This window comes from Ruegeria sp. G7 (assembly GCF_056535465.1).
In genome coordinates this window covers 690306-747976 of the sequence record NZ_JBQFIL010000002.1, presented here as the reverse complement: position 1 = coordinate 747976, position 57671 = coordinate 690306, and the positions used below count along the sequence as shown (strand labels likewise).

Below are 57671 nucleotides of genomic sequence, written 5' to 3'. Positions count from 1 at the left end.
ATCTCGCGCCCGTCCTCAAGGACCAGCACCCCGCCGTGGTCCAACGATCTTGTTTGCGCCAGATCGACCAGAAAGGTCTCGCCCTCATCGGTAGCCAGCATTTTTCGGCGAAGGAAACGTCCGTCATAGTCCAAAGACACCTGTGCATGGGCCTGAGCGTGATGGTGATCGTGATAGATACGAGCAGTTTTGATAGCGGTGGTCATCTCGGCCTTCTTCTTGTCTCAGAACATGAAATAGCGCTGCGCCATCGGCAGCACTTCGGCGGGTTGGCAGGTCAGCAATTCGCCATCGGCGCGGACCTCGTAGGTTTCAGGATCAACATCGATCTCGGGCGTTGCGTCGTTCAACAGCAAATCACGCTTACCGATGTTGCGCGTGTTCTGCACGGCGACGGTTTGCTTTGCCAACCCAAGCGTTTCTCCAACCCCTGCCGCCTGCGCCGCTGCCGACACAAAAGTGATCGCAGACCGTTCAACCGCGCGACCGTAGGCTCCGAACATCGGTCGACTGTAGACAGGTTGCGGTGTGGGGATAGACGCATTCGGGTCGCCCATCTGCGCACAGGCAATGGTTCCGCCTAGCAATACCATCTCGGGCTTCACTCCGAAAAAGGCAGGGTTCCATAGGACCAGATCAGCGCGTTTGCCTTCCTCGATGCTACCGATTTCGTGGCTCAGGCCATGTGCAATCGCAGGGTTGATCGTGTATTTCGCGATGTACCTCCGAACCCGCAGGTTGTCATTATCGCCCGTTTCCTCGGGCAGGCGACCGCGCTGTTTCTTCATCTTGTCAGCGGTTTGCCAGGTGCGGATCAGCACCTCTCCGACCCGGCCCATGGCCTGGCTGTCAGAGGCGATGATACTGAACGCGCCCATGTCGTGCAGGATATCCTCGGCTGCAATGGTTTCGCGCCGGATGCGGCTTTCGGCAAAGGCCACATCCTCGGGGATGGATTTGTCCAAATGATGACAGACCATCAGCATGTCCAGATGTTCCTCGACCGTGTTGACGGTAAAGGGCCTCGTCGGATTGGTGGATGAGGGCAGAACATGGCTTTCACCACAGATCTTGATGATGTCCGGGGCGTGGCCCCCGCCCGCGCCCTCGGTGTGGAAGGCGTGGATGGTGCGGCCTTTCATGGCAGCAACGGTGTTTTCGACAAAGCCGGATTCGTTCAGCGTGTCGGTGTGGATCATCACCTGCACATCCATCGCATCAGCAACCGAGAGACAACAATCGATGGCGGCAGGTGTGGTACCCCAATCCTCGTGCAGTTTCAGGGCACAGGCCCCGGCGTTGACCTGCTCCTCCAGCGCGGCGGGCAGCGAGGCATTCCCCTTGCCCGCAAAGGCCAAGTTCATGGGAAACGCATCGGCTGCCTGCAGCATGCGCCCGATATGCCAAGGACCAGGCGTGCAGGTGGTGGCCAGCGTGCCATGGGCAGGTCCGGTACCGCCGCCCAACATGGTGGTCAGGCCGGAATGCAGTGCGTCTTCGATCTGTTGTGGGCAGATGAAGTGGATGTGGCTGTCAAAGCCCCCTGCGGTCAGAATACGCCCCTCACCCGCGATGGCCTCGGTGCCGGGGCCGATGATGATATCCACGCCGGGTTGGGTATCGGGGTTCCCGGCCTTGCCGATTTTGGCAATGCGCCCGTCTTTCAGGCCCACATCCGCCTTGTAGATACCCGAATGATCCACGATCAGCGCATTGGTGATGACCGTATCCACGGCTCCCTCGGCGCGCGTAGCCTGAGACTGACCCATCCCGTCGCGGATCACCTTACCGCCGCCGAATTTGACCTCTTCACCGTAAAGCAGCGCATTGTCGCCGGTTCCCCCGGTCGCGGCAGCGCCCGCGCGTTCGGCGGTTAGATCGCGCTCGACCTCGATCACCAGATCGGTATCGGCCAGCCGCAGTTTGTCACCGGTGGTGGGGCCGAACATGGCGGCATAGTCAGAACGTTTGATTGTTGCCGGCATCAGAGCGACCCCATGACCTTTTGATTGAACCCATAGACCTTGCGCGCGCCTCCGATCGGGATCAGCGAGACCTCGCGTGCCTGACCGGGCTCGAACCGAACGGCGGTGCCCGGCGCGATGTCCAGACGCAGCCCGTGGGCCGCAGCGCGGTCAAAGTCGAGCGCCGGGTTGGTTTCGGCGAAATGATAGTGTGAACCGACCTGAACCGGGCGATCGCCAGTATTGGCGACCATCAGGGTGATCGCCTTTGCGCTTGCATTCAGGGTGATCTCACCCTCGCCGGGAACAGCTCACCCGGGATCATTTGTTCAACTTCACCATCAATGCGATGACGGCCAGCGCGAAAACCGCAAGACCGACGCCCAAAGTCGCGTAGTCTGAACCGTGGGCGTGGACGTGAGTGCTGTTATGGGCGGCGGCTGGGCCAGCAAGTATCAGGGCGGGAAAGAGCATGCGGGTCATATCAGACCTCCTTTTCAGCGAATGGGATTATGTACCGTCACCAGTTTGGTGCCGTCGGGAAAGGTTGCCTCGACCTGAACCTCATGGATCATCTCGGGCACGCCTTCCATGCATTGATCGCGGGTTATGACCGCCGCCCCCGCCTGCATCATATCGGCGACGGATCGGCCATCGCGCGCGCCTTCGACCACCGCATCGGTGATCAGGGCAATCGCCTCGGGATGGTTCAGCCGAACCCCGCGCGCCAACCGTTTGCGGGCGACCTCGGCGGCCATGGCGATCAGTAGTTTGTCTTTTTCGCGTGGGGTCAGATTCATGTCAGAGCATCCAGCATCGGGGAAGAGAGCCATCGTTCAGGCAGCGCAGAACCGGCATCAGTGTTCGGCGCAGGGCAAAACCGGTTTCGGCCAGAAGCCGGACGACCATGAGATCCGGTTGGATCAGTGTGGCGCCGGCTGTCTCAGGCAGTATTTGCCGCACACGGTCCAATTGCGCTTCGGCTTTGGAAGAAACCAAGACGACCAGCGCCATCGCACCCGCGCCGCCCGCAATGGCTGCTCTGCTCAGATGAGAGTCAAGATCGCCACTGAACCGCATCACATCCAGAAACAGCGGCTTACCATCACGCCGAAGTTCAATCCGGTCGCGCAGGCGGACCTGCGTCAGGGTTTCCCCATCGCTTTGCGTCCGAAGATCAGCGGTTCGACCAGCAAGGCGGCGGCATCCGGCGCAAGGTCGACAAGCAGGTGCCGATCCAGAGCGCTGCCATCGAACAAGATCAATTCTTGCGGCAACCAGTTCAAACGCGCTCCGGCATCGACGACCAGGTGGTTCACAATCTGGCCCGACTGCCGCGGCATGGCTTTGTACGCACGCTCGCACGCCTGAGTGGTCACCGTGAGCGTCGTCCCTTTGCCCGCGCGTCCATGAAACCGAAACTTGTCACCGCCGGTAATACCACCTGCGGTATTAAGCAATACCGCATCCAGGGCCGCCCCAACTGCACGTGGGAACAGGCATTTGAACGAACCCGCCTGACGCAACCCATCCAGAACCGAGCGTTTTCCCAACCGCTTCGCACTCAGCTGCACCGACCCCTGCGCACGCGGCGGTGGCGCCGATTGGGTCGGTAATATCGGGGCAAGCTGTGTTATGGCGCACCTGCAGATCGAAGGACTTCGCCATTTGTTTTTCCGTTCAAGCCGCAGAACACTATCTATCCGGCGCAGGTTCGACGGCTTTACAGCGTATGTGCGTAAGTTTTGGGCGCTCAGGCGCGCTAGTGTCTATAAATTAATCATTCGAGGTTGATCCACCCTGGCCGTCCGGGAGCCATACCCCCCACTTCTTCTGATCAGCATTGGCGCTTGATCACCCAAACTCGGCGAGGAAAGCCGACACCTTTGACAGCCCCGCCCGAAGGATCGCCGGATTGTTGGCGTAACCGATCCGCACACAGCCTTCGAGCCCCAAGGCGGACCCGGGCGTGAACATCACACCGGTTTTCTGAAGCAGCTCAACACAGAACGTCCGCGAAGGGATATCAAGATCATAATGCAACAGCGCGGTCGTCCCCGCCTGGGGTTTGGTCCAGCTGATCCTCGGCTCACGCTCGACCCAAGCCGATAGGATTGCCAGGTTACCGCGTGTGATGGCTCGGCTACGGGCCAATATCTTGTCGTAGTGCTCGAGTGCGAGCGCTGCAAAGTGATCATCAATCATCCCGACCGAGATGGTGTCGTAGTCCCTGTGCACCGAAACGGCCTCGATCAACTCAGGATCAGCTGCGATCCACCCCAACCGCAGACCCGCCAGAGAAAATGCCTTGGACATACCCGACGTCGATATCCCTTTTTCATAAAGGTCCGACACCGCATCCGTCAGGCCAGAGCCCGCCTGTTCGGTGCCGCGATACACCTCGTCACACAGTAACCAAGCGCCAGCCTCGCGTGCGATTTTGACAACCTCAATCAAAAAGGCGCGGTCCATCATCGCCCCTGTCGGATTGTTAGGATTGTTGATCGCGATCAGCCTGGTCCCAGGTGTCGCAGCGGCGCGGAGTTCGTCCAGATCAGGCAGATAGCCGTTCTCGGCCCGCAGGTGAATTTGGGTCACCTCTGCACCGATACTCGCCGGGATCGAATAATGCTGCTGGTAGGTCGGCACAACGGCCACAACCCGGTCCCCACGTTCAACCAGTGTTTTGTGCACCAGCATGTTGGCACCGATCGTGCCATGGGTGACAATGATGTTCTCGCGCGTTTGCTGTTTGTAAAGGCCACAGATCGCATCACGCAGCCGGTCCGAACCCCGGATCGCTCCGTAGGTCATCTGCAGCCCCAGCAATTCGGACAAATCGTCAGAGTTGCGACCCGAAAGCTTCAGCAATTCGGCGATGGTCAGGCTTTCGACGCAGGTCTCGGCCAGGTTATAGGCGCATCTGGTTTCCCATTCGTCCATCCAGATTTCGACGCCAAAAGGTTCGATCTTCATAGTCTTTTCTTATCCTCTGATGCACGCCCGCAAGGGTTGCCAGTATGTTGTCACCCCGATCCATATCATGCGTAGGAACATCCGCATATGCGGGCTTGAGCACGGGCTGGCAGCGGTTTGTGATTTTCACAAGTCACATTCAATACGCCCGGACAAAGACGTATGGTCTCGGTTGAACAACACTCTGTGCTGGTGCAGCCTGAGAACCACAAAAACGGTATCGGCACGCTGCGGGGGCGGCGTTGGGACCGCCTGCTATTCACAAGCGCCCGAAACAGGCATTGGTGCTTCAGACCGTTCAGCCATAAAGCCCGATAGCTGCAACACCTGCGCCCACGATCAGAGCGGCGATGATCCGACGAAACTTGGGCCCTTCTCCGAACCAGATCACCCCCAGCAAGGCGGCGAAAACCACCGAGGTTTCACGCAGGGCTGAAACGATCCCAAGCGGCGCCGCGGATTTGGCATACAAAACCAGGGCATAGGCCAAACCCGACACCAATCCCCCTGCAAAACCAAGCATTAGAACTTTGGGCGGGGTTGCGCGAACACGTGGGAAGCGTGTGCCAAAAATGAAAATCACGATCAGGATCTTCGCCAAGAACAGCCAAGTGATATACCCCCCGACGCTGCCCGAAACGCGTATGCCGATCCCGTCAACAACAGTGTAGAACGCGACGATCACGCCAATCCCACAGGCCGCCAACAGCCCCGATCGGGACAGACCTCCCGACCAGACTCCGCGTGAGATCATCAGTATGCCCGCCGAGACGCACAAGATACCACCCCAGGCCCGGATCGAGAGCGTCTCGCCAATGAAAAGCTGCGCCATAAGCGCCACCAGTACCGGGGCCAACCCGCGTGAGATCGGGTAGATCAGGCTCAGATCACCTGCGCTATAGCCCACGTTCAGCAGGTAGAAATAACACCAATGCACCACGATCGAGGCGATCATATAGGGGATCGCCTCAGCCGCTGGCGGCGCAACCAGGAACACAGCAAACATGGCGGGCACAAAATGCCCCAGCGCGATCATCGCCAGTGTGACGGTTTTGTCCCCTGCCCCTTTGACCACCGCATTCCAAAACGCATGCAGGAATGCCGCCGTCAGAACGATCAGCGCGATCGAAAGCGTCAAGCGTGGGCCTTTATCGCCGCAATAACGATGTCCAGCGCCCGATCCAGATCATCCCGCGAAATGGTCAGCGGCGGAGACAAGGTCAGCACGCAGCCCTGACTGATCTTGAAGCTCACCCCGCCATTCAGACACTCATAGTAAATGCGCTCGGCACAGGCATTGTCGGCCTCACGCGTGCTGCGGCTTTTGACGATCTCGACCCCAAACATCAGGCCGCGGCCACGGATATCTCCGGCGATCTCGATCTTTGCCAGTTCGGTTTGCAGCCGCCCCATCGCGTGGGCACCCAGTTCGGCCGAGCGATCGACCAGCCCCTCATCCTCGATGATCTGGATCGTGGTCAGCGCTGCGCGCGCGGTCACGGGGTTCTTTTCGTGGGTGTAATGCCCGATGGCAAAGTCTCCGCATACGTCCAGATCACGACGGGCGACGCAAGCCGCGATGGGCAGGATGCCTCCGCCCAAAGCTTTGCCCAAGGTCACGATGTCAGGCACGATCTCATCATGCTCAAATGCGAACATCTTGCCGGTCTTGCCCAGACCGGTCGGGATCTCATCCATAATCAGTAGCGCGCCGTGCCGGTTGCAGGCCTCGCGCACCGATTTCCAGAACCCCGCCGGCGGCACATAAGGCACCGCGCGCATGGGTTCCGCAATGACGGCGGCCACATCGCCCTCGCGCTCCAAGGCGAATTCAACCATCTTGGCGCAGGCCAGACCGCAGGTTTCGGGCCCGGCGTGGTTATAAGGGCAGCGATAGCAGGCGAAGGGTGCCACATGCTCGGCCCCCGGCATCAAAGGCCCCGCGATATGGCTGCGGAACGTCGCCTCGCCGCCCACCGAGGCCGCTCCAAAGCCCGCCCCGTGAAACGCATCCCAGAAGCTGACGGTCTTGAACCGGCCAGTTGCGGCGCGCGCGATCTTCAGCGCCACCTCGTTGGCGTCTGACCCACCAGTGGTGAACAAGGTCTTGCCCAGCTCACCGGGCGCGATCTCGGCCAGCTTTTCTGCCAATTCCACCGCTGGATCATTGGTGAACCGGCGCGGCGCAAAGGGCAGATCATCCAGTTGCGCCTTGATCGCCTCGACCAGTCGCGGGTGGCCATAACCGATGTGATGGACCGAATTGCCATGGAAATCCATGTAGCGGCGGCCATCCATATCCTCGATCCAGATGCCTTCGGCCTTAGCGATTGTGCTGACGCAAGGGCTGGACAGGCTTTGATGCAAAAACGCGTCTGAATCCCGTTTCAGCAGCGGCGCAGAGCGTGGGCCAATCGACGACTTCAACCACGATTTGCGCGCATCCGAGGTGTTGGACTCGCCTTCGGTGTGGGTGATGCTGACTGACATATGATCCTCGATTCTGGCTTGCATCCGCTGAAATCAAAAGCGCGAGGCCCCATTAAGGACCCCGCGAGTTGGGGAGAAATTCAGGTGCCTCTCCTCCCGCTCACCTTGGCCATGGCAGGGAGTATGTTTTGACGTTAGTGAAGAACTTGATGGCTTCGATGACGCCTTCTTTGACGCCGTTGCCGGAGTCTTTGATGCCGCCGAAGGGGGACATTTCGATGCGGTATCCGGGTTGTTCCCAGATGTTGCAGGTGCCCACGTTGAGGCCGTTGATATAGGCGATGGCGCGGTTGAGGTCGTTGGTGCAGACACCCGACGACAGGCCGAACTCGGTGGAGTTCGAGATGCGCATCACCTCTTCATCATTATCCGGCACGCGGACGATGGGGATGATGGGGCCGAAGGTTTCTTCCATCACCAGCTCGCTGTCATGGGGCACTTTATCCACCACGATGGGCGGCAGCAGCGCGCCCTGGCGACCGGGGTGGTAGAGGATTTCTGCCCCCTCCTTCTCGGCCTGATAGACGCGGTTTTCGAAGATTTCCGCGGCCTTGTCGTGGATCACACAGCCCAGCTCGGTCTCGGGGTCCTGCGGGTCGCCAAACTTGATCTTCCTGGCCTTCTCCAGCACCAGCGGGACAAACTTGTCCGCCACGCTCTCCTGCACCAGAATGCGCTTGATCGCGGTGCAGCGCTGGCCCGAGTTGCCGGTGGCTCCGGCCACGGCAATGGTGGCCGCCTTATCCAGATCGGCATCGGAGAGGTCGTTCAGAACGATCAGCGGGTCATTGCCCCCAGTTCCAGCGCCTGACGTTTATAGACCGCCTTGGCCGCAATCATCTTGCCCACCGGCACACCGCCGGTGAAGGTGATGATGTCGATCTTGTCATTGACGATCATCTCTTCGCCAATGTCCTGCGGCCAGCCGGTGACCACTTGGAACATCTCGGGCGGCAGGCCCGCCTCATACAGGATATCCGCCAGCGTCAGCGCCGTCAGCGGCGTCAGCTCGGTCGGTTTGCAGACCATGCAATTGTTCGACGCGATCGACGGCGCGATCTTGTGGCTGACCATGTTCAGCGGGTGGTTGAAGGGCGTGATCGCGCTGATCGCGCCCACCGGTTCGCGGGTGGTGAAGATCTTACGGTCTTTGCCATTGTGGGTCAGGTCGCAGGAAAAGATCTCGCCATCATCCTTCAGCGCCTCGGCGGCGGCGAACTGATAGACATCCTGCGCGCGCTTGGTCTCGTAGATCGCGTGCTGGTGGCAGATGCCCAGTTCCAGCACCAGCCATTTGGCCAGATACTCGCGGCGCTCACCGATCAGTTCACCGGCGCGTTGCAGGATCTGGCTGCGTTCGTACCGGGTCAGCTTGGGCTTATACGCCGCCGCAATCTCGAACGCCTTGCGGGCGTGCTCGGCCTTGCCCGCGGGGACATGGCCGATCACTTCGTTGGTGTAGGGATAGAGAACCGGCACCGTCTCGTCGGTAAAGACGATCTCGCCGCCGATGCGCATCCCCTCGTTTCTGATCTCAGACACGGTCTGGTCCTTCATGGCTTACTGCGCCGCCGCTGTTGTGGCGTAGAAAAACGCATCAAAGTTGCGCAGATCGGGCGCGTTGCCCAGATCGATCACCCGGTTGACGATGAAGGGCACCTCCTGCTCGGTCAAGCCGCCATGGCTGCGCAGCGGCTCACCCAAGGCGGCCAGATCGTGACGATCCTCAGAGGTGCCGATGGTCATCTCGCCGGTGCAGACCATGGTCAGGTCACCGATGCGGTCAGCGGGCAGTTCGTATTTGGCAACCGCCTCTTCCTTGGTCAGCACTTCCAGCATCTCGGGCAGGGCTGCAACCTTGGCCTTGACCTCATCCCGGTCAGCGCCTTCGGGCAGGTAGACCGTGGCAAACGAGCCAAGCGCGCCGTGGTGAACCACATACGGGTCGGTGATCGGCAGGATTACACGGGCCTTGCCCTCACCCAGCCAGTCGTCAAACACGTCCTGCATGTAGATGACCGATGGCTCTTTCGAGACCGGCTCATGCTTGGCCTTCATGCCGTGGTCGGCGGTGACGACGATGGCCGCGCCCATCTCATCCAGTTGCGCCAGATACTTGTCGAACATGGCGTAGAAATCCAGCGCGCCCTGCTCTTCGGGGGCGAACTTGTGCTGCACATAGTCGGTGGTCGACAGGTACATCACGTCCGGGCGCATCTCTTTCAGCAGCTTCACACCGGCAGCAAAGACAAATTCCGACAGCTCGGCGGAATACACTTCCGGAACCGGCATCCCCAGCCAGGCGCTGGCATTGTCGATGCCGTGCTCGGCCTTGGTGGTCTCACCCGAACGTTCCGCGGAAAACGCAACCGCGCGGTCGTCGTCGAACTTCAGCCCTGCGCCCAGCAGCGCCCGCAGCTTGTCCTTGGCGGTGACCATGGCGACGCGATAGCCGGCCTCGTAGAATTGCGAGAAGATGGTCGGCGCGCGCAGGAAGCGCACATCGTTCATCATCACCTCTTCGCCGGTTTCCGGGTCATAGAGGAAGTTGCCGCAAATCCCGTGCACGATCGGCGGGCGACCGGTGGCAATCGACAGGTTGTTGGGGTTGGTAAAGCTGGGGATCACCGAATGCGCCAGACGGTCGGTGCCGGTCTCGCGGATGCGCTTGAGCGTCGGCATCAGGCCCTTGGCGATGGCCACTTCCAGGTATTCCGGCTCGCAGCCGTCCAGGCAGATGGCAATGGCAGGCACTTTGGGGGCCGGGTAGACGCGCTCATTCGCGGTCACGGGGTTTGGATGGTCATTTGGGGGTGTCCTTGTTAATTAGGCTGCCAGTTTGGCGCGTTCTTCCAGCGCAAGAGCCGGAGGTGCCGCGCTGGCGACCCCATCTCGGCCAGGGTTTCCTTGGCGGCAGCAACAACCTGCCGCATCACATGCTCATCCATCTGCCCGATGCAGCCGACGCGGAAACTGTCCACAACCGTCAGCTTGCCCGGATAGATGATAAAGCCTTTGTCCTTCATCAGATCGTAAAAGCGGTCGAACACGAACTTCTCGTCCGCAGGGCAGAAAAACGTCACGATGATCGGGCTCAGCCAGCGGTTCTGCAGCAGCGTCTCGAAGCCCAGCTCGCGCATGCCCGCGACCATCACGTCACGGTTGCGGGTGTAACGCGCGCCCCGCCCGGCAACGCCGCCTTCAACCTCATGCGCCTTCAGCGCTTCGAGGAAGGCCGCAACCACATGGGTCGGCGGCGTGAACCGCCACTGGCCGGTCTTTTCCATATGTGCCCATTGCGCATGCACATCGAGGCTCAGCGAGTGGCTGTTGCCCTTGGCCGCTTCCAGCTCATCCTTGCGGGCGATGATGAAGCCAAAGCCCGGCACGCCCTCGATGCATTTATTGGCCGAGGACACCATCGCCTCATACCGGATCTCGGACGGCTTCAGCTCAATCGCGCCAAAGGCCGACATCGAGTCGATCAGCAGCTTGCGCCCTGCCCCGTAGACCGCCTCGGAAATCTCCTCGACCGGGTTCAGAATGCCCGAGGAGGTCTCGCAATGGATCGCAACCACATGGGTGATCGCAGGGTCCTTGGCCAGGATCTCGGCCACTTCCGACCCGCGCGGCGGCAGGTAATCGCCCTTGTCCAGCACCAGATGATCGCGGCCCAGATACTCCAGCGTCTGCGCTGAACGCTGCCCATAGGCCCCGTTCGCCAGCACCAGCGCCTTGCCGTCCTTCGGGATAAACGAGGCCAGCATCGCCTCAACCGCAAAACTGCCCGAGCCCTGCATCGGAACACAGTCAAACGCCTCCGCCCCTCGCCCAGCAGCGCCAGCAGCCGCGACCGCATATCCCGCGTCATCGCCCGGAAATCATCATCCCAGCTGCCCCAGTCCCGCAACATCGCCTGCTTCACCGCATAAGACGTCGTCAAAGGGCCAGGCGTCAGCAAATAAGCCTCCCCCATACGCGGCGCTTCAAGCTTACCCTCAAATCCCATCACCAAATCCCTCCAACACATCCCGATACACAATCATTTGCAACCTCATACCCCATATGTAAAATCGAGAATATCAATCACTGAATAAAAAAATCCTATAGATGGAAACCATGGGGATCCGATGCGCCACAGCCAGCTCAAAGCCTTTCACAACGTCGCACTGCATGGCGGATTTTCCCGCGCCGCCGAAGCGTTGTTTCTGACCCAGCCCGCTGTGTCAGAGCAGGTCCGCAAGCTTGAACAGGACCATGATCTTTTGCTGTTTCAACGCGAGCGCAAGCGCGTCTTCCTGACACCCGAAGGCGAACAATTGTTCCGCTTTACCAAGCAGTATTTCGAGATCGAAAATCAGATCGAGGATTATTTGTCCGAGTCAAAAGCCTCGATCGATGGCGAGCTGCGTATCATCGCGGATTCCGCCCACCATTTGACCGACTATCTGGGGCCGTTCCGAACGATGTACCCCAATATCACCATCATTGTCCGATCAGGAAACACGAATGAAATTCTAGAGGAACTCCGCGCCTATAACGCCGAGATCGGCATTGTCGGTAGCCCGTCGCCGGGCAACGACATGAGTATGCTCAACCTCGGCGCAACAAACATCGTCGCTTTTGCCGGTCAGGGTTTGTTGCCACCTTCCAAAACCACGCTGACATTCAAAGAGCTCCGCAATCTGCCGCTGATATTCCGCGAACAAGGTTCCAAGACCCGCCAGAAACTGGAGGACGAGGCGCGACGGCGTAAGATCGCGCTGAAACCAGCCATTGTTGCGGAAGGACGTGAGGCAGTCAGGGAATTGGTCGCCTCGGGCGCAGGTGTCGGTTTTGTTTCACGTGCCGAGTTCGGGCGCGACGACCGCTTGCGTCAGATTGAACTGTCAGACGTAGACCTGCAGATGGGCGAAAGCATGATCTACATGACACAACGCCATGAGGTGAAAGTCATTCGCGCCTTCATGGATTTCGTCCGACGTGTGCAGGACGAAAAACAGGCAGCAACGGCAGACTAGGCCTCAGCCCGCTCAGTCATCGCCCTTGTAGTATCCGATCACGTCATTTTCAGTCGTCGCCCCCAATCCGTTCAGCAGACGGTTTGAATAGTTGAAATAGGCGCAGACCTGATTCACCTCGAGAATCTCGCCATCATCACAACCCGCCAGCTTCAACGCCTCGAAATCAGATTTCACCATCTTGCCGACATCTGTCGTCAGCTTGGCTGCATAGCGCAACAAGGCCAGTTCCTTACCCTCAAACACATCCTCGGGGCGGTGCGCCTTCAGGGCGACAAATATGCTGTCACTGCGCGGTTGGTCTTTGATCAGGTTGCGCACATTCATGAAGTGATGCGTCAAAGAATAGGTGCAATCATTAAGAATCGACGTGTAGCTGGCCACCACTTCCAGAAACCAAAACGGCAGCTTGTTGTCCTCGGAATGCAGAACGGACCGATACAGGACCACGTGCCCGTTCATCGTTTCTGGTCGCAGCGAATGCACGCGCATCACAGTGTCGACGGTGCCATGGGGGGTTCGGGCGTTATCCAAAAGCTCTTTCAGGCGGCCGTCCGCCTGTTCGTCAGAGATCATTTCGATCCAGGCGCTCATTCTTGTTCCTCCGGTCGGGTATTTAATCAGCATATGAACACTGCAGCCGGGCGTGTCAGCAGAAAAAATTCGCCAAAGGTCGCTTTCTGACAGTAACGTAAGTGTGAATAGTCTAAAGATACCGCTTGAAATAGCTGACAAGGGAACTAGCGAGATGCAGACTCTCGATATTCGTGATGGTGCCGAGAACCTGCTGATCCGTTGTGCGGGGTTGTCGGCAGGCGACAAGTTGCTGGTCCTGAGCGAAGTTGCAAACAGTCCCTATTATGACCCCGAGATCGCACAGGACATTCTGAACTGCGCGCAGGCACTGGGCATACACGCCACGCTGCGGGCAATTCCGTTCGACCCCATGGGTCCACGGCTGTCCGGTGAGGTCATCGCGGCGATGAAAGCAGCGGATCGCACACTGTTCCTGTCGCGCACCGGCGATCAGATTCGGTTCGATGCAGATCTGGCCGACATACACCCGATCATGTCTTATGTACTGGACAAAGAGGCGCTGGCCTCGGGGTTTGGACGGGCGAACTATTTTGGCTTCGTCGCCCTGAAGAATGCGGTAAATACGCTACTTGCCGGGGCGCGGAATATTCACGTCACCTGTCCACTGGGCACCGATTTCAGCGGTCTTGGCGCCGCTTTTCCCAAAACCGGCGCATCGGATGTCAGCGTCGCGCGTTTCCCCATGTCCGTCTTTGCACCCGTTCCCGCGCAGGGCTTTCGTGGCACCGTGATGCAGGATGGTTTTCTGGTCGGGACCGGCTCAAAGTTCTATGAACCCTATGGCTGCGAGCTGCGCGAGCCGCTTGCGGTACAGTTTGAAAACAGCCGCCTGCTGGGTTTTTCGGGCCATCCGATGGACGTGCATTGCGCTGAAATGCACTATTCGAAAGTCGGCCAGATGTTCGATCTTGACCCGCTGACCATGCACTCCTGGCATGCGGGTATACATCCCGGCTGCGCCTATTCCACACCCGCCTCGCAGGACTTCGAAAAGTGGAGCGGGTCCGCCTTCGGCAACCCGCGCCTGCTGCACTTCCACACCTGCGGGCATTACGCGCCCGGAGAAATTTCGCTGAACGTGCTGGACCCGACGATCCGCGTCGACGGTGTCGCGGTTTGGGAGGATGGCGTCCTGCACCCCGACCGCATTCCCGGTGGGGCGCAGATTCTTGCGGAATACCCCTGCGTCAAAGCGGTGTTCGACAACCCGGCGCAGGCCGTGGGGCAAGGCGCGAACGGACGGCTGAGCGCGTCTTGATCACCCCGCCTCGTCCGCGATCAGCCGCGCGACACGCGTGCGAAAGCGCATAGCGCCCGCGTCCAGGCCTAGGTTGATATAGCCGCTCTTGCGGCGCGCCATCCCGGTCTGGACGTATTCCAGCACCTCTTTGTCTTCATTGAACGCCATCACTGCGCCTTCGAACATCCGTTGCGACATCGCCACGTCATCCGCGTGCATATTGCGATGCTGGAACCAGAAATAGCGCGAGGTTTCGGCGTCCACGGGCGTGATGAAGTTATAAGAAATATTGACAAAAGCATTAGCCGAGACAGGCCGATCCGCGCCGCCTTCGCCCACCGGCGTATAGATAGACATATTGATCGCAGTCGACGGCAGCCGGCATTCGTAGTGCTGCTTGCGATCGCAACTGGGACCAAAGGGCAGGATCGGCGCGTAGTAAGGCGGCGCGGGTTCATCCGCGATCCAGCGCGAGACGATGACGCCCCCGTCAGTCTCTTCCACATCCAGCGGGCGATTGTCCGTTCCGGCCCCGGCAAACGAGGTCAGATGCACCCAGGCCACATGGCTGGGGTCCAGCAGATTGTCGATGATGTAGAGGTAGTGACACGCCATCTCCATAGCGCCCTTCTGGGTCTTGCCCCAGTCCGGGTTGTCGAAATTGGGAATGTCGATGATGTCATCTGTGCTAGCCAGATCGGGGTCGCCCATCCACAGCCACAGAAACCCCCACCGGTCCTCGCTGGGATAGGCGTGGACGGCAGCGCGGCGCGGCGGATTATCCAGCTGAGTCGGAGCACTGACGCATTCGCCACCGCAACCAAAGGTCAGCCCATGATAGCCGCAGACCACATGATCTCCTTCGATAGTTCCGCGTGACAAAGGCAGTTTTCGATGCGGGCAGGCATCCTCCAGCGCGATGGCTGCGCCCTTGGTGTCGCGATAGATCACGATCTCTTCGTCCAGCATCCGCACAGCGCTCAATTCGCGGCCAAAATCCTCGGACCGGCCCGCGACGTACCAGCTGTTTCGGATGAACCCTTCGGCTCCGGCCAGATCAGGACGCATGAGGTTTACTCCGAAAACACATCATAGGCCTTTAAGGCCTTGGCACTGTAAGCATATGACGGGCCGCCGCCCATATAGGTCGCCATGGCCAAAGCCTCGCACATCTCCTCGCGCGTGGCCCCCAACCGGACCAGAGACTTGACGTGGAACCCGATGCAACTGTCGCAACGGGTCGCGATAGCGATGCCAAGGGCCATGAATTCTTTGGTCTTTTCGCTCAGCGCGCCATCGGTCTTGGCGGCCTTTCCCATGATGCCGAACCCGCGCACGGTTTCGGGCACCTCTTTCGAGAAGCTGCCGATATTGGCCTCGGTTTCGGCCATGAAGTCTTTCCAGTCCATCGCTTTCTCCTTATCCGCGCTCGTCCGCGCCCATGCGGCGCTCCAGCCAGCGCACGCCTGCGCTGATGATCAGGACCAGTATCAGGTATTCGAAGATCAAAAGCGTGTAGATTTCCAACGGACGGTATTCGGTCACCACCAGTTCGTTTGCGCGGCGGGTCAGTTCCTGCATGCCGATGACGCTGGCAAAGGCGCTCATCTTGACGATGTAGATGAACTGGTTCGCCAACGGGGGCAGAATGCGCCGGATCGCCTGCGGCAGGATCACATAGCGCATGGTCTGGAAATAGTTCAGCCCGATGGTTTGCGCCGCCTCGCGCTGACCGCGGGCGATGGATTGAATGCCTGCGCGGTAGATCTCGGCAGTAAACGCGCTGTCCGAGATGGCCAGCGTGATGATCGCGCCCCAGAACGGATCAATGGGCACGTTCATCCCCATCGACTGGAACACGATGGGCAGGCCGTAAAACACCCAGAATAGCATCGGCAGCAGGGGAATGGCGCGGATGAATTCGACATAGACCCGATTGACCAGCCGCCAGCCGCGTTTATCCGACAGACCCGGCAGCGCCACCAGCAGGCCGATGACAATCGACATCACCGCAGCGATCAGGGAAATCTGGATCGTCGCGCCCATCCCCGAGATCAGGAATTTGACGTTCGTCCAGCCCGAGTCGGTGGTCGGATTGATCACATACCAGCCCCAGGTCGACGAAGACGAACACCCGGCCAGCAAAAGAAGCGGCGATATCAGAAGAAGTTTTTTCATCGGCCCCACCTAGTGCTGCAGAATTTGAGACAGGAATTTACGGCACCGCTCGGATTGCGGGTTGGTGAAGAAATGCTCGGGGTGGCCCTCTTCAACGATCTCGCCTGCATCCATAAAGATCATCTTGTCGGCCACCTTGCGGGCAAATCCCATCTCGTGGGTGACGACAACCATGGTCATGCCGTCCTGCGCCAGCTCGACCATCACATCCAGAACCTCGGAAATCATCTCGGGGTCCAGCGCCGAGGTGGGTTCGTCGAACAGCAACACCCGAGGCTCCATGCACAACGACCGGGCGATGGCAACGCGCTGCTGCTGACCGCCCGACAGTTGGATGGGCCGCTTGTCGGCCTGATCGGGGATATGCACCCGTTCCAGATAGTGCCGCGCCTTCTCCTCGGCGTCTTTCCGGCTGAGGCCACGCGCCTTGATTGGGCCCAACGTCAGGTTTTCAAGAACCGTCAGATGCGGGAACAGGTTGAACTGCTGGAACACCATCCCGACCTCGGAACTGATCGCCGCCGCGGATTTGGGATCACTCGTCAGCTCGACCCCATCCACCCGGATCGTGCCCTTCTGATGTTTCTCAAGCTGGTTGATACAGCGCACCACGGTCGACTTTCCCGACCCCGAAGGCCCGCATATCACGACCTTTTCGCCGCTGTTCACCGTCAGGTTGATGTCTTTGAGAACGTGAAACGTATCGAACCACTTGTTCACACCGACAAGCTCGATCGCGGCGTCTTGCATCTGCTGGCCTGCCTTTGTTTTCTGGTCAATTATTTGCTTGAGGTTATCTTTGTCTTTACGCTTAGATCAAGAAACAATGTAGCGGCAATCGCTTAACGCCACCAACGGGAGAAATACATGAAACGGTTTTTCAAAACTGCCGCCGCCGCGGCACTTGGATTAGTGCTTGGGACCGCCGCGCAAGCTCAGTCAGCCCTGAACGAGGTGCTGGATTCCGGGGTGCTGAAAGTGGGCACAACCGGTGACTGGAACCCGATGTCGCTGCGCGATCCGGCGACCAACAGCTATAAGGGCTATGATATCGACATCATGAACGCGCTGGCCGCTGATCTGGGGGTCGAGGTCGAATATGTGCCCACCGACTGGAAAACGCTGGTCAATGGTGTGGTGGCGGGCAAGTACCACCTGACCGGATCGGCCTCGATCTCGCCGCCGCGCATGAAAGTTGCGGGTTTCTCGGACAGCTACATCGCGGTCGAGCTGTTTCCGTATACAACCAAGGACAAGGCCGACAAGTTCGACGGCTACGAGTCGATCAACCAGCCGGGCGTGACCGTCGCCACCACGCTGGGCACGACGTTTGAAAAGCGCGTGCGCGAGTGGTTCCCGAATGCCGAAATCAAAGTGGTCGAGGCACCGGCCCGCGGCTTTCAGGAAGTGATCGCAGGCCGCGCGGACGTGTTCATTACCTCGAACATCGAGGGTTCCACTCTGGAAGAGAAATTCCCGGTCGTGCGCGTGAAGAATGCCGGTCCCCGCTCACCCTCGCCCATTGCGATGCTCCTGCCGCAGAACGATCAGGTCTGGATCAATTATGTGAACAACTGGATCGAGGTCAAAAAGGCGCAAGGGTTCTTCGAGGAAAACCGCGCAAAGTGGGGGCTCTGATCTGACCTGACGCCCGGTGTATGCGCCGGGCGTCAACCAATTGGGACCACGGAACTGGACCAGGCACAGGGTGCGAGGGTAACGCGCGCGCATCGGGAACCGTCGATGCACTCCGGGCGTTGGGCCGCAAGTCGACACCCCTCAACCCGCGGTCAGACAGGATTGGTCGAGTGTCAGCCAAGCGTCGCCCGCGACCTCGGCATCGGTTAGCTTTGCCACATCAATTACCCGGCCCTGAACCTGAAGATAGGTCGAGCGTCGCGTCACGATCATCGCAATCTCGGGCTTGGCCTGATCGGGGATCGCAGGTGCGGCCAGCAGGACCGAGAGCAATAGCAGCCCCCGGTCCACATCATCCCCTGTATTGAACAGCAGCACCTCATCCGGAGTGGCAATGCGGCTCCGCTCGCCATAGATGGCATTCTGACCGGTGATGCCGGACACCGCCGTCACGGCATCATCGATACTTCGGATCGTGGCGGCAAGCTTGCACAACTTGGGGCCCCTGACCCCGTTTGCCAGATAGGCCCCCGGACACGGCACATTAAGGTCACGATAACAATAGGCCGCCTGTCCAAAGACCGACAGGTCATTTCCACCCGCCAGTTCATCGACCACACGCCGAACCGCCCCAGCCCCTTCGGCACGATCAAGCTCGGCAAGTTGTGCACGCGTTGCGACACTGGTTTCAAACGCGATTTCCTGGTGATGAAACGCCTCGAACGGCGGCAGTTGGGTGCCGAAGAACGCCGTGCAATCCGCCTCGAACCGTGCCAGCTCGACCTCGGGGATCGTGCTGATCCCATCGCCGAGTTTCAGCACGCCGAACAACGAGACGAAACGGTCAGCATAGGGCATACGTCGCTCGAAAGCGGCGCGGGGGTCGGCCCCGGCGCCCGTGGTCACGCTGGCCCAACGGCTCTGAGAAAAGGATTCGGGCTTGCCATTGCACCAGTATCGCCGATCCCCCTTCTGCAGCAGCGTCGTGTAGTGGCCCGGCGACCCGACAATGAACACGTCTTTCAATGCAACGCTGTTCAAAACGCTGGCCAGCGATGTGGTCAACGTCGCCTCATCGGCGCAGACCGTTACCCCCATGGGCCTGTGTTTCTTGTGCTTCAGCAGGCGCGACATCGCATGCAGGCCATCGATGGTCGAATAGGTGTAAATCGGCAGCTGGTCCTGTTCGAGCAGTGGAAAGATATCCAGTGCGGGCGTCAGCTGCCCCTTGTCCCGCCGCCAGGTCACATGCCGCCAAAGCTGCGCCTTGATGGTATCGACGGCCCCGGCCCCCAGCCGGTCACGCTCGTCCTGCAGGTTCAGGATGCCGACGCGTTCGGCTGTGCCCATGGGGAAATCATGGGTGAAGTGATGGTCGATGAAAGACAGCATTTCATCGGTGACCGGCAGGCCATCCGCCGCCGCGCGGTCGGCAATTTTGTCTCGGACCTGCCACAGGGTCTCGCTCATCAGATTGGCAAGGATCAGGACGATCATCAGATGCGGGTCGATGGCGGTGTCCAGCAAACCGGGATGCACCGCCCGCGACAGGCGTTCGATCTTGTCCGAGGGTTTCAGGGGTGCGGCCACCGCGCAGGTCTATCCGGGCTGCTTCATGCACCGGGTTCGAGTCAGGGCCGCGTGTTCGCCTGCGCGCGCGGCGAGCACCTCGAATTCGCCATCGGACACCAGCCGTCCGATCCTGATCCCGTCATCGGCGATATCCACCATATGAAGGTTTCGGTCCCCCCAGCCGATCATGCCCAGAAACTCTTCGTGGATCGTGACCTTCGTGCCCTCTTCGGCCACGATTGTCTGCCCGGGGCGATCGATCTGGTCATCGGGCAGCTCATCCCGGTCCCCGATCCAGACCGAGTGCCCCTTGAAACCCGCGCCCAACTGCTCGGTGATCTCAAGTTCGAATTCATAAGGCCCTTCGAGCAGGTCAAAGAAATAGGCACCATATTCGATATTGCAGATCCATTTGCCCACGAGGTCCGGGAACCCATCCTGCGCCTGAGCCGATAATGGCGCGCACAGGCCCAACAGAAGGACGGTCACGGATCGGATCAGCATTGCTATATCTCCCTGCATTGACGTGGCCTGATCAGGCCACGCCACGCAGGCATCGTCAACCTTCGCGTGTTAGGCCTCGCGCTCGCCCAGCCCGTCGGTCGACAGATCGTCAAGCTTGGGCATCAAGCGTAACAACTCGGCGGCATAGTCGGTCTGTGGTTTGGCGAACAGAGCGCTCGTTTCCTGAATCTCGACCATCTGGCCCTGTTTCATCACCGCCACCCGGTCACACATCTGGCGCACAACCGGAAGGTCATGGCTGATAAACAGAAGGGTCAGACCCAGATGTTCCTGCAGGTCCTTCAGAATGTTCAGAATCTGCGCCTGAATTGATACGTCCAGCGCGCTGGTGGGCTCATCACAGATCAGGAACCGGGGCTGCGTGGCCAGCGCACGGGCGATGGAAATCCGCTGCCGTTGCCCGCCCGAGAATTCATGCGGGTATTTCTGCCCGGCCTCATGACCCAGCCCCACCTGATCCAGCAACTCGTCCACGCGCCGCTTGATATGCGCGTTGTCCATCAGGCGGTGATGGCGGATCGGTTCGGCCACGATCTCGTCCACCCGCATCCGGGGGTTGAGCGAGGAATAGGGATCCTGAAAGATCATCTGGATGTTCTTGCGGTATTCATCCTGTACCGCACGATTGCTCAGGTCGCTGACGCGCTGACCTTGAAAATCGATGGTACCGCCATCCACCGGATAAAGCCCCGCGATCATCCGCGCGACGGTGGACTTGCCCGAGCCGGATTCGCCCACCACGCCGAACACTTCCCCAGCGTGGATGTCGAAGCTGACATTGTCGACGGCGGTGAAATAGGTCCGGTCCCACGGCAGCAGCCCGCGCTTTTGCAGGAACTTCTTGGTCAGGTTGCGGATCTCGAACACCGGCTTGCTGGCGTCATTGTCGACCTTGGGCCAGTGACGGGCCATATCCTCGATGGCGAAACGCGTCTCGCGCCCGCCATAGCTGATCTGCGGAAAGCGGTGCAGCTTGAGCGTCGGGCGCGGCACCGCGGCGATCAGGGATTTGGTGTATTCGTGCTGCGGCTGGCCCATCACCTGCCCGGTCGTGCCGGTTTCGACCACCTTGCCCGCATACATCACCGTCACGCGGTCTGTCGTGTCGGCAATCACGCCCATGTCGTGCGTGATCAGGATAACCCCCACCTGACGTTCCTGCGCCAGTTCCTTGATCAGGTCCAGAATCTGCGCCTGAACCGAGACATCCAGCGCCGTCGTCGGCTCATCCGCGATGATCACATCCGGTTCGGTGCACAGCGCCAGCGCGATCACCACCCTCTGCCGCATCCCGCCCGAGAACTGGTGCGGGTATTGGTCCAGCCGCGTATCCGGGTCGGGAATGCCGACCCGGTCGATCAGATCGCGGGCGCGTTTGGTGGCCTCGGCCTCGGACCCGCCCAGATGGGCCTGAATGGTCTCGACCAGTTGCTCGCGCACCGTGAACAGCGGGTTCAGCGAGGTCAGCGGGTCCTGAAAGATCATCGAGATCTTTTTGCCGCGCAGCCCTCGCATCGCCTCGGCGTCGATACCGCTGATCTGGTCTCCGCTCAGCTTGATGGTGCCGCTGGCAATGCGGCCGGGCCGGTCCAGCAGACCCATGATGGCGGCACCGATGGTGGATTTACCGGCACCGGATTCACCCACCAGACCGTGAATCTCGCCGGGCTCGACCGACAGGTCCACATGGTCGACGGCGGTGAACAGCTTGCGGCGGGTCGGGAATTCGACCGTCAGGTCATTGATCGTCAGAAGGCTCATGAAATCACCGCAGCTTGGGGTTCAGCGCATCGCGCAGCCAGTCGCCCAGCAGGTTGACCGACAGGGCAAGGGCCAGCAGCGTGCAGGCCGGGAAGAACAGGATCCACCACTCACCAGAGAACAGGAAGCCCTGCCCGATGCGGATCAGCGTGCCCAGCGAGGGCTGGGTTGGTGGCGCTCCGACGCCAAGGAAACTCAGCGTCGCCTCGGCGATGATCGCCAGCGCCAACGAGATGGTGGCGATCACCAGAACCGGGCTGAGGACATTCGGCAGGATATGGCGGAACATGATCGGGAAGGACCCACGCCCGATCAGACGCGCGGCCTGGACGTATTCCTTGTTTTTCTCGACCAGAGCCGCGCCACGCACAACACGCGCGAACTGCACCCAGTCGGACAGGGCGATGGCGATGATCAGCACATAAATCGCCATCTCATCCCGGTATTCGGGTGGGGTGATCCCTTTCGCGATCCCGAAGATCAGCATCGCCACCAGAATGGCCGGAAAGGTCAGCTGCACGTCGGCGATGCGCATGATCAGCGTCTCGATCCAGCCGCCGAAATAGGCCGCCACCAGCCCCAGAATAACCCCGATGATCAGAGCCAGAAGGACCGCCGCGGCCCCCACGAACAACGAAATGCGCAGACCATAGAGGATGGTCGAAAACACATCCCTTCCCTGATCATCTGTGCCTAGCAGGAAGGTCTCCTGCGTGAACGCGTTGGACGTGCCCGGAGGTGTAAACCCGTTCATCAGGTTCAACGTCGCCGGGTCAAACGGGTTATAGGGCGCAATCAGCGGTGCAAAGATCGCCGCGAGCACCAGAATGAACACAACCAGCGAGGCTATGACGGCGACCGGAGAATGCCGGAAGGACCACGCAAAGTCGCTGTCCCAGAGCTTTGCCATGCGCGACTGGGTTTGAGTATTTGGGGTATCGGTCATGTGGCCCTCGCGTCGACACGCAGACGCGGGTCAATGGCATAGTAAAGAAGATCGACAATCAGGTTGATCGTCACGAACATCACCGAGATCAGCATCAGATAGGCCGCCATCACGGGGATATCGACGAACTGGATCGCATTGATGAACAACAGGCCCACGCCGGGCCACTGGAACACCGTCTCCGTGATGATCGCGAACGCGATGATCGAGCCCAGTTGCAGGCCTGTGATGGTGATCACCGGCACCAGAGTGTTCTTCAGCGCATGGCGGAAATTGATCACCCGATCCGACAGCCCTCGGGCGCGGGCAAAGCGGACATAATCGGCGCGCAACACTTCCAGCATCTCGGACCGCACAAGCCGCATGATCAGTGTCATCTGGTACAGACCCAGCGTAATCGCAGGCAATATCAAGGCTTTAAGCCCCGAGGCGGTCAGGAACCCGGTGGACCAGCCGCCAATCATAACGGTCTCGCCCCTCCCGAAGCTGGGCAGCAGATCAAGCTCGACCGAAAAGATGTAGATCAGCAATATCCCTATGAGGAAGGTGGGCAGAGAGACCCCTATCAGGGACACCGTCATGATCACATTCGCCGCGATCCCTTGTCGTCGGATCGCCGTAAAGACGCCAAGGGCAATACCAATCGTGATCGCCAGAAACCCCGACACAAATGCCAGTTCCAGCGTCGCCGGGGCCCGTTCCACCAGAATTGTCGAAACCGGTCGGCCCTGCCGGTAAGAGACCCCGAAATTGCCCTGAACCGCGCCCTGCAGGAACTTGGCGTATTGCACCACAAAGGGCTGATCCAACCCAAGCTCGGTGCGCAGGCGGTCGATGTCAGCTTGCGTGCGTTCCTGCCCCAGCATGTTGTCGATCGGGTCGCCGACAAAGCGGAACATCGAAAAGGCCACCAGACCCACGACCAACAGCACGATGACGGACTGGAACATCCGTCTGACGATATATGCGAACATTGATTTTCCCCATTGGTGCGTCTCTCTATGCTTTAACCGACCGGGTGGTCAAGATGTCGCGGTGGTGCGGCACGCTCCAATCGATTTCAGGGCCCAGCGGCACGATCCCCAGCGGATTTCGCAGTTCGGACGGTGAGAAATAGCCCTGCTTGTAGATGTCGAATTTCACGGTCGCGGCCACGCCGGGCAACGCGTAAATTTCGCGCGCGTAACCCCAGAGGTTTGGATAGTCGATCAGCCGACGCAGGTTGCATTTGAAGGCATAATGATAGGCCACATCGAACCGGGCCAGCGTGGGGAACAGGCGCAGATCGGCCTCGGTCAGCGTGTCACCACAGAGGTAGCGGTTGGTGGCCAGATGCGCCTCGATCTCGTCCAGTGTGGCGAACACATCGCGGAACCCGGCCTCATAGGCCTCTTGCGTGCGGGCGAACCCTGCGCGGTAGACACCGTTGTTCAGACGCGCATAAATCTTGTCATTCCACGCGTCGATCTCGTCCAGCTTGTCTGATGGCGCCAGATTGGGGCCATAGCCCGGCAACGAGCCCAACATCCGTACCAGATCGGCGGATTCGTTGGAGACCGCCCGATCCTCAACCCGGTCCCACAGCAAGGGCACCGTGATCCGCCCGGTATAGGCCGGTGTGGCGCGTGCATAGGCGTGATGCAGCGCCGTTGCGCCATAGACCGCATCCGCGCCGTCGGCATAGACCCAGCCGTCGGCGGTACGACGCGGCTCGGCATAGGCAACCGTCATCAGATCATGCAGCCCCTTGAGCGCGCGAACCAGCAACACGCGATGCGCCCAAGGGCAGTTCCACGCCGCATAAAGATGAAACCGCCCTGGTTCCAGAGCATCCGGCAGCGCGTTGCGAATGGTCGAGGCCTGACGCCGGAATTCACCGTCAAGCCTTGTGTCGGGCGCGGGGTCTTCTGCGTGGTAGACCCCGGCGATCATGACGCCCATGGGCTCAGTTCACCGTCACCCAGCGCAGGATGAAGAAGTTGTCCGGGCGCTGCGTCAGCTCGACATTGTTGCGCGTTCCCCAGACCAGAGGCTGCACATACATCGGCACATAGACATGGTCATCCTGATAGATTTGCGTCACCTCATCCAGCATGGCCTGACGTTTGGTCTGATCCAGCTCGGACTGGATCTTCGGCAGCAATTCATCGACCCGCGGGTTCGAGTAGCCGCCGAAATTCCAGCTGCCCAGCTTTTTCTCTTCGTTCGGAGTTGCGACCAGGAACCGGACCGGGTGTTCGGCGTCAAATGTGCCGGGGCTCCAGCCCAGCAGGTACATATCGTAGTTATCTTCACGCAATTCCGGCCAGTAGTTGCGCACCGGCATCGCATCCAGCTCTGCGGTGATACCGATCTGAGCCAGCATACCGACAACCGCCTGACACACTGCCTCATCATTCAGGTAACGGTCATTGGGGCATTTCAGCCCGAACGAGAAGCCGTCGGCATAACCGGCCTCGGCCAGTAGCGCCTTGGCGGCATCAACATCGAACGCGGGACGGTCCGCGTTGGCCTCGGAATAGCCGCTCATCACCGGGGTGACGAGTTGCGAGGCCGCTTCGGCATTGCCGCGCATGATGGTGGCCAGAATGGCATCGACATTGACCGCTTTGGCGACGGCCTGTCGCACGCGCACATCGCGGAACGGGTTCGGCTTGCCCGCGTCATCGGTGTATTTCAGCGCCTCGGCCTCGTGATCAAAGCCCAGCATGATCACGCGCGCCTCGATCCCCTGAATGACGTCCACATCTGCGCTCTGCTGCAGCCGCGCCACGTCCTGAATAGGCACCGGGTTGATCATGTCCACATCGCCCGACAACAGCGCCGCAACGGCGGTGGCGGGGTTCTGGATCGGGTTGAACTCGGCACGGGTGATGTTGTGTTCGGCCTCGCCCCACCAGCCCTCATGCGGCTCCAGCACGGTTTTCAGACCCGGTTCGCGTTCAGTCACCTTGAACGCGCCGGTGCCGTTGGCGTTGATCGTGGCGTAGTTGCCAGTTTCCTTATCGGGCACCACAGCATCATTGGCCTCCGTCCAGCCCTGATCCATGATCATCCAGTTGGCAATCGAGGATGGGAACAGCGGGTTGGGCGCAGTGGTCATGATATCGACGGTATAGTCATCGACCACAATCACATCGCTGACCGGCGCAAACCAGCTGCGGGTGTCCGCAGCCTCGCCCGAGGCGCGTTGATAGCTGAACAGCACATCGTTGGCGTCAAAGCTGCTGCCATCGTGGAAGGTGACGCCCTCGCGCAGCTTGAACCGCCAACCCTCTCCGTCGCCGATCGGTTCCCAACTGACAGCCAGCGCAGGCTCGACCGTCATGTCCTTGCCGCGGCGCACCAGCCCTTCGTAGACATTGTTGAGAAACCCCAGAACCGGGGCCGAGTTGACCGCATGCGGGTCCATTGTCTGCGGATCGGTGGTCGAGGCCCATTTGAACTCGGCGGCCTGCGCGGTGCTGGCCAGCAGCATGGTCAGGCCAATGGCGCTGTTCCTGAGGATCATGGCGATATCTCCCTGTTTATGGGTCAGAGCTTGGGATGTTTTGGCCGCCGCGTAAAGGAATTCTCACGATGAGATCACGCGCCCGTTACCGGTGACGAAAACGAAAACAGGGCGCGAAACCGCGCCCTGCCCTGCATCCGTAAGGATGGCTTAGTTCATCTCGAAGTATTTGATCTTCGGCGAATCTTCGGGTTCGACGATGGTGCCGACGCCCGATTTCATACCCCAGTTCAGCACCTGATGGTGGATCGGGATATAAAGCTGTTCGTCCTGAACCACCTGCCAGATTTCACCGATCTGCTGATCGCGCGCGGGCAGATCGGTTTCCGAGGCCAGCGCCACGATCTTGGCGTCCAGCTCTGGGTTGGAATAGCGTGTGCCGTTCCACGAGCCGTATTTCTCGCCCTTCGAATGGACCAGGAAGTTGAAGATGTATTCCGAGTCATAAGTCGGAACACCCCAGCCCAGCATGTAGAAATCGGTCTCAAGGTTGTTGATCAGCGGGAAGTGCTGCGCCTTGGGTTTGGCATCCAGATTAACGGTCACGCCGATCTGCGCCAGCATACCCACGGCGGCCTGACAGATCGCTTCATCGTTGATGTAGCGGTCGTTCGGGCAGTTCAGAGTCAGCGAGAAGCCATCGGGATATCCCGCTTCGGCCATCAGGGCCTTGGCACCTTCGATATCGGTGGTCGAGGACGCATCCATCGCCTCATCCCAGCCGTTCACGAAGGGCGGCGAGATCATGCCTGCCGGGGCTGACTGACCGCGCATCACGACCTGCTTGATCGCATCGCGGTTGATCGCCTTGGACATCGCCTGACGCACACGCACATCCGCCAGCGGATTGGCACCATCAACGCTGTCCGAGCCCAGATCGGCGTCGCCCACGTTCATGCCAAAGAAGATCACCCGGTTCTGCGGCGCAGTGCGCACGTCCAGACCATCGGTGCTGGCCACGCGCTCAAGGTCCTGCACGGGCACGTCCTGAATGAAATCGACCTCACCCGACAGCAGCGCGGCAACGCGGGTCGCGGCGTTCTGGATCGGGGTATAGACGATCTCGGTCACCTGCAGCGGGAATTCATCCTTGCCCCAATAGCCGTCATAGGCAGTCAGAACCGTTTTCACGTCCGGCTCGCGGCTGACCAGCTTGTAGGGTCCGGTGCCATTGGCGTTCTTGGCCGCGAACGTGTCCTCGCCGCCCTCATAGTCCTGCACCTTCACGGCGTTGTTCGCCTCGGCCCAGCCCTTGTCCATCATGAACATATTGGTCAGGTTGTTGGGCATGATCGGGTTCGGGCCGTCGGTTTCGATCTCGACGGTGAACTTGTCGGGTGCGCGCACTTCTTTGACCGAAGCCAGCAGTTCCTTGTAGTCCGAATCCGGCGTCATCGCGCGGTTCAGCGAGAATACAACGTCTTCGCTGTCGAATTCGGCCCCATCATGGAAGGTCACGCCTTCGCGCAGCTTGAACACCCAGACATTCGGGTTGTCTTCGGACGGTGCCCACTCGGTCGCAAGCGACGGCACCAGCGCGCCGGAATGGTCGCGCATCACCAGCGTTTCCATGATCTGGTGCGCCATGGCCGAGGTCGGGCCTTCGTTCTGCGCATGCGGGTCCAGCGTCAGCGCGTCACCAGCGCGGGCCCATCGCAGCGTTTCCGCCGAAGCGCCCGCCGCAATCATCGCCGTGGCGCTGGCGGCAAGCATCAGAGTTTTGAATGACATAAGTCTCTCCCCATTATTGTTGTGACCGCATCAGACTGCGGCTGGCCGGAGTTTCCGGTCCTCATGCCACCGCATCATCCAGATCATTTTCCGAGTTGCAACACCCGAATGTGATCAGAGCGCGCCGCCGTAGCCGCGCGCCAAACGCCAGAAGGGCGGTATGCCGTCATGGGGGTAAAAACAGGCGGGGGCTTCGGTCGATTGCAGGAACCCCTGCCCGGTCTTCTGACGCAGCGTGACGTCGATCGGGACCAGACGCGCGGCCTCGAACGGTTCGATCTGTTCGTGTTCCCAACCCGCGACCGAGTCTTTCAGCAAACGGCGCATGGCGACGATCAGCCGGTCCGCGGCATCGCTGCTCCAGGGCTGGAGGCCAGTGCCTTCGAGCAGGTTGAACAGGTTAATCCAGCTTTGCAGGTTGAACGCGCAATAATGCTGGGTCAGCGTGCGGGTCATTTCGTGCGGCTGTTCGCCGTCTTCGGTGATGCTGCCCAGAAGCCGCGCCTGAGCCCGCAGATTGATCCGCTGCAGGGCAGATTTATCGCCAAGAAACGCGACCAGCGACGCTGCTTGCAAATCATAGCAGGTGCCATGATTGTTCTTGGCCCGCCGTTCGCCTTTTCCCTGCGTGCTATCGGTCAGCCACGCAACGAATTCGGTGCACCACTCGCGAATACCCTGGGTCAGACCGGCATCCTCCAACATCCGCACCGCGTCGAGGAAATAGTAGAAATCCTTAGTTTCAATCAACCCGTGCGCCAGACCCTTGTCGCCTTTGTGCCCAAGCCGCACCTGCGCATAATCAAGGTTGGGGTTCATGCGTGTTTCGGGGTTGATGAACCAGGTTTGCACCAAACGTCTGCCGTGTTCACCATACTGCTTGTCACCAGTCAGCCTAGCGGCCAAAGCCAGCGCGGTCGTATCGTCGAAAAGCCTCTGCAATCTGGTCCGGTCAAAGCGATGGCTTTCCTCTTCGTAAAGCTCTGTGCCCGGCACGCGCTGCCCATCGCGGAACACGTAAGGCCGGCCATCTTTCTTCTTCGGGTCCGGCCACCAGTACGGAGAAGGATGGTAATAGTCGTGCTTATCGCCGCTGGGTCCGGGTTCAGGTTTATCGGTAACCGAGAACGGACCGCGTGTCAGGGCATCGTCAGCTGCTGTCGTGACAGCGATCAGATCGGCATCTCCGTCAGACCCGACAAGTGCACCGATCCGAGCCGCATCAAAGAATACCGGCGCGTCACCTTCGGCAATATCCGCCATCTGGCGGGTTTCCAGCATATCCAAGGTGGCGCAAATCGCTTCGTTCCGGGCCAATCCCCGGTTTTTGAGCGTCTTCATCCCCGTCTGCTCAAGCTTGGCCTGCCCCGAGAACAACCGGGCCACCCATCCGGCAGTCCCCACGCGATGCCCTTCCGGGCTGACCTTGCGGGGTGGCAGATCGAAATTCTCGACCGGCCAATCCTGCCAGGGACCGGGAATGCCGAGATGCAGAAACAGTTCGACCTTGGGCCGACGTCCATACGGATGAGCCGCGTCGAACCGCAAAGGCGCATCGCAGCGAAACGCCAGCTGAGGTTCTTCGTTCGCTTCTGGTTTGACCGCATCTGCAAGCAGATCATCGTTGTTTTGCATCCGCGCCATCGGCACGCTGAAGTACCGCTTATCGCGCTGCGAGATGATGTCAGTGCGCACCGCATCCCATGCACTTTTGGTAAAATAGCAATTCCCGTCAAACGGCAGCGCCCATTTGGCATGCTCTAGGCAGAAGGCCAGCGCCGCATTGCGTGCGCCATTGTTGTTCATGACATAGTTGTTGCGAGCACGGTGTGCCTGCGTGACCAGCTTCCCCCGCGTATCGTCATCCAGATCGTCCATCGACCCGTCCGCAAAGATCAGTGGATCTTCGAACGGTGTGAAATCATATCCGATTGCCTGAAGCTCGGCCGGGTCGAAGGGGATGCGCCTGTAAAGTTGCTTGTGCTCATCCAGCAGAGCAATCAGTGCCGCTTCGTTTTCGGGGTCAACAATTCGGTTCAAGATCCACAGCTTGGTACAGTCCGAAAGATCGGGCTCGTGTTCAAGAATGAAGCGGACATTCTGTAGAGACTGGCCAGCGGTATGCCGAGGAACCAGGTCGTTCCCGATCACGCGACACAGCGCGAACCGATCCGGCATTGCATCAAGGCGGGCTTCCTCTTCTGGGTCCGGCGGTGACGGGCTCACCGAGGAAAGACTGCCCGCAAGTGCCCCCATCCGCCCAACAGGGCCATGGGCCGAGGCCTTTCTGCGCTTGCGCACGATCAGATAGATCGGCACCAGAATCGGCGAGAGCAGCAGGATCACAGGGGACAGCAAAATCAGGATGCGATTGCGCACCCTTTTGCGGCGGTTCCTCTCTTGCAGGGACAGCGCGGTTTTGTGGTTTTTACTTTTCTGGCGCTGCGGCACTGGGCTAACCTGTTTCGGCAAGTGTCTGTTTGAAATGAGGCCTGATGTGGTATCGCGACCAAACCGGTTCCCTCCCTTAGCCCCGAAACCTGCAGACGCGCAACCGACTCGCGCCCGGTCATATGATGGCAGCGCCGGCTGGCGTGAATTGTGCCCCCCAAATCGGGCGCATCGCGTCCAGGCTGCTTGCCCTGATCCTGGGCGTCATGCTCTGGCCTAGTCTCTTCACACAGGCGCGCGCAGGTGCCCGAGAACTGGTCCGATATCCGCAGTATTCTGGATCGTCGCTGCGTGGTCTGTCACAGTTGTTACGACGCGCCCTGCCAGCTTAAGTTGACATCGCCCGATGGCCTTTTGCGCGGGGGCAGCAAGCAGGCCGTTTATCATTCCGACCGTCTTTCTGATGCACAACCCACGCGATTGGGGGTAGATGCGCAAACCATCCCGGAATGGCGCAGCCTGGGCTTTCATCCGGTTACACCCGAATTGCTGCAGCAATATCTTGAACTCGGTCGCAAGAAACCCCTGCCAACAAACGAACCCATCCCGGCAGAACTTGGTCTTGCGCTGGATCGGCCACTTGCCTGCCCAACGCCGGAAACCTTCGAAGACTTTGCCAAGGCCAACCCGTTGGCCGGGATGCCCTATGCCGCAGCGCCCCTGAGCGACAGCGAATATGCCCGCCTGACCGCTTGGGCCCGCGCCGGTGCACCTGCACCCTTCGTCCCGATGGATATGCCTGAAGAAATCGGCGAGCAGATCACCGCATGGGAGGCGTTCTTGAACGCTCCGGACCCGCGCTCAAAGTTGGCCAGCCGATATATCTATGAACACCTCTTCCTGGCGCGGCTGCATTTTGACGGGGATGCGCCAAAACGGTTTTTTCAACTGGTCCGCTCTCGGACACCCAGCGGAACCGCAATCGAGGTGATCGCGACACGCCGCCCCTTTGATGATCCCGGCGATACACCTTTCTACTATCGGCTTCAGCCGGTAACGGAAACGATTGTGCACAAAGAACACCTGGTCTATCCGCTCAGCCCTGCACGGATGGAGCGTTTGCAAGGCCTGTTTCTGGCACCCGACTGGACCGTCGCGGATTTGCCCTCATATGGCGCAAGTGCGGGTGGGAACCCGTTTACGACCTTCGCGGCCATCCCGCCGCGCAGTCGCTATCAATTCCTGCTGGATGATGCGCTGTTTTTTGTACGCAGCTTCATTCGCGGGCCGGTCTGTCACGGCGAAACTGCGGTGGACGTGATCGAAGACCGGTTCTGGGTCAGCTTTCTGACCCCTGACGCGGACCTGTCGATCACCGATCCCAGCTATCTGCGCGATGCCGCTGTAACCCTGGAACTGCCCGTTTCGGGCAGCGAAAACGGAACTCTGCAACAGCTACAGGGGTTTTCGCACAAAAATCAGGTGCAGTATCTGAAGTTTCGCGATGAGCGATACAGCCAAAGCCCGGCACACAAGGCCGGATTTGGATATGACGCGATCTGGGACGGCGATGGCACCAACCCCAACGCCCTGATCACTGTATTTCGCCATTTCGACAACGCTTCCGCGATGACCGGTTTTCACGGCACCATTCCCGAAACTGCCTGGGTGATCGACTATCCGATCTTTGAACGGATCTATTACAACCTCGTGGCCGGGTACGATGTTTTTGGCCGTATCGAGCATCAGCTTACGACGCGGATCTATATGGATGAACTGCGCATGGAGAGCGAGGACACTTTCCTGAGTTTCATGCCCAAGGACGTGCGCTCGCCGATGCATCAAAGCTGGTACAAAGGTGTCCTAAGCGAGATACACACCTATTGGCACCGACGCCATGTCGACAGCGCCACTCCCAGCGGCGTGACGTTCCAGACCGAGTCGCCCAAGCGTGAATTTCTGCTGAAACTGCTAGAGCGCGGTGCCGGCCTCTGGCCGCTGACAGACCCGTTCAACAGATGTGGCGAACCTGCTTGTGACGCGTCTGCGGAACTCTCGGGGGTGGCGCGACAGTTACGCGCGCTGACCGATCAGACCGGAGGTTGGGTAACGTTCCTGCCCGATCTGTCAGTTCTGATCACGAAGGACGACACTGGTGCGCCAACAGTCTATACCCTGACCCACGACAAAGCGCATGACAATATCGCCTTTTTGTTTGACGAGGCCGGGCGCCGCGATCCGCAATCTGATCGGCTGACCATCCTGCCCGGTCTTATCAGCAGTTATCCAAACTTCTTTTTCAGAGTCGAACCCGACCAGATCGAGCTTTTTGTTGAAACCCTGCGGTCGGTCACCTCGGATACCGATTGGCTGCAGTTGGTTGCGACCCATGGTGTCCGCCGCACAAGCCCCGAGTTCTGGGCGCTGAGCGATCTGGTACAGGATGCGCTGATCCGTCAGGACCCGGTCCAAGCCGGCGTTCTGGATCTCAACCGCTACCGCGATCCCAAGCCGGGCGACGATCCGACCTGAACGGCGGCGTTTGCTGCAGCGACTACACCGGAACGTGAACCGATAGGAGCGCCCGGCCAGAATACATCTGTCGTGCCTCGTGTTTACCTCGGACAGGGTGGCAAAAGCCGCCAAACGAGAGGACGGGCGTGGCAGATGGCTATCAATCGCAGAAATATCAAAGCCAATGGCAGCGGGACCATCGCGCAGCAGGCACGGCTGTGGTCGGGTTTGGTTTTGCTTATCTACGCAACGGGGCATTTCATCAATCACGGGCTCGGGCTGGTATCGCTGGGCTGGATGGATGGTATGCTGGCGGTAATGTCCGCGATCTGGGGCTCTGTGCCTGGCACGGCCCTTCTTTACGGGTCTTTCGCGGTTCACATCCTGCTGGGCGCCCTGAGTATCCTGAGCATTCGCAGCCTTAAAATGCCCTTCTGGCGCTGGTTCCAGATCGCGCTGGGACTGGCCATTCCCTATTGGCTGGTCAGCCATATCATTGTCACGCGCGGGTCCGAGTTGGCGACCGGCATTCCCGTTAGCTATCTGCAAGAGCTATCGCTGCTTTGGCCCGGCTCGGCAGTTAAACAGAATGCGCTTATGTTGCTGGTCTGGGTCCACGGTCTCATCGGTATCCATTTCTGGTTGCGCCCCAAGTCGTGGTACAAAAACGGTTTGCTGATCCTGCTGCCTGTCGCCATCGCCGTACCGATCATTGCCATGGCAGGCTGGATGACCGCCGCCAAACGGGAACTGTTAAGGCTCAGCCTGAATCCCGACGGGGCCGAAACCGTGGACATGGCTTTGCGCGTGGCCGAGGTCCGGCAGGCGGTTTCCGAATATCAGGCGGTCGCACAAGGTTGGGTCGCTTTGATCCTGAGCGGTCTGCTGCTGTTCTTCGTCGCCCTGATCGTCGCCCAGGGCTTTCGCCGTCGTGTACGGGTCAACTATGGTAACGGGCTTGTCGTCGATACAGCGCCGGGCAAGACGTTGCTGGATGTCAGCCGGGACAATCGGATAACTCATATGTCCGTCTGCGGTGGGCGCGCGCGATGTTCAACCTGCAGAGTTCTGGTGATGTCCGACCAGGATAGCCTGAGCCCCGTCGGACCCGCCGAACGCAAGCTGTTGGACAAGATCAGTGCCGAGCCGGATATGCGTCTGGCATGTCAGGCGCGCGTACAGGGGATGTCAGCATTCGACCGATCATCCAGCCCCAACGCGCGGCTTCGACCCCGCTGCAATCGGACCCGTTCGGATGGGGGATCGAACGCGAAGTGACCGTGCTGCAGCTCAAGATCAAAGAATTCCGACCTTTTGTCGACAAGACCCTGCCCTATGATGTGATCTTCGTTCTAAACCAAATACTGGATCTGATGGTCGAACAGATCGAGGCACAGAATGGGCATATCGACAAGTTCACCAATGATGGCCTGACTGCTATCTTCGGGCTAGAGACCCACAAGGCCGACGCCGCACGGTCCGCGCTCTATGCCGCTGCGCGGTGTCAGGAGTTGGTTGAAAGCACCGAAGGCAACCTGCCGCAGCGCCTTTCAGCGCCCCTGAAGGTCGGCATCGGTATCCACTCTGGCCGTGCAGTAATCGGGCGGGTGGGCAAAAGTGCGGATCAGACGGCACCCAGCCCAGTCACAGCAATCGGGCCTGTTTCGCTGATCGCCGACGCGCTCGAAACCGTGACGCGCAGCTCGGAGGCGGCTATCGTCTATTCCAGATATGTGCACGAATTATGCGGGCTGGGGATACCGAACATGCTGGGCCAAACCGGCGGCATCACGATCAGCGGGCTTGCCGGAAAAGTCGAAGCGGTGATCATAAAAAACAGCAGTCCGCTGCGCAAAAAACTCGAGATGACACAACGACTGAAAGCCTAGTTGGGATCGGTGGGTGTTTGCGCGACCGGGCCAAAGACCTCGAACAAGATGTTCTGGGCGGGAACACCCGACCTCTCAAGACCCGTTCGGATGTCTGACAGGAACGGACCCGGTCCGCAAAGCAGATAGAGCGCGTCGGACCCGGCATCCAGGTCCAGCAGCGCCTGCGGCGTGATCCGCCCGTGCACCTGATAGTCAGAGCCTAGGATATCGGTCGCAGCGGGCTGGCTGTAAAAGATCTTTGCGCGCGCATCCGGGAGTTGCCTGACAAGCGTTACAATTTCTTCGCGCAAGGCATGTTCAGCAGAGTTTCTGGCACCATGGACAAACCATAGCGGGCGTTTGCCGCCTTTCGCCAAAGCGCCGCGCAGCATAGCGATCATCGGCGTCACGCCGACGCCTGCGCTCACCAGCACCAAAGGTCTTTCACCTTCTGGCAGAGTGAAGTCTCCTGACGGTTTGGATGCGCTGATCTCTGCCCCGTCCGCCAACTCGTCATGCAGAAACCGCGAGACCAGACCCTGCGCCTCGCGTTTGATCGTCAGCCGGTAGCTGTCTGCCGCGCCCGGATCACCCGAAAGCGAGTAACTGCGCTGCACCGCCCCAGCCTGACCGGCGATGTTGACCGAGATCGGCAAATGCTGCCCTGCGGTGAACGGCCAGACCGGCGCGCCGTCGGACGGGTGAAAGTAGAAAGACGTGATACCGCGCGCCTCGGGTACCCGGCGAGAAAGAGTGAACCTGCGGCTGGAGCTCTGCTTGAGCCAGCGCAAAGCAAGCGCTTGCGGACGCTCGATCACTGCCTCGACCGTGACGTCAATCATGCGCCACGCATCATCGTCATCGGTATCGGCCGGCGTCCAATCGATGCTGGCGCGACCGGAGATATGCAAAAGACCGCCGGTTTCAAAATCGACGAATACAAGCCCGATCCGAGGATCAGCGATCAGATTTCCAATAGTGTTGAAGAAGTTATTGCCTGCGTAGTCCGGTATCCTCAGATGACGCGGGTCTTTGACCTGAACAAATCCGGGTGCACCGCCGCGATGCGATGCGTCGAAACCGCGCGACGGCTCATCGCCCCCCAGCTGATGCCCGGACCCGATGAACATGGTCTCGGACCGGGCGATCAGGGCGATCTGATCGGGCTCCAACTCCGTCGAATGCCACGCTTGGCCGGGTGTGGCCGCAACCCGCTGCCAGACACGTTCGTGAATATATTGCGGGCAATTCCCAAAGGTCTGCCGCACATCGATCTGGTAACCCTGTCCCATGCGTCGCAAGCGACCGCTGAGCCGGTTGCGGCGGCGGGTCGCAAGCTCAATCCCGATAAGGCCGATATCCGTGCCCGCCGCGAAGGCGCTGAACAATGGGTCCTGAACATGCGCAGCGGTCTCGATTACCAGGCGCTGCGGGTCGGGTGACTGAACGAAGCCGTCGGGACCGTCGATCAAAGTCACCCAGGTCGAACCCGTCATGTCCCGGCCAGACAAGACCAGAAACGGGAGCGACGCATAGAAGTCCCGATGCTGCGCGGGCATGAAATCCCGGATGAAGCCGCCTGCCCAGCTTGAGATATCGCCGACACCCGCACGCTGCTGCGCAGCACGTTCACCCGCATGAAAGGGGGTATTTGTGGAGTTCTGATCCATGTCACCGATCCTCATGGCGCACATCTCAGCCCCGACGCCTTGGCTTTTGGCTCAGGCGAGTTCGGGGATCGGAGAGGTCGCCATCCCGACAAAACCTGGCAACGCTTCGATCCGAGCCAGCCAGTTGCGGATGTTGGGGTATGGCGCCAGATCAACGCCGCCTTCCGGGGCATGCGCGATATAGCTGTAGCCCGCCACATCTGCGATCGTGACCGTCGGGGCCGCCAACCAATCACGGCTTGCCAGATGTGCCTCCATCACCTGAAACAGAGCATGCGCCTTCGCCACGGCTGCCTCATGGTCCAGCGGAGCGCCGAACACTTTGACCAGGCGCGCCGCGCAGGGGCCGGAATATACATTATCCGCAGCCACAGTCAGCCAGCGCTGCACCTCGGCGGCGGTTTTGGGGTCGGCGGGCATCCAATCCTTATCCTTGGCATAGGTCTGAACAAGATACACAAGGATCGCGTTGGAATCGGCCAGTGTATAGCCATCGTCATCAATTGCCGGTACCAGGCCAAAAGGGCTGATCGCCAGATAGTCCGGTGCCTTGTGCGCGCCATTGGCCATGTCCAGGTCGATGGTTTCATACGGCAGGCCCAACAGCGCCAGCATCAGTTCGACCCGGTGGCAATGGCCGGATTTCGGATTGCGATAGAGTTTGATCGGTGTCATGCGATTATCCAATTCAGGTTACAGTCCAAGGTCACTGAGACCCGGGTGATCGTCCGGGCGACGCCCCAGAGGCCAGCGGAATTTTCGGTCCTTTTCGGAAATCGGAAGCTCGTTGATCGAGGCATAACGCTTGGCCATATAGCCATCGGCATCAAACTCCCAGTTCTCGTTACCGTAGGCCCGGAACCAGTTGCCGCTGTCATCGTGGTATTCATAGGCATAGCGCACCGCGATACGGTTGCCGGAAAAGGCCCAAAGCTCTTTGATCAGGCAATAGTCCAGTTCTTTGTTCCACTTACGGGTTAGGAATTGTCGGACCTGATCCCGCCCGTTGGGAAACTCCGCGCGGTTGCGCCACTGCGTATCCGGCGTATAAGCCAACGCCACCTTGGCCGGATCACGCCCATTCCAGCCATCCTCTGCCAGTCGAACCTTCAACTTGGCGGTTTCCTCGGTGAACGGTGGGACCGGTTGGCGTTGCGCCTCAATGCTCATGCTTCATTCCACTTCGCGATGCAGCTGTTGACGAATAGCTATTTTGCCCCGCACCACAAAGGAATATACTCTTTTCGAAAGTTATTATTTTGGGTTTCGATAATAGTGGATCGCCTCCAGACTCTGGAAGTCTTCATTGCCGTCGCCGAAGCCGAGAGCTTTGCAGGCGGCGCACGTAAGCTGGGCCTAAGCGCTCCTTCTGCGACACGCGGTGTGAACGCGCTGGAAGAACGGTTGGGCGCGCGTCTATTCACCCGCACGACTCGCCGCGTGCGTTTGACCGAAGTCGGTCAGGCTTATCTGGAGGATGCGCGACACATCCTGGCGCTGTTGCAATCGGCAGATGACGCCGCGCGCGGGGCCGCTTCGAATCCCGTCGGTCAGTTGCGCATTACCTGCCCCAACGAATTCGGGCGCATTCATGTCGCCCCCATTCTGACTGATTTTCTGGATCAACATCCCGGCATGACCGCAGATGTCTTAATGCTCGACCGCGTTGTTGATCTGGTCGAGGAAGGTATCGATCTGGCGGTACGGATTGGTGAGCTTCCGCCCTCGGGCCTGACCGCCGTTCGGGTCGGGCATGTCCGTCGCGTGATTTGCGGCGCACCGTCCTATTTTGAAATGCATGGTCTGCCGGAAACCCCGACCGATCTGCAAGCGCACCAGATCGTCTCGGCTGCGGGGGTCAGCCCGGTGACCGACTGGCGGTTCGGCCCGGACCTGCAAGAGACGGTAAGGGTCAAACCGCGCCTGATGGTCAGCAGTGTGGCGGCGGCGATCTCGGTAGCGCGGCAGGGGTGGGGCTTGTGCCGGGTATTGTCTTACCAGATCGGACCGGACCTTGAGGCAGGAAGGCTGCGCGCCGTGCTGGAAGCATTCGAACCCGCCCCCCTGCCCGTGCATCTTGTGCATGTCGAGGGCAGGCGTGCTCCCGCCAAAACCCGCGCCTTCATCGAATTTGCCAAGCGTCGCCTCAGATCGGTGCCAGTGCTGAGATAAGGCAATGACTTATTTCTTGTCGGTATTGGTCACCGCCCGCCAATCCAGCGGTGGTGGGCTATCGATCAAGGCCCGCGCACGGGCACGCATCGTAACGGACGCGGGATCTCCCCCGCGCATGCGGTCCGCGGTATCAAACGCGATCGCCGCGTCAGCAAAGCGCCGCGCCCTGTAGTGCGCAAGGCCCTGTTCATACGCGGTAATCCACGCCGGTGCAGACTCAGAATCGTCCGCCATGGCGATCAGTTCATAAACCACCAGCTCTTCGCTGCGCCCGAAGACCGTAAGCGTATCGAGCTCGCGCACGATAATGCTGTCGCCTGCTTCTTGCCGGGTTTCGGGTCCGATCAAAATCAGCGTGCCATAGTCCTTGTTCGTGACTTCCAGGCGGCTGGCCACGTTCACCACGTCGCCGATCGCTGTATAGTTCAATCGTTGCTCGGACCCGATGTTACCCACCAGCGCTTCACCGCTGTTCAACCCGATCCGAACGCGCAGAGGATTCCCAGCCTCATCTTCGATGCCCGCAGCTTCGACAGCGGCGACGAGATCAAGCGCCGCGCGGCAGGCATTCTGGGCGTGGTAATCGTCTTTGCGCGGCGCCCCCCAGAACGCCATCACGGCATCACCCATGAACTTATCGATGGTCCCATCATGACGCGCGATAGCCGCCGAAGCCGCGCTAAAAAAAGGCTCCATCAACTGGACGATCTGAGGCCCAAGCTTTTCGGACAGCCCGGTAAAGCCAGTCACGTCACAGAACAGGACCGAGATCGGTTTGATATCACCGCCGGGCTCGGTCTTGATCCCCTCTGCCACCAGCATTCGCACAAGATCGGTCGGAACATACTTGCGGAACGCAGACAGGCCCGCCGCCATGCTGGCTGTCGCCGCAGACAGATTTGCCAGTTCAGAGAGCCGGGACGGCCTGCGCGAAATACGCTCGACATCGAACCGTTCAATCTTGCTCAGGTCTTCGGCGATGCGCGCCAGCGGGTTCGCGACCACACGGCGTACGAGCCAGATCGCCAGACCGGTTGCAGCCACCACAACGCCAATCAAGATGTAAATCAGGTTGATCAGTGTCTTGTCGATGCCTGACAAAAAGGCGGATTCCGGTATGACGGTTGCGACGCGCCATCCGTAAAATCCAAGGGGCGTCAACGCCACCGCATAAGGAACTCCGTCAATGACAACGCGCGTTGTCTGACTGCCAGGCGTGTTGCCTGCCGGATCGCCCAACAGCTTCTCGCCCGAGATCATCGCAACCTCGTATAGCTCGCCCTCGCCCATGCGTGCAGGCGTGGTTTCGTCGGCCTCTGCATCCGGAATGGCTATGACCTTGCCGTCAGCATCAAGGATAAAGGCCGCACCAAATTCACCGGGATGAAGCGTCGCCAGGAAACGCGAAAGGCGGTCGGTCTCGATCGCGACGGCCAGAACGCCCTGCCGCCTGCGGTTCACATCGACCGGCCCGGCAAAAGCGTAGACGGTCTTGTCGCTGCCCGGAAGGCCATGCGCTTCGATCCAGCCCTGCGAGCTCAGATTCACGAAGTTCCCGTACCACGCATGCTCGCGCGGGTCATAGGTTGTCTCGGAAAAACTGCGTTCTTCGAACTGAATGTCGCCCGGTATGAAGATGTAGCGATCCTTCCGCAGCATTCGGTCACGGATGTTCTTGTCGATCTCGATCATCTCGAGCCCGCCATCTCCGAGCCGATGCGAGGCAAAGAAGTTGCCATCAGGCCAGCCAAAGAAAATCCAGGATATGTTTGGTTGTGCCTGCAGCTGCGACAGAAAAACAAATTCGCGCTTGTCGGCCTGTCGCGTGCCGATGACGTTCTGAACAAAGATCGTGCGCACGGCCGCCCATGCAGCCTCGGCCGATCGAAGGGTCAATCCAACCTCGATACGGACAGTATTGGCAATCTGACTGTTTATTTCAGCCGCCAGCATCCGGCTGTTGTCGCGCGCCGTCGTCCACCACAAGGAATGCACGATGAAGGTCGAAACCCCGATAGACAGGGCGACCAGCATGGAAACAGCGATGCCGACGCTGACGCGCATGAAAACCCCGCAAGATGAACACAGCTGATGCAGTATTGGATTGAGACGCTCTGCAGCGCAAAGATTACTTTGCTGCAACGCCGAAAATTCACGTAAGTGTTAGCTTCGCTTGATATCGCGAGAGCTTGTCGGCGTCGCCGCACCGTCAAGTTATGTGGGCTATTTCCCGTACCGGGCGACCCTCTCATCGGTCATTGAGAGCCTCCGCCAAAGACGCGAACACTAAGCTTACACTCTAAAAACAAAGCATTTTTATGAACGGTGAGGGACCGAAAGTCGGGCTTGCGAACCGAAAGAGGTGTGGGGCGAAAGCCAGATAAGCGCTGCAACTATAAAGATATGCGCCAACGGCGCGGATCGTGTGACCTATTCGATCGTTCAGGGCCCGCGCCAAGGCTCGGGCCCCTGTTTAGTTGTTTCCGCTCCGGGCGTTTGACCCGGTCAGAAATGCACAGAGTTCGAAGTCGCCGGTTTCGCCAACGGCGGTGCGAAGCGGGTCAGATCGATGCCCTCGACCGCATCCTTGTATTCCTCAATGCTGGGCGTGCGTCCCAGAATTGCAGACAGAACCACCACAGGCGTCGAGGCCAAAAGCGATTCACCTTTCTTGTCCTCAGAATCCTCAACAACGCGTCCCTGGAACAAGCGCGTTGATGTCGCAAGAACGGTGTCCCCTTTTTCAGCCTTCTCCTGATTGCCCATACACAGGTTGCAGCCGGGACGTTCAAGGTAAAGTGTGTTCTCATAGGCGGTGCGGGCCGACGTTTTCGGAAACAGATCATCGAATTCGAAACCCGAATACTCCTGCAGCGTGGCCCACTCACCTTCATCCTTCAATTCATCCACGATGTTATAGGTCGGGGCCGCCACGACCAGCGGCGCCTTGAACGTGACTTTGCCGTCTTTCTTTTCAAGGTTCTTGAGCATCTGGGATACAATGATCAGATCCCCTTTGTGCACCATGCACGAGCCAACAAAGCCCAGGTCGACCTTCTTTTCCCCGTTGTAGTAAGAGACCGGTCGGATCGTATCGTGAGTATACCGCTTTGAAACATCGGCGTTGTTTACATCAGGATCCGCGATCATCGGTTCGTTGATCTCATCCAGATCCACCACCAGTTCCGCGAAGTACTCGGCGTTTTCATCTGGTTTCAGCGCCGGAACCTCACCCGATCTGATCTGGGCGATCCGTTTGTCGGCACTTGCAATCAGACCATGCAGGGTCTGCGCCTCATTCTCCATCCCTTTGTCGATCATGATCTGGATACGGCTTTTTGCGATCTCCAGAGACTCGATCAACGTATCATCTTCCGAGATACAGATCGAAGCTTTGGCCTTCATTTCCGCAGACCAGTCGGTAAACGTAAAGGCCTGATCGGCAAGCAGAGTGCCGATATGCACTTCGATAATGCGCCCCTGAAACACGTTGTCGCCGAACTTCCGCAGCATTTGCGCCTGCGTGGCATGAACCACATCACGAAAATCCATATGATCGGCCATCCGGCCTTTGAACGTCACCTTCACCGACTCGGGAATAGGCATGGTGGCCTCTCCTGTCGCCAAAGCCAGCGCAACAGTGCCCGAATCCGCGCCAAAGGCTACGCCTTTCGACATTCGCGTATGCGAGTCACCCCCGATGATAATGGCCCAGTCATCGACGGTAATGTCATTAAGCACCTTATGGATGACGTCGGTCATAGCGTGATAGACCCCCTTTGGGTCGCGCGCAGTGATCAGGCCGAAATTATTCATGAAGGCCATCAGCTTCGGGATATTGGCCTGCGCTTTCTTGTCCCAGACCGAGGCCGTATGGCAACCTGACTGGTACGCACCATCCACGGTCGGAGCGATCACTGTCGCCGCCATCGACTCCAGCTCCTGCGCGGTCATCAAACCTGTCGTATCCTGCGATCCGACGATGTTCACTTTGACCCGAACATCTGAACCAGCGTGCAAAACAGTATCCGCAGCAACTCCGACAGCGTTTTTGTTGAAAATTTTCTCAACCGCCGTCAAACCCTGACCTTCATGCGAAATCTGGCGAGACGGTGCAAAGGCGGATTTCAGCTCGATCCCGAGTGTTTCCGCTGCAAACGCCTGAAGTTTCTTTCCGAACACGATCGCGTACGACCCTCCGGCCTTGATGAATTCAAGCTTCTGCGGCGTGAACGCCGAGGCGACATCGACCAGTTCTTTTTCACCTGCCGCATCGTACAGTTTTTTGTCTTTGGTGTTGATCGTCAGCACCGTTCCGGTTTCAACCGAGTACTTCTGTTCAAGAACAGGGCTTTCGTCGTTGTTCAGGATCGGATTACCTTCTGAATCGACTTTCTTGACCCAGTTTTTGAGATCAATACCGATACCGCCGGTCACGCCGACCGTGGTTAGGAAAATCGGCGAGATGCCATTGGTTCCCGCCACAATCGGTGCAATGTTCACGAACGGGACATAGGGGCTGGCCTGTTTACCGGTCCAAAGCGCGACGTTGTTGACGCCCGACATACGGGACGAGCCAACGCCCATTGTCCCCTTTTCGGCAATCAGCATAACGCGTTTGTCCGGGTGCTGACGCTGCAGGTCCTGAATTTCTGCTTGCGCAGTCTCCGAGATAAAGCACTTGCCATGCAATTCGCGGTCTGACCGCGAATGCGCCTGATTGCCCGGGGACAAAAGGTCCGTCGAAATGTCACCTTCTGCAGCGACATAAGTTACGACTTTGATTTCTTCATCAATATCGGGAAGCTTGGTGAAGAAATCAGCGCGTGCATAGCTTTCCAAAATTTCACACGCTGTCATGTTGCCCGCGGCATATGCGCTGCTTAGGCGTTCTGTGTCTGCATCATACAGAAAGACCTGCGTTTTCAGCACGTCGGCGGCCTGCTGAGCAATCTCGGGGGTGTCGCCCAATGCAAGATCGAGAAGCACCTCGACGGAAGGGCCGCCCTTCATGTGTGACAGCAGCTCAAAGGCGAACGGGATTGAAATCTCTTCCACGGCCGCATCGCCCAATATGATCTCTTTGAGGAAGCGCGCCTTTTCTCCGGCCGCGCTGGTTGTACCGGGCAGCGTGTTGTAGATGAAGTACTTCAACGCGTCCGCCCGATGCGCCTGATCACCCTCTTTGATGAGCGCCACAAGCTCTTGCACAAGCGCCCCATCTTCGATGGGTTTGGGGTTCAAACCCTGCGTTTTACGCGTTTCGATTTCATCAAGGTAATCAGCAAAAAGGCCCATGGTTCATCCCAACAGTTCTGGTTTTGCGCCAGCGCCCAAATGTTTCGGGTGTCTGCGCTGTCTCGTTTGTATGCGGCGGTATACTAATATCGACATACTTGCAAGCCGCCCTGCTGTGACGCGATGTCCCGGTCACCGTGCAAACGGCCGCCAATACATCGACGGCAGTGTCAGCAGAATCAAAAAACCGGCGCGTGCGATGTGACCACACGCGCCGGCTGTCTTTAGTTTACAAGGGTCTGGCTTGGATCAGTTGTAGCCGCCAACCAAACCCAACGCGTCAAAGTCGCTGTGCATCCTGTTCGACGCAAGCGTGAGTTCCTCACCATGGCGCTCAATCAGCTCGGCACGGCGGACAGGGTCCCGTGTCGATTCAATCGCACCCCAAATGGCTGCCAGAGTTTCAGCCGTATCGCGCAGACGAGTCAGTGTCTCGGGATCAGCAGCCGCAGACGCGATGACCGAGGCGGACACCTTGCCAACACCCGGTACTGTCTGCGCCCCGCCACTTGTGTAGCCCTCCGGCAGATCGCCCTTGCAGTTGATTACTTTGCGGTATCGGATCGCCGACAGGATTTGATCAACCGCCTGCTTGGCGCCCTCGACGCGCGACGTGTGCTCGGTGTCGGCTGCCGCATGAGGCAGCAGTTCCAGGCGACCTGGATAGGCCTCGATCAGCGGTCGGTAAGGGACCATGGGGCCAAACAGGCTGCCATCTTCTGCAACGAACAGATCGGCATCGATGGCGGCATACGCCACTTTGCCCGATGCCATCGCATCATTCAGCGCATCCGCGTCGACAACTTCGCCGCGATCGTAGTTCACCAGAACTGCACCGTCATTCAGCGCTTGCAGAACCGACGCTCCTACCAGACCCGCGTTGGCGAACACGCCATCCGCACCCTTCGCGCCAAGGCCTGTGTGGGGCGACAGCACGTCCGCGCCTTTGGCGGCTTCCTCAGGGGTCGCGGCATAGATGAAGCCTTCGCTTTCGATCCACTTGCGGTGATGTTCGCGCGCATAGATCGCCACTGTCATGCCAAAGGCTTTGCCCAGTTTGGCCACTTCGCGACCAATGTTGCCGTACCCGATGACACCCAGGCGTTTACCTTCAAGCTTTTCAGTCGGGTAGTCGCGCAGATGCTTGCCAGTATCGAAATCGCCCGCCACGACACGCGTGTGCATCTCATCAACCTTCAGGTCGGGCAGAACGCGCAGCAACGCTTTCATCGCTGTCTGGGCTGTCGCACGGCTGTTGAAGCTAGGCGTGTTCATCAGAGGGGCCGCACCGCCCGCACCGTCGCCACCACCCCAACAGGCGCAGGCCATGTTCCCGGTACCCGCACCGATGCGCACACCACCTTCGGGGAAGGTTGCGTTTTCCGGGAAGAATGTCGCCGCAGCAATCACCGCGTCATATTGGTTTCCGCAGCAGGCCGCCGTCAGCTCTTCGTGAGTCGACAGGTCCGGCAAGTAGAAGAAATGCTGTCCCGCAGGCAAATCCGAGCCATCCCATCCGCCATAAGTGAAGGTGGCACCCTGGTCTTCGACATAGGCCTGAACGGCAGAGGCATCAGGCTGACCGTCAGCGCCAAACTTCAGGCCAACCAGATCCGCGACCAGAATGCGATAGGCACGGGTAGGATCATCCTTACGCACGTCCGAACCGCCATCGGCCGAGGCGTCGAACGTTGTGCCCTGCGCCGCAAGCTCTTCTTCCAGGACCACCACCTTGGCGCGGTGGTAGGCGTATGAGATGTTTTCAAGCAGGCGCACGATGTCTTCGGGCTCGCGAATACCGCCGATCCATGCGCGGTAATCGCCCGGAGTGCCGGGGAACGCATTGACATAGCGCGCTGCATCAAGGCCGGGTTCATAATCACCATTCGGGTGGGTCAGACCCTCGTACCCCAACAGCTGTTTCGAACGCGCGATGATACGCCCATGGATGGACGGATCGGTAATGCCCGGGTCATTGACGGCCAACAAGGTCACGGCCGCACCCCGTTTGGCCGCATCCGCCACACCGGCAACCAGCAAGCTCTGACCGGCAAGCCATTCATCGATCTTGGCGCGGTTTGCAGCCGAGCGCTGGTTCATCACTTCGACCGAGCCAAACATCTTTTCGACGCGTAGCAGGCCATAGGTGGTTTCGGCAAAGGCCAACGACGAAAATGTATTGATCACACCGCCGGTCATCTTGTCGGCTGCGGCATCATAGAACGGGCCCAGTCCAACGGTTTTTTCGCCGGTCAGGGGTTTCTTGGCGTCAGTCGGCACCACCAGCTTGAGCTGTCGCGCAATCGCCCAGGCCGGGTTCTTTTGGTTATCTTCGATCAATTGCATCGCAGCCGGAGTAAACGAAGCCAGAAAATAACCCGAGATACCGCCGATCGCCTTCTGGAACGGGGTGAAGATATTGCACTTGGCCATGAACGCTTCGACAACGTCCTGCGGCCAGGGCATGCCGCCCAGCATCGAGGTCGCATCGATCATTGCATGGCGGTTCAAAGGATCGCGGCTCAGCCACTCCAGCAGCGACCTGACCTCTTCGGTGGTATATGTGGTGGCACCGGTGGTTTCGTGGCCGACGCCAACGAACAACGTGATACCCATCGCCTCCAGCTCATCAGCAGAGGGAATGGTCCCTTCGGCGCCAGCGAAAACCACTTTGTCTTCGTGACCATTGGCTGCGAACTGCTGCAGCTCAAGGATCTGGGTGCCCCAGCTTTGGCGGAAGAACCCGCCCTTTGTTGCATCCTCGGATTCCGGGCGCGGCGTGTCGACGAACAGTTTCTGACCCTGCAGGTTCGGGTTCATCAGATGCATGATCGCGACCGTGAAACCGCTGTGACCGCCGCCCAGGCCCACCGCCATCGGGTTTTCTTTAGGGAACCCGAAGTAGCGGTGAATGTGGAACATCATATCGCGCAGAATCGCGTCCGCCGGATAGCCCCGGTGCATTGAGCGGCCGATCTCCGCCGTGGTGAACGGCCCCAGATCGTTTCCATTGTCATCAAGCTTGCGATAGGTGGATTCCAGCCAGCGGTCGAATTCAAAGCGATTTTTGCGCCCGTCCGCCTCATCCTGGATCACATCCGTGATGGGCCCCACGCCGAAAAACGGGTTGATTGTCCGCGGCGGTGGCCCGCTCTGGGTCGCTTCGATAGAGATATTGCGCTGCGCTTCAAGGTCGCTCATGGTCTACCCGTGTGGTTACAGTTGAATCCGATTTGCGCGCAACGTACGCTTTCGTTCACTATTGGAAACATCAAATTGCGAACTTTTCGCGCCATCAAACGTCAAAATGCCGCCGCGCCTTCGGTGGTTCGGTCCTTTGCCACACGTCAGGCGTGCATCGTCTTCGTACATGACCAAAGCGCTGGCCGGCACCCGCGTTTCGCACGGGCTTCCATTCCTTAGCCTTCGCGCTAACCTGCACCTATGTCAGTCAAAAAGCGCACACCCAATCATGACCGGTTTCCCCCATTCGGGGGGTTGAAGTCCTTCTATGCGGTTGCGTTGACGGGCAGCGCGGTCAAAGCCGCCAACCGCCTGAATGTTTCGGCGTCTTCCATCAGCCATCAGGTCAAATCATTGGAAGCCGAACTGGGCGTGAGATTGATCGAAAACCGGAAAGGCCGATTGTTCCTGACCGCCGACGGCAGCCAGTTTTTTGATCAGATCAGGGGCCCACTGTCCGAGATTCTGCGCGCGACCGAAGCAATACGGTCTACGCCGGATCGCAAACGAATATCGCTGACGTTGACGCCATCCTTCGCCGCCGGATGGCTTTTACCAAGGCTGGCCGATCTGGAGCGCCGACATCCTGATCTTGAGGTCAATCTGGTGACGACAACACGCGTGGTGGATCTTGAGCGCGAGAACGTCGATCTGGCCATTCGGCGTGGCACAGGCGGATGGCCCCAAACTGTTACGACGCCGTTATTGCGGGAACGCATTGTGCCGGTCATGTCGCGCGAGCTGGCGGCAAACCTGAATGACGCATCACTCGCCGACGCCCTTAAAACGCAACGGTTCCTTGCGAATGCCACCGTCGAAGCCGAATGGGATACATGGTGTAAGGCACGGGGCTATGCGGCACCTGAGGCGAACCGGCGGTACAGCCTTGAGACCTATGAACTGACCATTCAGGCCGCGCAGGACGGGTTGGGCATCGCATTGGGACGCCGCCCGCTGGTCGATCCTTTGTTGTCCGCGGGCATTCTGGTAGCGCCTTATGATGTGCCTGACGCCGACAATATCGGATACTACGTCGCGCGGCCCGACCGGTCCATGCGCTCCGACGTGAAACGGTTCCACGATTGGCTCCTGACTCAGCGGAGTTGAATTTTTTTCATCCCCTGCTGAGGTTTTTGCATTTTTCAGTCTGCTGATCCGACCGTAGGCTCTATGCAAATATTGCAGGAGGTTGGCTGTGACCCAACATGGCAACGTTCACCGCAACGGTCCGCTATCGGGCATCCGGATCATCGATCTGACCGCCGTTGTCTCAGGGCCCATGTGCACTATGATTCTGGCGGATCAGGGTGCAGACGTCATCAAGATTGAGCGCGCCGAAGGCGATTTCACGCGCCATGTCGCCACACGCAGAGGTGGCCATTCTGCCTCATATCTCAACAACAACCGGAACAAGCGCTCGGTGGTCGCAGACCTGAAGGACCCCGATGATATCGATATGATCAAGACACTTGTGGCGGGGGCGGATGTGTTCATCCAGAACTTTCGACCCGGTGTCGTTGACCGGTTGGGTCTAGGGTATGAGGTGCTGAGCGCGCTCAACCCCCGTCTGGTTTATATGTCGATTTCCGGGTTCGGCTTCGACGGGCCGCTTGCCGATAAACCGGTGTATGACCCACTTATTCAGGCGCTGTCGGCCCTGACGACCGTTCAGGCTGGTTCGGATGCGGAACGGCCGCGCCTGGTCCGCACCATCCTGCCCGATAAACTGACCGCCGTGCAGGCCAGTCAGGCCGTGACCGCTGCGCTGCTCTCCCGCGAGCGCACCGGGAAGGGCCAAAAAGTGACCCTGTCGATGCTGGACACTGTCGCGGCGTTCCTTTGGGCCTCGGACATGAATGGTCACACCTTTGTGGGCGACGAGATGGAAGTTGAGGAAAGTCAATCGTTTCACGATCTGATCTACGAAGTCAAAGGCGGCTATCTCAGCATATCGATCATGCAAAACAAGCATTGGGAGGCTCTGGCGAACGCTACCGAACGCCCCGACATCCTCGAAGATGAGCGTTTCAGAACCACCGAGCTGCGCGACATAAACCGCGATGCAAGGCTGGATCTGACCCAAGAGATTGTGCGCGACATCGACCGCGACGTTTTGTTGGCCGCGCTTGAGGCCGCGGGTGTGCCTTGTGCGCCGGTTCTCACTCGGCGCGAAATGCGGCAGCATCCTCAGCTTGAGGCCAATGGAACCTGCGTCGAATACGACCATCCCACGGCAGGCCGGTTGCGGCAGGCCCGGTCAGCGGCAGTGTTTCACGGGACCCCGGCGACCGATCTGCGTCCAGCGCCCGCATTGGGTGAGCACAGCGAAGAACTGCGCCGCAGCCTGAAGACCGGCACGTTGGCGGATGCGTCATGATCGATTTCTACTATGCCCCGACACCAAATGGCTGGAAAGTGGCGATTATGCTGGCGGAAACGGGGCTGGATCATCGCACGACCCTAATGAATCTGCGAGCGGGTGATCAGTTCACGCCCGAGTTCCGCGCCATAAGTCCCAATGCCAGAATGCCTGCGATTGTAGACCATGACGCCGAAGGCGGACCGCTGAGCGTGTTCGAAAGCGGCGCCATCCTGTTGTATCTCGCCGAACGTAGCGGGCAATTCGGGCCGGAAAACAATCGAGAGCGCATCGCCTTCAACGAATGGCTGTTCTGGCAGGCCGCAAACCAGGGGCCCATGGGCGGGCAACTCAGTCATTTCGTAAACTACGCGCCAGAGGAACAACCCTATTCCCTTAGCCGGTACAAAGGAGAGTTCGAGCGTGCTCTGGCCGTGATGGAACACTGGCTGGACGGACGCGATTACATGCTCGGGCGTTATACGATCGTGGACATGATGTGCTTTCCATGGGCCTTTATCGCGAAACCCTTGGGTGTCGCACTCGCGCAGTTTCCGAACGTGGCGGCGTGGCGTCAGCGCATCAAAACAAGACCAGCGGTGCGGGCCGCCATTGATCTGCACAAAGACGCGCAATTCTCGGGGAAGGCAACGGCTGAACAAAACTCAACCCTGTTCAACCAGTCGGCTGACCATTTGATGCCGCCCCGAGGGCCAACCTCATAACCAACAACCAGCAAGGAGAAGCCAATGCCGAAGATCGAAGGACACTGCCTGTGCGGACAGGTCACCTATAGTTCAAGCGCGGAAGAACCCGCGATGATGGTTGTCTGCCATTGCCCCGACTGCCAGCGCCAAAGCGGCTCGGCCTATTCGACCAATGTTCTGGTCCCGACGGCTTCGATCGCATTTGAAGGCGAAAGCCGCAGGCAATTCGTTGTAAACGGGGCCTCGGGGCAACCCGTGACGCGGAATTTTTGCAGCAATTGCGGCTCGCCGCTGTCTACGGAAATGCCCGCGTTCGGCAATCTTGCTGCCGTAAAGGCCGGTACGCTGAACGACAGCTCATGGGTCAAGCCAACGATCCAGATCTGGTGCGACTCGGCCCAGCCTTGGGGCCCGGTTAACGACGAAATGGATACAGCACCGGCAAATCCCGGCTAAACGATCCGGTTTGACACTCGGACCCGCGCCTGATCTGATCGGACGCGGGCGTCACGCTTCTAGTTGCAGGATACTATCCGATGAAAGTTGCCGCCGTTCAGGCCGCTCCGGTCTTTCTTGATCCTCAGGCCAGCACCGACAAGTTGATCTCGTTGCTACGAGACGCTGCCGCAAACGGGGCAGAACTTGTGGTCTTTCCCGAGGTGTTCTTGTCGGGCTACCCTGTCTGGCTTAGGGCGGAAGCGGTGGCGCACAATGACGAGTTGCTCAAGATTGGCCATGTGGCCTATCTGAAATCCGCCATCACGACAGATGGGCCTGAAGTCGCAGCGATTTGCGCCGAAGCGACCGCACTGGGCGTGGCCGTCATGACCGGCATTGTCGAGCGGTCGGGATCTGGCGGGTCGGTCTATGCCTCATTGGTCTCGGTGCATCCCGACAAAGGCGTCGTGAATGTTCACCGCAAACTCAAACCCACTTTTCACGAGCGGCTTCTGTGGGCAGACGGGGATGGTCATGGGTTGTCTGTGCAGGACTGGCAGGGCGTCAGGATCGGCGGCTTGAATTGTTACGAGAACTGGCAACCGCTGGCCCGCCAGACACTATACCAGCAGGGCGAGCACCTGCATATCGCGACATGGCCCGGAGACCTGGATGTCACAGATCACATCACCCAGTTCATAGCGATGGAGGGGCGCGTCTATGTCATCTCCGTCTCGGGCCTCTTGCGCAGCCGTGACATTCCCGAAAGCTTTCCGCTTCGGCGCTACGTGACCGAGGGCCGCGATGTTATCAATGACGGCGGCAGCATGATCGCCGCACCCGGCGGTCAACTCATCGCCGGTCCGGTCATGGGCGAAGAAACGATACTTTATGCCGAAATCGACATCGAACAAGTCATTGCTGCGCGCATGAAATTGGACCCGGCAGGGCACTACAGCCGACGCGATATCCTCAGCCTGCGCCACAATAGTCAGCGGCTGGACTAACGACGCGGGGGACGGCCAACCCCAGACAGTATATCTCGCTGCCCAACAACCCGCGCCCAAAATGCGCAGACTCTCCGCAACATGACGAAAAATGCCTATAAGATAGGCAACTCGATGACCCGGAACTGTGTTCCGCACATTTCGAATTGTGCTGAACACCGGCAGGGCCCAGCTGAAGGTTCATGAGCCAAAACCTGACCGTCGTTGTCGTCGAGCAAAACCAGGACCGCGCTTTCGCGATTGTCGATGCCTTGAAAGAGTCCGGGGACGTAGACGTTTTCATAATCGACAGCGCGTCAGGTCTGGCGCGCAAAATCGCGACGCATAGCCCCGATATTGTACTTATTGATGTCGACAACCCCTCGCGCGACATGCTGGAGGAATTGACGGTAGCGTCGGGTCCGATGGAACGCCCAGTGGCGATGTTCGTATCGGGGGCTGCGGGCGGGTTGGCCAAGGCCGCGATTGAGGCAGGTGTGTCAGCCTATGTCGTGGACGGCTTGCAGGCCGAACGCATCAAGCCCGTCATGGACACAGCGATCGCAAGGTTCCAGATGCTGCGTCAAATGCGCGTGGAGTTGGAAGAGACCCGGCGCGCGCTGGAAGAACGCAAGCTAATCGACCGCGCCAAGGGCTTGCTGATGAAGGCAAAGGGCCTTCAGGAGGATGAGGCCTACGCGTTGCTGCGGAAAACTGCGATGAATCAGAACCGACGCGTGGCGGAAGTGGCCGAAGCTCTGGTGACCGCCTCGGAGTTGTTGTCATGAGAACCGTAACGCTACCTGTGGCCTACATGCCCCTGGTCGATGCGGCTCCGCTGATCGTCGCGCGCGAGATGGGATTTGACCACGCCGAGGGTATCTCACTTGACCTGCGCCCTGCCCCGTCCTGGTCATCACTGCGTGATATGCTGGCTTTTGGCCATGTAGACGCGGCGCATCTGCTCTCTCCGGTACCGGTTGCTATGGCCTTGGGTTTGGGCGGTATCGCCACGCAACTGTCTGCGGTGTCTGTTCTGTCGCTGAACGGAAATGTCATTGGCGTCGGAAACGGGCTGGCAAAGCGACTGGTCGATCAGGGATATGGCTTCGACTTTGACGACGCCCGAGCAGCAGGAGCAGCGCTGGCAAAAGCGGCCGAAGACGTTCTTGTTTTCGGCGTGCCTTTTCCATTCTCGATGCATGTCGAGCTGCTGCGTTATTGGGTTGCAGGCACTGAATTGGCCGCCAAGCAGGTCGAAATTCGCACAGTCCCGCCACCCTTGATGGCCCAGGCTTTGGCCAGCGGCGAGATCAATGCGTTCTGCGTAGGCGAGCCTTGGGGCTCTTTCGCGGTAGACGATAACGTCGGCACGCTACTGTTGCCCGGTCGGGCAATCTGGACCTGCGCGCCGGAAAAGGTTCTTGCGGTCAGGAACGATTGGGCCGAAACCGAACCTCATCTGCTGGGCAGCCTCATGCGCGCGGTCTGGCGTGCCGGGCGCTGGCTGTCCAACCCGGAGAGCCGAACAACCGCATCAGATATGCTGTCGCGTAAAACCTATCTGAACGTGTCACCCGAATTGATAGATCGCGCCCTGATGGGCGACTTCGCGATCTCGGCGCGTGGCGAGCAGCGCCATGTTGACGGTTTTGTCGAGTTCTTTGACGGCGCAGCCACGTTTCCATGGCGTAGTCAGGCGAAATGGGTTGCCCATCAGCTCGCGAAGCGAAACGGACTGGATGCCGGCACCGCAGAACGCCGCGCGGCCAAGGTCTTTCGCAGCGATCTGTATCGCCGCGAATTGCAAGGTTTGGGGGTTGAGACACCTGGTGCATCCGAAAAGCTGGAAGGTGCTTTGACCGAGTCAACAGCTGTTGCCTCGGCGCATGGCAGCCTGATTCTGCTTCGAAACCTGTTCTTCGATCGGCGCATTTTCGAGCCGTCCGGCTGAACCTGCACATTTTTTTTGCACTGCAGCATCTCACCATGCTGCGACGCAGAATTTTTCGCCCAAGAACGGCAAAATTTGATGACGCCCCGCGCAGCGATTGGCTAAATAGCTTCACCGGCAGGCAACGACGCCTCCGAAAGAATTCGCCCGAACATCAGGGCAACTGACAAGAGCAAAGCCGCTCGACCATCCGCCACCTCCTCCCGGCGGACTGTGTCGGCGGCTTTTTTGTTTGCCCAAATGTTTGGGCTGAACCGAAAGGGATCGAGATGAAAAAGCTACTTCTGGGCCTCATTGCTTCTACCGCGCTTGTGTCTCCGGCACTTGCCGAGCTGGAACTGGAAAAAGACGAACTGACTTTTGGCTTTATCAAGCTGACCGACATGGCCCCTCTGGCCGTCGCCTATGAGCAGGGTTACTTTCTGGACGAGGGCCTGTTTGTGACCCTTGAAGCCCAAGCCAACTGGAAAGTGCTGCTGGATGGCGTGATCGGCGGGCAGCTGGACGGCGCGCATATGCTGGCAGGCCAGCCTTTGGCGGCGACCATCGGATACGGGACCGAAGCCCATATCATCACACCGTTCTCGATGGATCTGAACGGCAACGGCATCACGGTCTCGAACGAGATTTGGGAAGAAATGAAGCCCAATATCCCCAAGATGGATGATGGCCGCCCACAGCACCCGATCAGCGCCGAGGCACTGGCACCGGTCGTCGAGAAGTACAAGTCCGAAGGCAAGCCCTTCAACATGGGCATGGTCTTCCCGGTTTCGACCCATAATTACGAACTGCGCTACTGGCTGGCCGCCGGTGGTCTGCATCCTGGGTATTACAGCCCCGAAAACGTGACCGGCCAGATCGGCGCGGATGTGTTCCTGTCCGTGACCCCTCCGCCGCAGATGCCCGCTACCTTGGAGGCCGGTACGATCTATGGCTATTGCGTGGGCGAGCCGTGGAACCAGCAGGCCGTGTTCAAGGGCATCGGCGTTCCGGTCATCACCGACTATGAGCTGTGGAAGAACAACCCTGAAAAGGTTTTCGGTATCACTGCCGAGTTTGCCGAAGAGTATCCGAACACCACTCTGGCCGTGACCAAGGCGCTGATCCGCGCGGCGCAGTGGCTGGATGAAAACGACAACGCCAACCGTCCCGAGGCGGTCGAGATCCTGAGCCGTCCGGAATATGTGGGCGCGGATTATGACGTCATAGCCAACTCGATGACCGGCACGTTCGAATACGAAAAAGGCGACAAGCGCGAAGTTCCCGATTTCAACGTGTTCTTCCGCTACAACGCGACTTACCCGTTCTACTCGGACGCTATTTGGTACCTGACCCAGATGCGCCGCTGGGGCCAGATCGCCGAGTCCAAGCCCGACAGCTGGTATGACGAAGTCGCCAAGTCGGTCTACAAGCCCGAGATTTATCTCGAAGCCGCGCGCCTGCTGGTCGATGAAGGTCTGGCGAACGAGGCTGATTTCCCCTGGGACAGCGACGGCTACAAAGCCCCGACCCCGGCCGAGGATATCATCGACGGTATCCCTTATGACGGCCGCACCCCCAACGCCTATCTCGAAAGCCTGTCCATCGGTCTGAAAGACGGTCAGACGATCGTCGGCTCGGACGTGCAAGGCTAATTCCCCAAACGCCGCGCCCGGCCCTTGTTGGGCGCGGACCCCAAAGTGCCCCGCCATCGCAAGGACACATCAGATGACAACGGTCGATCCCGAATTCAACGCAGACGCCACCCGAGAGGAACGTCGCGCCCGCCTTTTCACCCGCATCAACGCAGCCGATAAGTGGTTCCAGGTGTTGGGCCTCAGCTGGGCCACGCCGGTCCTGAAGGCCGCCGCCGGAGACAACCCACGCGCCCAGATGACCGAGATCTGGCGGTTATTGATCGTTCCCCTGCTGTCGATCTGTGCCTTCCTGCTGCTCTGGGCCACGCTGGCCCCCAAGGTGCAAACCTCGCTTGGTGCGGTCCCCGGACCTGCGCAGGTTTGGAGCGAGATGGTCAGTCTGAACGAAGACGCAAAGGCCAAGGCCGCCAAGCGCGCCAAATTCGAAGCGATGGTCGAAAAGCGCAACCAGAAGTTCATTGATGCCGGTCAGCCTGAGAAGGTGAAAGAAGTCGCCTTTACCGGAGCGCCCTCCTACTACCAGCAAATCTGGACCTCGATCAAAACGGTGTTTTTCGGCTTTCTGATCGCCACAGTGGTCGCCGTGCCGCTTGGCATTGCCGCTGGTCTGTCCCCGACAGCAAATGCCGCGTTGAACCCGCTGATCCAGATCTTCAAACCGGTGTCTCCGCTGGCCTGGCTGCCAATCGTCACCATGATCGTCTCGGCCGTTTACGTCACAAATGACGGCTGGTTCGCCAAGTCTTTCCTGATCTCGGCCATCACCGTCACCTTGTGTTCGCTGTGGCCCACGCTGATCAATACATCGCTGGGCGTTGCCTCCATCGACAAGGACCTGGTGAATGTCTCCAAGGTGTTGAAAATGAACACCTATACCAAGATCACCAAACTGGTTTTGCCCTCTGCCCTGCCGCTCATCTTCACCGGTCTACGTCTGTCACTGGGCGTCGGTTGGATGGTTCTGATCGCGGCGGAAATGCTGGCGCAGAACCCCGGTTTGGGCAAGTTCGTCTGGGATGAGTTCCAGAACGGCTCGTCCAGCTCGCTCGCTAAGATCATGGTTGCAGTCTTCACCATCGGTATCATCGGCTTCCTGCTGGACCGGGTGATGTACGCGCTGCAATCCCTGTTTACCTTCACGAATAACCGGTGATCGCGATGAGCATTCTGAGCTTCAAGAACGCTTCCAAATCCTTCGGTGAAGGCACCGCGCGCACAGATGTGTTGAAAGGCATAGACCTTGACGTGCAAGAGGGTGAGTTTCTGGTGATCCTCGGCTTCTCGGGCACCGGTAAAACGACCCTGATCAACCTGATGGCTGGCCTGGATACGCCGTCCAAAGGCGAAGTCACCTTCAAAGGCACTCCGATCAAAGGGCCGGGCCCTGAGCGTGGCGTGATCTTCCAGAACTACTCTCTGATGCCATGGCTGACGGTCAGCGGCAATGTGGGGCTGGCGGTAGATACTGTCTTTCCCGGCCTCAGCAAGGCCGAGAAAGCCGAGAAAGTCGCACACTATGTGAAGATGGTTGGACTCAGCCACGCCGCATCGCGCCGCCCGGCGGAGTTGTCCGGCGGGATGCGCCAACGGGTCAACGTGGCGCGAGCCTTGTCGATGAACCCCGAGGTTTTGTTGCTGGATGAGCCTCTGTCGGCGCTCGACGCGCTCACCCGCGCCAATCTGGCGGATGAGATCGAACATATCTGGGAGGCTGACAAGAAGACTTGTGTCCTCATCACCAATGATGTGGATGAGGCGATCATTCTGGCCGACCGGATCATTGCTCTGAACCCGGATGGGACGCTGGGGCAAGAGTTCCGTGTCTCGATCCCGCGCCCGCGCGAACGCGGTGCGATGAACAATGACGAGACGTTCAAACGCCTGCGGGCGGACGTCACCAAATACCTGATGGATGTGGGGATCGAGGCCAAGGTCGAAGGCTCTCGTATCCTGCCGGATGTCACCCCGATCCACGGGGTTCCAACGGCGGTCGCCGAGGCGCAGAAGGGGATGATCGAGAACCGTTTCCTCGACTTCTCGCAGCTGCACAAGGTGTATCCGACGCCCAAAGGCCCCCTGACCGTAGTCGAGGATTTCGACCTGAAGATCGATAAGGGTGAGTTCATCTCTCTGATCGGCCATTCGGGCTGCGGCAAGTCCACGGTTCTGACTATGGCCGCAGGTCTTAATGACATCTCGAAAGGTGCGATCAAGCTGGATGGCCGCCACGTCGAAGGGGCCGATCCCGAGCGCGCCGTGGTATTCCAATCGCCGAACC

Annotated in this window: 46 protein-coding genes and 3 pseudogenes (2 of these 49 cut by a window edge); 17 read left to right on the top strand and 32 right to left on the bottom strand. The window is 59.3% G+C overall.

The window, feature by feature from the left end; genetic code table 11:
• The 12 genes and pseudogenes from ureE to ACR3EN_RS20105 all read right to left on the bottom strand — a co-directional run.
• Window positions 1-206 carry the beginning of an urease accessory protein UreE gene (gene ureE, locus ACR3EN_RS20160; RefSeq protein ID WP_480821021.1) on the bottom strand. Its footprint begins 247 nt before the window's first position, so only the first 206 of its 453 coding nucleotides appear in the window; its start codon is at window positions 204-206; its stop codon lies beyond the left edge, outside the window.
• 18 nt (window positions 207-224) lie between these two features.
• Window positions 225-1985, bottom strand: a complete 1761-nt coding sequence (gene ureC / locus ACR3EN_RS20155; RefSeq protein WP_480821023.1) for an urease subunit alpha — start codon at window positions 1983-1985, stop codon at window positions 225-227.
• Window positions 1985-2289, bottom strand: a pseudogene (locus tag ACR3EN_RS20150) (urease subunit beta). Before ACR3EN_RS20150 ends, ureC begins: the two are co-directional and overlap by 1 nt.
• Window positions 2286-2447: a hypothetical protein gene (locus tag ACR3EN_RS20145; RefSeq protein WP_480821027.1), complete on the bottom strand. Its 162-nt coding sequence runs from the start codon at window positions 2445-2447 to the stop codon at window positions 2286-2288. The pseudogene ACR3EN_RS20150 and the gene ACR3EN_RS20145 overlap by 4 nt, the downstream one beginning before the upstream one ends.
• A 14-nt stretch (window positions 2448-2461) precedes the next feature.
• Window positions 2462-2764 (bottom strand): urease subunit gamma, encoded by a 303-nt coding sequence (locus tag ACR3EN_RS20140; protein WP_480821029.1) that lies wholly within the window; start codon window positions 2762-2764, stop codon window positions 2462-2464.
• Window position 2765: 1 nt separating this feature from the next.
• A pseudogene (locus ACR3EN_RS20135) lies at window positions 2766-3538 on the bottom strand (urease accessory protein UreD).
• A 280-nt stretch (window positions 3539-3818) separates the two neighbouring features.
• Window positions 3819-4940 (bottom strand): aminotransferase, encoded by a 1122-nt coding sequence (locus tag ACR3EN_RS20130; RefSeq protein ID WP_480821033.1) that lies wholly within the window; start codon window positions 4938-4940, stop codon window positions 3819-3821.
• Window positions 4941-5238: 298 nt separating this feature from the next.
• The gene (locus ACR3EN_RS20125; protein WP_480821035.1) at window positions 5239-6078 is read right to left on the bottom strand and encodes an EamA family transporter; all 840 of its coding nucleotides are present in this window, start codon (window positions 6076-6078) and stop codon (window positions 5239-5241) included.
• Window positions 6075-7430 carry a (R)-1-hydroxy-2-aminoethylphosphonate ammonia-lyase gene (gene pbfA, locus ACR3EN_RS20120; RefSeq protein WP_480821037.1) on the bottom strand — a complete coding sequence of 452 codons (1356 nt, stop codon included), beginning with the start codon at window positions 7428-7430 and terminating at the stop codon, window positions 6075-6077. Before pbfA ends, ACR3EN_RS20125 begins: the two co-directional genes overlap by 4 nt.
• Before the next feature lie 100 nt (window positions 7431-7530).
• Window positions 7531-8948 (bottom strand): annotated as a pseudogene (gene phnY / locus ACR3EN_RS20115) (phosphonoacetaldehyde dehydrogenase).
• A 42-nt stretch (window positions 8949-8990) separates the two neighbouring features.
• Window positions 8991-10220 carry a phosphonoacetate hydrolase gene (gene phnA, locus ACR3EN_RS20110; protein WP_480918488.1) on the bottom strand — a complete coding sequence of 410 codons (1230 nt, stop codon included), beginning with the start codon at window positions 10218-10220 and terminating at the stop codon, window positions 8991-8993.
• 32 nt (window positions 10221-10252) lie between these two features.
• On the bottom strand, window positions 10253-11230 hold the full coding sequence (locus ACR3EN_RS20105) for a 2-aminoethylphosphonate--pyruvate transaminase (protein ID WP_480918487.1): 978 nt from the start codon (window positions 11228-11230) through the stop codon (window positions 10253-10255).
• Between the two features lie 330 nt (window positions 11231-11560).
• Between ACR3EN_RS20105 and ACR3EN_RS20100 the strand changes: the two genes are divergently transcribed.
• The gene (locus ACR3EN_RS20100) at window positions 11561-12451 is read left to right on the top strand and encodes a LysR substrate-binding domain-containing protein (RefSeq protein WP_480821039.1); all 891 of its coding nucleotides are present in this window, start codon (window positions 11561-11563) and stop codon (window positions 12449-12451) included.
• Between the two features lie 12 nt (window positions 12452-12463).
• Here the strand turns inward: ACR3EN_RS20100 and ACR3EN_RS20095 are convergent, their stop codons facing one another.
• Window positions 12464-13045: a carboxymuconolactone decarboxylase family protein gene (locus ACR3EN_RS20095; protein ID WP_480821041.1), complete on the bottom strand. Its 582-nt coding sequence runs from the start codon at window positions 13043-13045 to the stop codon at window positions 12464-12466.
• 154 nt (window positions 13046-13199) lie between these two features.
• Here ACR3EN_RS20095 and ACR3EN_RS20090 point away from each other — a divergent pair, with 154 nt between their 5' ends.
• Entirely contained in the window at window positions 13200-14306 is a 1107-nt protein-coding gene (locus tag ACR3EN_RS20090; protein WP_480821043.1) for a hypothetical protein, read from the top strand.
• On the opposite strand, the gene ACR3EN_RS20085 is transcribed toward ACR3EN_RS20090, so the two are convergent.
• Genes ACR3EN_RS20085 through ACR3EN_RS20070 form a run of 4 tightly spaced genes read right to left on the bottom strand, consistent with a single transcriptional unit; the run spans window position 14307 to window position 17216 of the window.
• Window positions 14307-15356: an aromatic ring-hydroxylating dioxygenase subunit alpha gene (locus tag ACR3EN_RS20085; protein ID WP_480821045.1), complete on the bottom strand. Its 1050-nt coding sequence runs from the start codon at window positions 15354-15356 to the stop codon at window positions 14307-14309.
• A gap of 5 nt (window positions 15357-15361) precedes the next feature.
• On the bottom strand, window positions 15362-15697 hold the full coding sequence (locus tag ACR3EN_RS20080) for a carboxymuconolactone decarboxylase family protein (RefSeq protein ID WP_480821047.1): 336 nt from the start codon (window positions 15695-15697) through the stop codon (window positions 15362-15364).
• Between the two features lie 10 nt (window positions 15698-15707).
• Window positions 15708-16466, bottom strand: coding sequence for an amino acid ABC transporter permease (locus ACR3EN_RS20075; RefSeq protein WP_480821049.1), 759 nt, complete (start codon window positions 16464-16466; stop codon window positions 15708-15710).
• A gap of 9 nt (window positions 16467-16475) precedes the next feature.
• Window positions 16476-17216 (bottom strand): amino acid ABC transporter ATP-binding protein, encoded by a 741-nt coding sequence (locus tag ACR3EN_RS20070; RefSeq protein ID WP_480821051.1) that lies wholly within the window; start codon window positions 17214-17216, stop codon window positions 16476-16478.
• A 117-nt stretch (window positions 17217-17333) separates the two neighbouring features.
• On the opposite strand from ACR3EN_RS20070, the gene ACR3EN_RS20065 reads away from it, so the two are divergent.
• Complete coding sequence (locus tag ACR3EN_RS20065; RefSeq protein ID WP_480821053.1) at window positions 17334-18104, top strand: transporter substrate-binding domain-containing protein; 771 nt, start codon at window positions 17334-17336, stop codon at window positions 18102-18104.
• Window positions 18105-18245: 141 nt separating this feature from the next.
• Here ACR3EN_RS20065 and ACR3EN_RS20060 read toward each other — a convergent pair whose 3' ends face one another.
• The 9 genes from ACR3EN_RS20060 to ACR3EN_RS20020 all read right to left on the bottom strand — a co-directional run bounded on the left by ACR3EN_RS20060 (window position 18246) and on the right by ACR3EN_RS20020 (window position 30529).
• Window positions 18246-19694: a hypothetical protein gene (locus ACR3EN_RS20060; protein ID WP_480821055.1), complete on the bottom strand. Its 1449-nt coding sequence runs from the start codon at window positions 19692-19694 to the stop codon at window positions 18246-18248.
• 9 nt (window positions 19695-19703) lie between these two features.
• Window positions 19704-20180 (bottom strand): hypothetical protein, encoded by a 477-nt coding sequence (locus ACR3EN_RS20055; RefSeq protein WP_480821057.1) that lies wholly within the window; start codon window positions 20178-20180, stop codon window positions 19704-19706.
• A 69-nt stretch (window positions 20181-20249) separates the two neighbouring features.
• Complete coding sequence (locus ACR3EN_RS20050) at window positions 20250-21962, bottom strand: ABC transporter ATP-binding protein (protein WP_480821059.1); 1713 nt, start codon at window positions 21960-21962, stop codon at window positions 20250-20252.
• A gap of 4 nt (window positions 21963-21966) precedes the next feature.
• Complete coding sequence (locus ACR3EN_RS20045) at window positions 21967-22872, bottom strand: ABC transporter permease (protein WP_480843214.1); 906 nt, start codon at window positions 22870-22872, stop codon at window positions 21967-21969.
• A gap of 32 nt (window positions 22873-22904) precedes the next feature.
• A complete protein-coding gene (locus tag ACR3EN_RS20040) occupies window positions 22905-23882 on the bottom strand; it encodes an ABC transporter permease (protein ID WP_480533183.1) in 978 nt (325 codons plus the stop codon).
• A 25-nt stretch (window positions 23883-23907) separates the two neighbouring features.
• On the bottom strand, window positions 23908-24849 hold the full coding sequence (locus ACR3EN_RS20035; RefSeq protein ID WP_480821063.1) for a glutathione S-transferase family protein: 942 nt from the start codon (window positions 24847-24849) through the stop codon (window positions 23908-23910).
• Window positions 24850-24853: 4 nt separating this feature from the next.
• Window positions 24854-26419 (bottom strand): ABC transporter substrate-binding protein, encoded by a 1566-nt coding sequence (locus tag ACR3EN_RS20030; protein WP_480870365.1) that lies wholly within the window; start codon window positions 26417-26419, stop codon window positions 24854-24856.
• 150 nt (window positions 26420-26569) lie between these two features.
• Window positions 26570-28150, bottom strand: coding sequence for an ABC transporter substrate-binding protein (locus ACR3EN_RS20025; RefSeq protein WP_480821067.1), 1581 nt, complete (start codon window positions 28148-28150; stop codon window positions 26570-26572).
• A 114-nt stretch (window positions 28151-28264) separates the two neighbouring features.
• Complete coding sequence (locus ACR3EN_RS20020) at window positions 28265-30529, bottom strand: alginate lyase family protein (RefSeq protein ID WP_480843216.1); 2265 nt, start codon at window positions 30527-30529, stop codon at window positions 28265-28267.
• A 315-nt stretch (window positions 30530-30844) separates the two neighbouring features.
• Between ACR3EN_RS20020 and ACR3EN_RS20015 the strand changes: the two genes are divergently transcribed.
• The 3 genes from ACR3EN_RS20015 (at window position 30845) to ACR3EN_RS20005 (ending at window position 34944) form a co-directional block, all read left to right on the top strand.
• Window positions 30845-33073 (top strand): fatty acid cis/trans isomerase, encoded by a 2229-nt coding sequence (locus ACR3EN_RS20015; RefSeq protein ID WP_480918486.1) that lies wholly within the window; start codon window positions 30845-30847, stop codon window positions 33071-33073.
• A 135-nt stretch (window positions 33074-33208) separates the two neighbouring features.
• Window positions 33209-34333 (top strand): 2Fe-2S iron-sulfur cluster-binding protein, encoded by a 1125-nt coding sequence (locus ACR3EN_RS20010; protein WP_480918485.1) that lies wholly within the window; start codon window positions 33209-33211, stop codon window positions 34331-34333.
• Complete coding sequence (locus ACR3EN_RS20005; RefSeq protein ID WP_480918484.1) at window positions 34219-34944, top strand: adenylate/guanylate cyclase domain-containing protein; 726 nt, start codon at window positions 34219-34221, stop codon at window positions 34942-34944. Before ACR3EN_RS20010 ends, ACR3EN_RS20005 begins: the two co-directional genes overlap by 115 nt.
• On the opposite strand, the gene ACR3EN_RS20000 is transcribed toward ACR3EN_RS20005, so the two are convergent.
• From ACR3EN_RS20000 to ACR3EN_RS19990, 3 genes are read right to left on the bottom strand one after another with little or no spacing between them, the layout of a single operon-like run.
• Window positions 34941-36596 carry an FAD-binding oxidoreductase gene (locus ACR3EN_RS20000; protein WP_480821075.1) on the bottom strand — a complete coding sequence of 552 codons (1656 nt, stop codon included), beginning with the start codon at window positions 36594-36596 and terminating at the stop codon, window positions 34941-34943. The genes ACR3EN_RS20005 and ACR3EN_RS20000 overlap by 4 nt on opposite strands.
• Before the next feature lie 51 nt (window positions 36597-36647).
• Window positions 36648-37271, bottom strand: a complete 624-nt coding sequence (locus tag ACR3EN_RS19995; RefSeq protein ID WP_480821077.1) for a glutathione S-transferase family protein — start codon at window positions 37269-37271, stop codon at window positions 36648-36650.
• An 18-nt stretch (window positions 37272-37289) separates the two neighbouring features.
• Complete coding sequence (locus ACR3EN_RS19990; protein WP_480870362.1) at window positions 37290-37766, bottom strand: nuclear transport factor 2 family protein; 477 nt, start codon at window positions 37764-37766, stop codon at window positions 37290-37292.
• A gap of 105 nt (window positions 37767-37871) precedes the next feature.
• On the opposite strand from ACR3EN_RS19990, the gene ACR3EN_RS19985 reads away from it, so the two are divergent.
• Window positions 37872-38768 (top strand): LysR substrate-binding domain-containing protein, encoded by an 897-nt coding sequence (locus tag ACR3EN_RS19985; protein ID WP_480821081.1) that lies wholly within the window; start codon window positions 37872-37874, stop codon window positions 38766-38768.
• A 9-nt stretch (window positions 38769-38777) separates the two neighbouring features.
• Here ACR3EN_RS19985 and ACR3EN_RS19980 read toward each other — a convergent pair whose 3' ends face one another.
• The 3 genes from ACR3EN_RS19980 to ACR3EN_RS19970 all read right to left on the bottom strand — a co-directional run bounded on the left by ACR3EN_RS19980 (window position 38778) and on the right by ACR3EN_RS19970 (window position 47270).
• Entirely contained in the window at window positions 38778-40835 is a 2058-nt protein-coding gene (locus tag ACR3EN_RS19980) for an adenylate/guanylate cyclase domain-containing protein (protein WP_480870360.1), read from the bottom strand.
• Window positions 40836-41276: 441 nt separating this feature from the next.
• Window positions 41277-44069: a bifunctional aconitate hydratase 2/2-methylisocitrate dehydratase gene (locus tag ACR3EN_RS19975; RefSeq protein WP_480870357.1), complete on the bottom strand. Its 2793-nt coding sequence runs from the start codon at window positions 44067-44069 to the stop codon at window positions 41277-41279.
• A 249-nt stretch (window positions 44070-44318) separates the two neighbouring features.
• Window positions 44319-47270 carry an NAD(P)-dependent oxidoreductase gene (locus ACR3EN_RS19970; RefSeq protein ID WP_480821087.1) on the bottom strand — a complete coding sequence of 984 codons (2952 nt, stop codon included), beginning with the start codon at window positions 47268-47270 and terminating at the stop codon, window positions 44319-44321.
• Between the two features lie 243 nt (window positions 47271-47513).
• Between ACR3EN_RS19970 and ACR3EN_RS19965 the strand changes: the two genes are divergently transcribed.
• The 10 genes from ACR3EN_RS19965 to ACR3EN_RS19920 form a co-directional block, all read left to right on the top strand.
• A complete protein-coding gene (locus ACR3EN_RS19965; RefSeq protein ID WP_480821089.1) occupies window positions 47514-48419 on the top strand; it encodes a LysR substrate-binding domain-containing protein in 906 nt (301 codons plus the stop codon).
• A gap of 88 nt (window positions 48420-48507) precedes the next feature.
• Window positions 48508-49689 carry a CaiB/BaiF CoA transferase family protein gene (locus tag ACR3EN_RS19960; RefSeq protein WP_480821091.1) on the top strand — a complete coding sequence of 394 codons (1182 nt, stop codon included), beginning with the start codon at window positions 48508-48510 and terminating at the stop codon, window positions 49687-49689.
• Complete coding sequence (locus ACR3EN_RS19955) at window positions 49686-50396, top strand: glutathione S-transferase family protein (protein ID WP_480821093.1); 711 nt, start codon at window positions 49686-49688, stop codon at window positions 50394-50396. Before ACR3EN_RS19960 ends, ACR3EN_RS19955 begins: the two co-directional genes overlap by 4 nt.
• A gap of 24 nt (window positions 50397-50420) precedes the next feature.
• Window positions 50421-50834, top strand: coding sequence for a GFA family protein (locus ACR3EN_RS19950; RefSeq protein ID WP_480821095.1), 414 nt, complete (start codon window positions 50421-50423; stop codon window positions 50832-50834).
• 80 nt (window positions 50835-50914) lie between these two features.
• Entirely contained in the window at window positions 50915-51823 is a 909-nt protein-coding gene (locus tag ACR3EN_RS19945; RefSeq protein ID WP_480821097.1) for a carbon-nitrogen hydrolase family protein, read from the top strand.
• A gap of 182 nt (window positions 51824-52005) precedes the next feature.
• Window positions 52006-52590, top strand: a complete 585-nt coding sequence (locus tag ACR3EN_RS19940; protein WP_480821099.1) for an ANTAR domain-containing response regulator — start codon at window positions 52006-52008, stop codon at window positions 52588-52590.
• Window positions 52587-53756, top strand: a complete 1170-nt coding sequence (locus tag ACR3EN_RS19935) for an ABC transporter substrate-binding protein (protein ID WP_480821101.1) — start codon at window positions 52587-52589, stop codon at window positions 53754-53756. Before ACR3EN_RS19940 ends, ACR3EN_RS19935 begins: the two co-directional genes overlap by 4 nt.
• Before the next feature lie 269 nt (window positions 53757-54025).
• Window positions 54026-55390, top strand: coding sequence for a CmpA/NrtA family ABC transporter substrate-binding protein (locus ACR3EN_RS19930; protein ID WP_480821103.1), 1365 nt, complete (start codon window positions 54026-54028; stop codon window positions 55388-55390).
• A 73-nt stretch (window positions 55391-55463) separates the two neighbouring features.
• Window positions 55464-56546 (top strand): ABC transporter permease, encoded by a 1083-nt coding sequence (locus tag ACR3EN_RS19925; RefSeq protein WP_480821105.1) that lies wholly within the window; start codon window positions 55464-55466, stop codon window positions 56544-56546.
• A 5-nt stretch (window positions 56547-56551) separates the two neighbouring features.
• Window positions 56552-57671, top strand: the 5' portion of a protein-coding gene (locus ACR3EN_RS19920; RefSeq protein ID WP_480821107.1) for an ABC transporter ATP-binding protein. Its footprint extends 560 nt past the window's final position; only the first 1120 of its 1680 coding nucleotides appear in the window; its start codon is at window positions 56552-56554; the stop codon falls past the right edge of the window.

What these genes read in the sequence shown, in the direction of transcription:
- ACR3EN_RS20100 (WP_480821039.1), top strand. Translation starts at nt 11,561, where the DNA reads ATGCGCCACAGCCAGCTCAAAGCCTTTCACAACGTCGCACTGCATGGC.
- ACR3EN_RS20080 (WP_480821047.1), bottom strand. Translation starts at nt 15,697, where the DNA reads ATGGACTGGAAAGACTTCATGGCCGAAACCGAGGCCAATATCGGCAGC.
- ACR3EN_RS19975 (WP_480870357.1), bottom strand. Translation starts at nt 44,069, where the DNA reads ATGGGCCTTTTTGCTGATTACCTTGATGAAATCGAAACGCGTAAAACG.
- ureC (WP_480821023.1), bottom strand. Translation starts at nt 1,985, where the DNA reads ATGCCGGCAACAATCAAACGTTCTGACTATGCCGCCATGTTCGGCCCC.
- ACR3EN_RS20075 (WP_480821049.1), bottom strand. Translation starts at nt 16,466, where the DNA reads ATGAAAAAACTTCTTCTGATATCGCCGCTTCTTTTGCTGGCCGGGTGT.
- ACR3EN_RS20025 (WP_480821067.1), bottom strand. Translation starts at nt 28,150, where the DNA reads ATGTCATTCAAAACTCTGATGCTTGCCGCCAGCGCCACGGCGATGATT.
- ACR3EN_RS19935 (WP_480821101.1), top strand. Translation starts at nt 52,587, where the DNA reads ATGAGAACCGTAACGCTACCTGTGGCCTACATGCCCCTGGTCGATGCG.
- ACR3EN_RS20005 (WP_480918484.1), top strand. Translation starts at nt 34,219, where the DNA reads ATGTCAGGCGCGCGTACAGGGGATGTCAGCATTCGACCGATCATCCAG.
- ACR3EN_RS19930 (WP_480821103.1), top strand. Translation starts at nt 54,026, where the DNA reads ATGAAAAAGCTACTTCTGGGCCTCATTGCTTCTACCGCGCTTGTGTCT.
- ACR3EN_RS20045 (WP_480843214.1), bottom strand. Translation starts at nt 22,872, where the DNA reads ATGGCAAAGCTCTGGGACAGCGACTTTGCGTGGTCCTTCCGGCATTCT.
- ACR3EN_RS20040 (WP_480533183.1), bottom strand. Translation starts at nt 23,882, where the DNA reads ATGTTCGCATATATCGTCAGACGGATGTTCCAGTCCGTCATCGTGCTG.
- ACR3EN_RS19990 (WP_480870362.1), bottom strand. Translation starts at nt 37,766, where the DNA reads ATGAGCATTGAGGCGCAACGCCAACCGGTCCCACCGTTCACCGAGGAA.
- ACR3EN_RS20000 (WP_480821075.1), bottom strand. Translation starts at nt 36,596, where the DNA reads ATGGATCAGAACTCCACAAATACCCCCTTTCATGCGGGTGAACGTGCT.
- ACR3EN_RS20035 (WP_480821063.1), bottom strand. Translation starts at nt 24,849, where the DNA reads ATGGGCGTCATGATCGCCGGGGTCTACCACGCAGAAGACCCCGCGCCC.
- ACR3EN_RS19945 (WP_480821097.1), top strand. Translation starts at nt 50,915, where the DNA reads ATGAAAGTTGCCGCCGTTCAGGCCGCTCCGGTCTTTCTTGATCCTCAG.
- ACR3EN_RS19995 (WP_480821077.1), bottom strand. Translation starts at nt 37,271, where the DNA reads ATGACACCGATCAAACTCTATCGCAATCCGAAATCCGGCCATTGCCAC.
- ACR3EN_RS20095 (WP_480821041.1), bottom strand. Translation starts at nt 13,045, where the DNA reads ATGAGCGCCTGGATCGAAATGATCTCTGACGAACAGGCGGACGGCCGC.
- ACR3EN_RS20065 (WP_480821053.1), top strand. Translation starts at nt 17,334, where the DNA reads ATGAAACGGTTTTTCAAAACTGCCGCCGCCGCGGCACTTGGATTAGTG.
- ACR3EN_RS20140 (WP_480821029.1), bottom strand. Translation starts at nt 2,764, where the DNA reads ATGAATCTGACCCCACGCGAAAAAGACAAACTACTGATCGCCATGGCC.
- ACR3EN_RS20130 (WP_480821033.1), bottom strand. Translation starts at nt 4,940, where the DNA reads ATGAAGATCGAACCTTTTGGCGTCGAAATCTGGATGGACGAATGGGAA.
- ACR3EN_RS20145 (WP_480821027.1), bottom strand. Translation starts at nt 2,447, where the DNA reads ATGACCCGCATGCTCTTTCCCGCCCTGATACTTGCTGGCCCAGCCGCC.
- ACR3EN_RS20055 (WP_480821057.1), bottom strand. Translation starts at nt 20,180, where the DNA reads ATGCTGATCCGATCCGTGACCGTCCTTCTGTTGGGCCTGTGCGCGCCA.
- ACR3EN_RS20070 (WP_480821051.1), bottom strand. Translation starts at nt 17,216, where the DNA reads ATGCAAGACGCCGCGATCGAGCTTGTCGGTGTGAACAAGTGGTTCGAT.
- ACR3EN_RS19970 (WP_480821087.1), bottom strand. Translation starts at nt 47,270, where the DNA reads ATGAGCGACCTTGAAGCGCAGCGCAATATCTCTATCGAAGCGACCCAG.
- ACR3EN_RS20090 (WP_480821043.1), top strand. Translation starts at nt 13,200, where the DNA reads ATGCAGACTCTCGATATTCGTGATGGTGCCGAGAACCTGCTGATCCGT.
- ACR3EN_RS19980 (WP_480870360.1), bottom strand. Translation starts at nt 40,835, where the DNA reads ATGCGCGTCAGCGTCGGCATCGCTGTTTCCATGCTGGTCGCCCTGTCT.
- ACR3EN_RS20050 (WP_480821059.1), bottom strand. Translation starts at nt 21,962, where the DNA reads ATGAGCCTTCTGACGATCAATGACCTGACGGTCGAATTCCCGACCCGC.
- ACR3EN_RS20010 (WP_480918485.1), top strand. Translation starts at nt 33,209, where the DNA reads ATGGCTATCAATCGCAGAAATATCAAAGCCAATGGCAGCGGGACCATC.
- ACR3EN_RS20030 (WP_480870365.1), bottom strand. Translation starts at nt 26,419, where the DNA reads ATGATCCTCAGGAACAGCGCCATTGGCCTGACCATGCTGCTGGCCAGC.
- ACR3EN_RS19940 (WP_480821099.1), top strand. Translation starts at nt 52,006, where the DNA reads ATGAGCCAAAACCTGACCGTCGTTGTCGTCGAGCAAAACCAGGACCGC.
- pbfA (WP_480821037.1), bottom strand. Translation starts at nt 7,430, where the DNA reads ATGTCAGTCAGCATCACCCACACCGAAGGCGAGTCCAACACCTCGGAT.
- ACR3EN_RS19965 (WP_480821089.1), top strand. Translation starts at nt 47,514, where the DNA reads ATGTCAGTCAAAAAGCGCACACCCAATCATGACCGGTTTCCCCCATTC.
- ACR3EN_RS19950 (WP_480821095.1), top strand. Translation starts at nt 50,421, where the DNA reads ATGCCGAAGATCGAAGGACACTGCCTGTGCGGACAGGTCACCTATAGT.
- ACR3EN_RS19955 (WP_480821093.1), top strand. Translation starts at nt 49,686, where the DNA reads ATGATCGATTTCTACTATGCCCCGACACCAAATGGCTGGAAAGTGGCG.
- ACR3EN_RS20085 (WP_480821045.1), bottom strand. Translation starts at nt 15,356, where the DNA reads ATGCGTCCTGATCTGGCCGGAGCCGAAGGGTTCATCCGAAACAGCTGG.
- ACR3EN_RS20105 (WP_480918487.1), bottom strand. Translation starts at nt 11,230, where the DNA reads ATGCAGGGCTCGGGCAGTTTTGCGGTTGAGGCGATGCTGGCCTCGTTT.
- ACR3EN_RS19925 (WP_480821105.1), top strand. Translation starts at nt 55,464, where the DNA reads ATGACAACGGTCGATCCCGAATTCAACGCAGACGCCACCCGAGAGGAA.